The sequence below is a fragment of the Streptococcus sp. V913 genome (assembly GCF_054353455.1).
Window position 1 is genome coordinate 230,149 of record NZ_JBTHHX010000002.1, and the last position, 57,671, is coordinate 287,819.

At 42.1% G+C, this 57,671-nt stretch carries 51 protein-coding genes, 1 tRNA gene, 1 other RNA gene and 2 pseudogenes (2 of these 55 only partly in view); 42 read left to right on the forward strand and 13 right to left on the reverse strand.

Features of this window, described 5'->3' with window-relative positions; translation table 11 throughout:
• The 7 genes and pseudogenes from ACXYSL_RS05065 to ACXYSL_RS05095 all read left to right on the forward strand — a co-directional run.
• Window positions 1-2,243: pseudogene (locus tag ACXYSL_RS05065) on the forward strand (Ig-like domain-containing protein) (its annotated part extends 2,992 nt beyond the left edge of the window); the annotation flags it as partial.
• Between the two features lie 245 nt (window positions 2,244-2,488).
• Window positions 2,489-3,877 (forward strand): peptidoglycan-N-acetylglucosamine deacetylase PgdA, encoded by a 1,389-nt coding sequence (gene pgdA / locus ACXYSL_RS05070; RefSeq protein ID WP_458624146.1) that lies wholly within the window; start codon window positions 2,489-2,491, stop codon window positions 3,875-3,877.
• Window positions 3,878-3,957: 80 nt separating this feature from the next.
• Window positions 3,958-4,800, forward strand: a complete 843-nt coding sequence (locus ACXYSL_RS05075; protein ID WP_458624147.1) for an aldo/keto reductase — start codon at window positions 3,958-3,960, stop codon at window positions 4,798-4,800.
• A gap of 289 nt (window positions 4,801-5,089) precedes the next feature.
• Window positions 5,090-9,601 (forward strand): S8 family serine peptidase, encoded by a 4,512-nt coding sequence (locus ACXYSL_RS05080; protein ID WP_458624148.1) that lies wholly within the window; start codon window positions 5,090-5,092, stop codon window positions 9,599-9,601.
• A 321-nt stretch (window positions 9,602-9,922) separates the two neighbouring features.
• Entirely contained in the window at window positions 9,923-10,840 is a 918-nt protein-coding gene (gene glyQ / locus ACXYSL_RS05085; RefSeq protein ID WP_000038733.1) for a glycine--tRNA ligase subunit alpha, read from the forward strand.
• Window positions 10,841-11,099: 259 nt separating this feature from the next.
• Window positions 11,100-13,136 (forward strand): glycine--tRNA ligase subunit beta, encoded by a 2,037-nt coding sequence (glyS, locus tag ACXYSL_RS05090; protein ID WP_458624149.1) that lies wholly within the window; start codon window positions 11,100-11,102, stop codon window positions 13,134-13,136.
• A 44-nt stretch (window positions 13,137-13,180) separates the two neighbouring features.
• Window positions 13,181-13,438, forward strand: coding sequence for a DUF896 family protein (locus ACXYSL_RS05095; protein ID WP_000377481.1), 258 nt, complete (start codon window positions 13,181-13,183; stop codon window positions 13,436-13,438).
• Between the two features lie 82 nt (window positions 13,439-13,520).
• Here the strand turns inward: ACXYSL_RS05095 and ACXYSL_RS05100 are convergent, their stop codons facing one another.
• From ACXYSL_RS05100 to ACXYSL_RS05110, 3 genes are read right to left on the reverse strand one after another with little or no spacing between them, the layout of a single operon-like run.
• The gene (locus ACXYSL_RS05100) at window positions 13,521-14,765 is read right to left on the reverse strand and encodes an NAD(P)H-dependent oxidoreductase (RefSeq protein ID WP_458624150.1); all 1,245 of its coding nucleotides are present in this window, start codon (window positions 14,763-14,765) and stop codon (window positions 13,521-13,523) included.
• Between the two features lie 17 nt (window positions 14,766-14,782).
• The gene (locus ACXYSL_RS05105) at window positions 14,783-15,388 is read right to left on the reverse strand and encodes an NADPH-dependent FMN reductase (RefSeq protein ID WP_000915936.1); all 606 of its coding nucleotides are present in this window, start codon (window positions 15,386-15,388) and stop codon (window positions 14,783-14,785) included.
• 18 nt (window positions 15,389-15,406) lie between these two features.
• Window positions 15,407-16,336, reverse strand: a complete 930-nt coding sequence (locus tag ACXYSL_RS05110; RefSeq protein WP_458624151.1) for an FAD:protein FMN transferase — start codon at window positions 16,334-16,336, stop codon at window positions 15,407-15,409.
• 311 nt (window positions 16,337-16,647) lie between these two features.
• Between ACXYSL_RS05110 and nox the strand changes: the two genes are divergently transcribed.
• From nox to pdxT, 3 genes are all read left to right on the forward strand, one after another.
• Window positions 16,648-18,027 carry a H2O-forming NADH oxidase gene (gene nox, locus ACXYSL_RS05115; RefSeq protein ID WP_458624152.1) on the forward strand — a complete coding sequence of 460 codons (1,380 nt, stop codon included), beginning with the start codon at window positions 16,648-16,650 and terminating at the stop codon, window positions 18,025-18,027.
• A gap of 152 nt (window positions 18,028-18,179) precedes the next feature.
• On the forward strand, window positions 18,180-19,055 hold the full coding sequence (gene pdxS, locus ACXYSL_RS05120; RefSeq protein WP_458624153.1) for a pyridoxal 5'-phosphate synthase lyase subunit PdxS: 876 nt from the start codon (window positions 18,180-18,182) through the stop codon (window positions 19,053-19,055).
• Entirely contained in the window at window positions 19,056-19,637 is a 582-nt protein-coding gene (gene pdxT / locus ACXYSL_RS05125) for a pyridoxal 5'-phosphate synthase glutaminase subunit PdxT (RefSeq protein ID WP_458624154.1), read from the forward strand.
• Between the two features lie 19 nt (window positions 19,638-19,656).
• Here the strand turns inward: pdxT and trhA are convergent, their stop codons facing one another.
• Both trhA and ACXYSL_RS05135 read right to left on the reverse strand, forming a co-directional pair.
• Entirely contained in the window at window positions 19,657-20,304 is a 648-nt protein-coding gene (trhA, locus tag ACXYSL_RS05130; protein WP_001097972.1) for a PAQR family membrane homeostasis protein TrhA, read from the reverse strand.
• Window positions 20,301-20,747 (reverse strand): DUF1836 domain-containing protein, encoded by a 447-nt coding sequence (locus ACXYSL_RS05135; protein WP_084939038.1) that lies wholly within the window; start codon window positions 20,745-20,747, stop codon window positions 20,301-20,303. Before ACXYSL_RS05135 ends, trhA begins: the two co-directional genes overlap by 4 nt.
• A gap of 134 nt (window positions 20,748-20,881) precedes the next feature.
• Here ACXYSL_RS05135 and ACXYSL_RS05140 point away from each other — a divergent pair, with 134 nt between their 5' ends.
• The 7 genes from ACXYSL_RS05140 (at window position 20,882) to trxB (ending at window position 25,236) form a co-directional block, all read left to right on the forward strand.
• Window positions 20,882-21,373: a GNAT family N-acetyltransferase gene (locus ACXYSL_RS05140; protein WP_084939039.1), complete on the forward strand. Its 492-nt coding sequence runs from the start codon at window positions 20,882-20,884 to the stop codon at window positions 21,371-21,373.
• On the forward strand, window positions 21,373-21,888 hold the full coding sequence (locus ACXYSL_RS05145) for a methylated-DNA--[protein]-cysteine S-methyltransferase (protein ID WP_458624155.1): 516 nt from the start codon (window positions 21,373-21,375) through the stop codon (window positions 21,886-21,888). The genes ACXYSL_RS05140 and ACXYSL_RS05145 overlap by 1 nt, the downstream gene beginning before the upstream one ends.
• 12 nt (window positions 21,889-21,900) lie before the next feature.
• Window positions 21,901-22,257 carry an arsenate reductase family protein gene (locus ACXYSL_RS05150; protein WP_084939041.1) on the forward strand — a complete coding sequence of 119 codons (357 nt, stop codon included), beginning with the start codon at window positions 21,901-21,903 and terminating at the stop codon, window positions 22,255-22,257.
• 156 nt (window positions 22,258-22,413) lie between these two features.
• Window positions 22,414-23,214, forward strand: coding sequence for an amino acid ABC transporter permease (locus ACXYSL_RS05155; RefSeq protein WP_458624156.1), 801 nt, complete (start codon window positions 22,414-22,416; stop codon window positions 23,212-23,214).
• Complete coding sequence (locus ACXYSL_RS05160) at window positions 23,214-23,957, forward strand: amino acid ABC transporter ATP-binding protein (RefSeq protein WP_000590975.1); 744 nt, start codon at window positions 23,214-23,216, stop codon at window positions 23,955-23,957. Before ACXYSL_RS05155 ends, ACXYSL_RS05160 begins: the two co-directional genes overlap by 1 nt.
• Before the next feature lie 77 nt (window positions 23,958-24,034).
• A complete protein-coding gene (locus tag ACXYSL_RS05165; protein WP_000926603.1) occupies window positions 24,035-24,259 on the forward strand; it encodes a DUF4059 family protein in 225 nt (74 codons plus the stop codon).
• Window positions 24,260-24,324: 65 nt separating this feature from the next.
• On the forward strand, window positions 24,325-25,236 hold the full coding sequence (gene trxB, locus ACXYSL_RS05170; protein WP_458624157.1) for a thioredoxin-disulfide reductase: 912 nt from the start codon (window positions 24,325-24,327) through the stop codon (window positions 25,234-25,236).
• Between the two features lie 143 nt (window positions 25,237-25,379).
• Here the strand turns inward: trxB and rlmB are convergent, their stop codons facing one another.
• Both rlmB and def read right to left on the reverse strand, forming a co-directional pair.
• Window positions 25,380-26,108, reverse strand: a complete 729-nt coding sequence (gene rlmB / locus ACXYSL_RS05175; RefSeq protein WP_458624158.1) for a 23S rRNA (guanosine(2251)-2'-O)-methyltransferase RlmB — start codon at window positions 26,106-26,108, stop codon at window positions 25,380-25,382.
• A 44-nt stretch (window positions 26,109-26,152) separates the two neighbouring features.
• Window positions 26,153-26,764 carry a peptide deformylase gene (gene def, locus ACXYSL_RS05180; protein ID WP_458624159.1) on the reverse strand — a complete coding sequence of 204 codons (612 nt, stop codon included), beginning with the start codon at window positions 26,762-26,764 and terminating at the stop codon, window positions 26,153-26,155.
• Between the two features lie 155 nt (window positions 26,765-26,919).
• Here def and ACXYSL_RS05185 point away from each other — a divergent pair, with 155 nt between their 5' ends.
• From ACXYSL_RS05185 to ssrA, 4 genes are all read left to right on the forward strand, one after another.
• Entirely contained in the window at window positions 26,920-28,239 is a 1,320-nt protein-coding gene (locus tag ACXYSL_RS05185; protein WP_458624160.1) for a CapA family protein, read from the forward strand.
• Window positions 28,240-28,262: 23 nt separating this feature from the next.
• Entirely contained in the window at window positions 28,263-29,090 is an 828-nt protein-coding gene (locus ACXYSL_RS05190; RefSeq protein ID WP_458624161.1) for a Cof-type HAD-IIB family hydrolase, read from the forward strand.
• A 1-nt stretch (window position 29,091) separates the two neighbouring features.
• Window positions 29,092-29,727, forward strand: coding sequence for an SGNH/GDSL hydrolase family protein (locus tag ACXYSL_RS05195; protein ID WP_458624162.1), 636 nt, complete (start codon window positions 29,092-29,094; stop codon window positions 29,725-29,727).
• Between the two features lie 60 nt (window positions 29,728-29,787).
• Window positions 29,788-30,135: a transfer-messenger RNA gene (gene ssrA, locus ACXYSL_RS05200) on the forward strand.
• Between the two features lie 134 nt (window positions 30,136-30,269).
• Here the strand turns inward: ssrA and ACXYSL_RS05205 are convergent.
• Window positions 30,270-30,357, reverse strand: a tRNA-Ser gene (locus ACXYSL_RS05205).
• 161 nt (window positions 30,358-30,518) lie between these two features.
• Between ACXYSL_RS05205 and ACXYSL_RS05210 the strand changes: the two genes are divergently transcribed.
• The 4 genes from ACXYSL_RS05210 (at window position 30,519) to ACXYSL_RS05225 (ending at window position 36,509) form a co-directional block, all read left to right on the forward strand.
• Window positions 30,519-31,259 (forward strand): DeoR/GlpR family DNA-binding transcription regulator, encoded by a 741-nt coding sequence (locus ACXYSL_RS05210; protein WP_458624163.1) that lies wholly within the window; start codon window positions 30,519-30,521, stop codon window positions 31,257-31,259.
• Window positions 31,256-32,167, forward strand: coding sequence for a 1-phosphofructokinase (gene pfkB / locus ACXYSL_RS05215; RefSeq protein ID WP_458624164.1), 912 nt, complete (start codon window positions 31,256-31,258; stop codon window positions 32,165-32,167). Before ACXYSL_RS05210 ends, pfkB begins: the two co-directional genes overlap by 4 nt.
• Complete coding sequence (locus tag ACXYSL_RS05220; RefSeq protein ID WP_458624165.1) at window positions 32,164-34,116, forward strand: PTS fructose transporter subunit IIABC; 1,953 nt, start codon at window positions 32,164-32,166, stop codon at window positions 34,114-34,116. Before pfkB ends, ACXYSL_RS05220 begins: the two co-directional genes overlap by 4 nt.
• 86 nt (window positions 34,117-34,202) lie before the next feature.
• Complete coding sequence (locus tag ACXYSL_RS05225) at window positions 34,203-36,509, forward strand: DNA translocase FtsK (protein WP_458624166.1); 2,307 nt, start codon at window positions 34,203-34,205, stop codon at window positions 36,507-36,509.
• A 44-nt stretch (window positions 36,510-36,553) separates the two neighbouring features.
• Here ACXYSL_RS05225 and ACXYSL_RS05230 read toward each other — a convergent pair whose 3' ends face one another.
• Window positions 36,554-36,982: a DUF6556 family protein gene (locus tag ACXYSL_RS05230; RefSeq protein WP_033585013.1), complete on the reverse strand. Its 429-nt coding sequence runs from the start codon at window positions 36,980-36,982 to the stop codon at window positions 36,554-36,556.
• A 137-nt stretch (window positions 36,983-37,119) separates the two neighbouring features.
• Between ACXYSL_RS05230 and ACXYSL_RS05235 the strand changes: the two genes are divergently transcribed.
• The 9 genes from ACXYSL_RS05235 (at window position 37,120) to ACXYSL_RS05275 (ending at window position 46,091) form a co-directional block, all read left to right on the forward strand.
• Window positions 37,120-38,262, forward strand: a complete 1,143-nt coding sequence (locus tag ACXYSL_RS05235; RefSeq protein WP_458624167.1) for a cysteine desulfurase family protein — start codon at window positions 37,120-37,122, stop codon at window positions 38,260-38,262.
• 8 nt (window positions 38,263-38,270) lie between these two features.
• On the forward strand, window positions 38,271-39,485 hold the full coding sequence (gene thiI, locus ACXYSL_RS05240; protein WP_061588082.1) for a tRNA uracil 4-sulfurtransferase ThiI: 1,215 nt from the start codon (window positions 38,271-38,273) through the stop codon (window positions 39,483-39,485).
• A gap of 135 nt (window positions 39,486-39,620) precedes the next feature.
• Window positions 39,621-40,445, forward strand: a complete 825-nt coding sequence (locus tag ACXYSL_RS05245; RefSeq protein ID WP_061588083.1) for an alpha/beta hydrolase — start codon at window positions 39,621-39,623, stop codon at window positions 40,443-40,445.
• 20 nt (window positions 40,446-40,465) lie between these two features.
• Entirely contained in the window at window positions 40,466-41,206 is a 741-nt protein-coding gene (locus ACXYSL_RS05250) for an esterase family protein (protein ID WP_061588084.1), read from the forward strand.
• 12 nt (window positions 41,207-41,218) lie between these two features.
• Window positions 41,219-42,385: an ATP-grasp domain-containing protein gene (locus ACXYSL_RS05255; protein ID WP_458624168.1), complete on the forward strand. Its 1,167-nt coding sequence runs from the start codon at window positions 41,219-41,221 to the stop codon at window positions 42,383-42,385.
• A gap of 157 nt (window positions 42,386-42,542) precedes the next feature.
• Entirely contained in the window at window positions 42,543-43,412 is an 870-nt protein-coding gene (gla, locus tag ACXYSL_RS05260) for an aquaglyceroporin Gla (protein ID WP_458624169.1), read from the forward strand.
• Window positions 43,413-43,522: 110 nt separating this feature from the next.
• A complete protein-coding gene (locus ACXYSL_RS05265; RefSeq protein ID WP_458624170.1) occupies window positions 43,523-44,248 on the forward strand; it encodes a CppA N-terminal domain-containing protein in 726 nt (241 codons plus the stop codon).
• On the forward strand, window positions 44,245-45,180 hold the full coding sequence (locus ACXYSL_RS05270; RefSeq protein WP_458624171.1) for a serine hydrolase domain-containing protein: 936 nt from the start codon (window positions 44,245-44,247) through the stop codon (window positions 45,178-45,180). The genes ACXYSL_RS05265 and ACXYSL_RS05270 overlap by 4 nt, the downstream gene beginning before the upstream one ends.
• Window positions 45,181-45,188: 8 nt before the next feature.
• Window positions 45,189-46,091 (forward strand): DMT family transporter, encoded by a 903-nt coding sequence (locus tag ACXYSL_RS05275; protein WP_458624172.1) that lies wholly within the window; start codon window positions 45,189-45,191, stop codon window positions 46,089-46,091.
• 47 nt (window positions 46,092-46,138) lie between these two features.
• Here ACXYSL_RS05275 and ACXYSL_RS05280 read toward each other — a convergent pair whose 3' ends face one another.
• Both ACXYSL_RS05280 and rsmG read right to left on the reverse strand, forming a co-directional pair.
• On the reverse strand, window positions 46,139-47,422 hold the full coding sequence (locus ACXYSL_RS05280) for a uracil-xanthine permease family protein (RefSeq protein ID WP_458624173.1): 1,284 nt from the start codon (window positions 47,420-47,422) through the stop codon (window positions 46,139-46,141).
• A gap of 304 nt (window positions 47,423-47,726) precedes the next feature.
• Window positions 47,727-48,440 (reverse strand): 16S rRNA (guanine(527)-N(7))-methyltransferase RsmG, encoded by a 714-nt coding sequence (gene rsmG, locus ACXYSL_RS05285; RefSeq protein WP_195215528.1) that lies wholly within the window; start codon window positions 48,438-48,440, stop codon window positions 47,727-47,729.
• A gap of 93 nt (window positions 48,441-48,533) precedes the next feature.
• Here rsmG and ACXYSL_RS05290 point away from each other — a divergent pair, with 93 nt between their 5' ends.
• Complete coding sequence (locus ACXYSL_RS05290) at window positions 48,534-49,094, forward strand: LemA family protein (RefSeq protein ID WP_458624174.1); 561 nt, start codon at window positions 48,534-48,536, stop codon at window positions 49,092-49,094.
• A gap of 1 nt (window position 49,095) precedes the next feature.
• Complete coding sequence (gene htpX, locus ACXYSL_RS05295; RefSeq protein WP_458624175.1) at window positions 49,096-49,995, forward strand: zinc metalloprotease HtpX; 900 nt, start codon at window positions 49,096-49,098, stop codon at window positions 49,993-49,995.
• A 43-nt stretch (window positions 49,996-50,038) separates the two neighbouring features.
• Here the strand turns inward: htpX and ACXYSL_RS05300 are convergent.
• Both ACXYSL_RS05300 and ACXYSL_RS05305 read right to left on the reverse strand, forming a co-directional pair.
• Window positions 50,039-51,598 (reverse strand): annotated as a pseudogene (locus ACXYSL_RS05300) (ATP-binding cassette domain-containing protein).
• 484 nt (window positions 51,599-52,082) lie between these two features.
• Complete coding sequence (locus ACXYSL_RS05305; protein WP_109289815.1) at window positions 52,083-52,412, reverse strand: helicase BlpT; 330 nt, start codon at window positions 52,410-52,412, stop codon at window positions 52,083-52,085.
• A gap of 168 nt (window positions 52,413-52,580) precedes the next feature.
• Here ACXYSL_RS05305 and ACXYSL_RS05310 point away from each other — a divergent pair, with 168 nt between their 5' ends.
• From ACXYSL_RS05310 to carB, 6 genes are all read left to right on the forward strand, one after another.
• On the forward strand, window positions 52,581-53,123 hold the full coding sequence (locus ACXYSL_RS05310) for a YceD family protein (protein ID WP_007521511.1): 543 nt from the start codon (window positions 52,581-52,583) through the stop codon (window positions 53,121-53,123).
• Window positions 53,124-53,753, forward strand: a complete 630-nt coding sequence (gene nth / locus ACXYSL_RS05315) for an endonuclease III (protein ID WP_000244435.1) — start codon at window positions 53,124-53,126, stop codon at window positions 53,751-53,753.
• 210 nt (window positions 53,754-53,963) lie between these two features.
• The gene (gene pyrR / locus ACXYSL_RS05320) at window positions 53,964-54,485 is read left to right on the forward strand and encodes a bifunctional pyr operon transcriptional regulator/uracil phosphoribosyltransferase PyrR (protein WP_000850018.1); all 522 of its coding nucleotides are present in this window, start codon (window positions 53,964-53,966) and stop codon (window positions 54,483-54,485) included.
• A gap of 18 nt (window positions 54,486-54,503) precedes the next feature.
• Window positions 54,504-55,427, forward strand: coding sequence for an aspartate carbamoyltransferase catalytic subunit (locus ACXYSL_RS05325; RefSeq protein ID WP_458624176.1), 924 nt, complete (start codon window positions 54,504-54,506; stop codon window positions 55,425-55,427).
• A 49-nt stretch (window positions 55,428-55,476) separates the two neighbouring features.
• Window positions 55,477-56,556, forward strand: a complete 1,080-nt coding sequence (locus ACXYSL_RS05330; RefSeq protein WP_458624177.1) for a carbamoyl phosphate synthase small subunit — start codon at window positions 55,477-55,479, stop codon at window positions 56,554-56,556.
• Window positions 56,557-57,004: 448 nt separating this feature from the next.
• On the forward strand, window positions 57,005-57,671 hold the beginning of the coding sequence (carB, locus tag ACXYSL_RS05335) for a carbamoyl-phosphate synthase large subunit (protein ID WP_458624178.1). It continues 2,510 nt past the right edge of the window; 667 of the gene's 3,177 nt are visible here — the first part of the coding sequence; the start codon lies at window positions 57,005-57,007; its stop codon lies beyond the right edge, outside the window.

Consider the following 57,671-nt stretch of genomic DNA (forward strand, 5'->3'; position numbering starts at 1 on the left):
TACGTACTGTTATTGAGAAAGAGCCAAAAATGCCGAAGACAGTCGGTTTTATCTACAGTGATGGCAGTCGTGAAAAACGTCCAGTAACTTGGTCTTCAGTTGATGTGAGCCAAGCAGGAGTTGTGACTGTTAAAGGTATGGCAGACGGACGTGAAGTTGAGGCTCGTGTCGAAATTCTAGCAATTGCAAATGAGCTTCCAACTGTTAAGCGTGTTGCTCCAGGAACAGACTTGAGCGCTGTTGACAAATACGTTTCTATTGCTGTTACGGATGGAAGCGTTCAAGAATACGAAGTTGATAAGTGGGAGATTGCGGAAGCAGATAAAGCTAAACTGTCAGTTGCAGGATCACGTATTCCAATGACTGGCCAACTGGGTGGTGAGACTATTCACGCTACCCTTGTAGTAGAAGATGGTGATGTTGCAGCACCTGTAGCACCAAATGTAACAGTAGGTGGTGAATCTGTCACTGGTCTTACTACTCAAAATCCAATGCAATATCGAACTCTTGCTTACGGTGCATCCTTGCCAGAAGTTGTAGCAAGTGCTGAAAATGCAGCTGTTACAGTGGTGCAAGCAAGCGTAGCAAACGGCATGCGTGCAAGCATCTATGTTCAACCAAAAGATGGTGGCCCTCTTCAAACCTATGCAATTCAATTCCTTGAAGAAGCACCAAAAATTGACCACTTGAGGTTACAAGTAGAGAAAGCTGACGGTCTTAAAGAAGATCAAACAGTGAAATTGTCTGTCCTTGCCCACTATCAAGACGGAACACAAGCAGTTTTACCAGCAGATAAAGTGAACTTCTCTACAAGTGGTGAAGGGGAAGTCGCAGTTCGTAAAGGAATGCTTGAGTTGCATAAGCCAGGAACAGTCACTCTCAAAGCAGAATATGAGGGGGTTACAGGTCAAATCGATCTCACGATTCAGGCCAATACTGAGAAAAAAGTAGCCCAATCTATCCGTCCAGTAAACGTAGTAACAGACTTGCATCAGGAACCAAGCCTTCCAGCAACAGTAACAGTTGAGTATGACAAAGGTTTCCCTAAAGCCCACAAAGTCACTTGGCAAGCTATTCCAAAAGAAAAACTTGATCACTATCAAACCTTTGAAGTTCTAGGTAAAGTTGAAGGTCTTGATCTTGAAGCGCGTGCAAAAGTCTCTGTAGAAGGTATCGTTTCAGTCGAAGAAGTTAGTGTGACAACCCCAATCGCAGAAGCACCACAATTACCAGAAAGTGTTCGTACCTACGATTCAAATGGTCACGTTTCATCAGCTAAGGTTACTTGGGATGCGATTCGTCCAGACCAATACGCCGAGGAGGGTGTCTTTACAGTTAATGGTCGCCTAGAAGGTACGCAATTAACAACTAAACTTCATGTTCGCGTATCTGCTCAAACTGAGAAGGGAGCAAATATTTCTGACCAATGGACCGGATCAGAATTGCCACTTGCCTTTGCTTCAGACTCAAATCCAACTGATCCTGTTTCAAACGTCAACGATAAATTGATTTCCTTTAATGACCGCCCAGCTAACCGTTGGACAAACTGGAACCGTACTAATCCAGAAGCTTCAGTTGGTGTCCTATTCGGAGATTCAGGTATTTTGAGCAAACGTTCAGTTGATAATCTAAGTGTCGGATTCCACGAAGACCACGGAGTTGGTGTACCGAAGTCTTATGTGATTGAATATTATGTAGGTAAGACCGTTCCAACAGCTCCTAAGAATCCTAGCTTTGTAGGCAATGAAGAACATGTGTTTAATGATCCTGCAAACTGGAAACCTGTTACAAATCTAAAAGCTCCTGCTCAACTCAAGGCTGGAGAAATGAATCACTTTAGCTTTGATAAGGTTGAAACCTATGCTGTCCGTATTCGTATGGTTCGACTAGATAGCAAGAAAGGAACATCTATCACAGAAGTACAAATCTTTGCGAAACAAGTTGCGGCAGCTAAACAAGGACAGACAAGAATCCAAGTTGACGGTAAAGATTTGGCAAACTTCAACCCTGATTTGAAAGACTACTACCTTGAGTCTGTAGATGGAAAAGTTCCTGCAGTAACAGCAAGTGTTAGCAACAATGGTCTCGCGACTGTTGTTCCAAGTGTTCGTGAAGGTGAGCCGGTTCGTGTCATCGCGAAAGCTGAAAATGGCGACATCTTAGGTGAATACCGTCTACACTTCACAAACGATAAAGACCTACTCTCTCGTAAACCTCTTGCTGCGGTTAAACAAGCTCGTTTGTGATAAGATGTGTATAGGTCATTTATGTTAGTTCCTTTCAGACAAATGTGGTGTTTATCTGAGCCTAACATAGATGGCTTTTTCTGTCTAGCTTAATTTTACAAATTGGGATAATTAATCAATAAGATTCTTGCTGCTGATTATCGTGTTACTTTTCATTATAGAATCTTAGGGAACTTTCTAAAAAGAAGTCAGAATTCTTGTTTATCATTGAAATAATAGCCTTGATTTGATATGATGGAAATATGAAGAAAAATATGAACCGTGTTTCTCACGATAAAAAGAGAAGGTTATTGCTTTCCTTTGTTGGGATCTTAGGAATCGCTATGATTCTTTTGGGAAGTGCCATTGGCTACAAGGTTCTACAAAAGCAATCTTATGAACAAAAAATTGAAGCGTTAAAAAGCGAAAAGGACCAGCAATTCAACTCAGGTAGTCAGAAGGACCATTTCCGAAAAGGGCAAGCTGAGGTGATTGCCTACTACCCTCTGCAAGGAGAGGAAGTCATTGCATCTGTTAGAGAAAAAATCAACCAAGATATCAAAGAAAATCTAGAAGATAAAGAGGATCTGGTCTTTTATTATACTGAGCAGCTGGATCCTGTCCTTAAGGGAGTTGTTGCTCGTAATATCAGTAAGCAAGTCTACGATTTGTCTGCAGCAAAGGTTGAAGAAAAAGAAAAGACTTCCTTAGGGAAAATTTTCTTGACTGAAGATGGGAAAGCTTTTGACCTCAGTAAACTCTTCAAAGATGCAAGCAAGGCTAAGGAACTCTTACTGAGTCAAATCAAATCAACTCTAGAAGATAAGAAACTTGACCAGGCAAAAATTGATCAAGTTATAAAGAGCTTCACAGATCAGGATTTGGCATCTTGGAGTTTTGATTATAAAGATAGTCAAATCATCCTTTATCCTGCTAATCCTGGAGAGACTGTTGAAGAAATTGCTTTACCAATATCCAGTTTCTTTGATGTCATTGAGTCCTCTTATCTATTAGAAAAGGATGCGGAACTCTACCAATCTTACTTTGCTAAGAAAAATAAAAAGGTTGTTGCCTTGACCTTTGATGATGGTCCAAATCCGACTACAACTCCACAAGCTTTGGATACCTTGGCTAAGTACGGTGTAAAGGCAACCTTCTTTGTACTTGGAAAAAACATAGCAGGAAATGAAGATCTTCTGAAACGAATGAAATCGGAAGGTCATGTTGTGGGAAATCATAGCTGGGATCATCCTGTCCTTTCTAAATTATCTCTCGAAGATGCTAAAAAGCAAATCACTGATACAGAAGATTTGTTAACTCAAGTTTTAGGATCAAGCTCTAAACTGATGCGCCCACCTTATGGTGCCATCACTGATGATATTCGAAATAGTCTTGACTTGAGTTTTATCATGTGGGATGTGGATAGTTTAGACTGGAAGAGCAAGAATGAAGCTGCTATTTTGACAGAAATTCAACACCAAGTTCGTAATGGTTCTATCATTCTCATGCATGATATCCATGGTCCTTCTGTCAATTCTCTACCAAGTGTCATTGAGTATCTAAAGGGTGAAGGGTATACATTTGTGACCGTTCCCGAATTGCTCAATTCTCGCTTGAAAGCTCACGAAATTTATTATGATCGTGATCAATAATCTTCAAAATCTAAAGGAGCAAGTGTTCTGGTAATCAGCCTTTGTTTCTTTAGATTTTCTTCACATAGAAAGGAAAAACGATGAAATCATATACCCTTAATAATGGAGTTTCAATTCCTGTTCTAGGATTTGGAACATGGAAGGCTGAAAATGGAGAAGTAGCCTACCAAGCTGTTTTAGAAGCCTTAAAGGCTGGTTATCGTCATATCGATACTGCAGCTATCTATAAAAATGAGGAAAGTGTTGGTCGTGCTATTCGAGATAGCGGTGTTCCACGCCAAGAAATCTTTGTAACGACCAAACTCTGGAATACCAATCACAGCTATGATGAAACTCGCCATGCATTTGAAGAATCAATGGAAAAACTGGGATTGGATTATCTAGATTTGTACCTTATTCATTGGCCAAATCCAAAACCACTAAGAGAAAATGACGAATGGAAAACTCGCAATGCTGAAGTCTGGCGAGCGATGGAGGATCTTTACAAAGAAGGCAAAATCCGTGCTATCGGCGTTAGTAATTTCCTTCCCCATCATTTGGATGCTTTGCTTGAGACAGTAAGAGTCATTCCGGCGGTCAATCAGGTACGCTTGGCACCAGGAGTTTATCAAGAGGAAGTGGTTGACTACTGTAAAGAGAAAGGAATTCTCTTAGAGGCTTGGGGGCCTTTTGGGCAAGGGGAGTTGTTTGAACAGAAAGAAGTCCAAGAAATTGCTACTAAGCATGGGAAATCAGTGGCTCAAATTGCCTTGGCTTGGAGTTTGGCAGAAGGATTTTTACCTCTACCTAAGTCAGTGACAGCCTCTCGCATTCAGAGCAATCTGGACTGTTTTGGGATTGAACTCAGCAAAGAAGAACGAGAAATCTTAAAGAAAATCTCGGTGACTTCTGGCGCACCACGTGTGGATGAGATGGATTTTTAGTTTGTGAAATCTATTTATACTGAAATAAAGAAGACTAGGAATTTTTAATCCTAGTCTTTTTGTGTATAAAAAATCTAAATTATTTGTATAATAAAATAGTTTTATAAATTGAAATAAATGAACAAGTTTAGAAAATATTGCTTTAATAGAACAAATAACACGAACGATAAAATTAAATAAGCAAGATATATACGTAAATATTACATTTTTGTGACAATTCAGATTTTTATGAAAATTTAGGATTATTTGCGTTATAATAGGTATACTTTAAAGAAAAAGGAGATTATTTATGAATAGACGACAACGTTTTTCATTAAGGAAATACAAATTTGGTCTTGCTTCAGTTTTATTGGGAACTGCTTTGGTTTTTGGAGCAAGTCAAGTCAGTGCCAATGAGCAGAGTACAGGTGAAAATCAAGCTCAAACTGAGGCAATCAAGACAGAGCTAAAAGACGATAAACACTCAAACTCTTCAACTGACCAAACCAATACTAATGGGATAGCACCAGTAGTTGGAGAGAAACAAGAAGTTGAAACTTCTAAAGAGGATGCTAGTAAACAAGATGCTAAGGTAGATGCTCCGGTTGATAAAACTGCTGAAGCCCAAGAATCAGGAAAAGATAGCGCAGTTGCAAAAGAAGAAAATCAAGGTGTCGTCCAAAAAGAAACAACAGTCGATACCAGTACAGCGCCTGCTACTGAGAAGGCTTCTAACATAGAGAACAAAGAGGCTCAAGCAACGACAGCTCCTAAAACTACTGGAGAAACGGCAACTACTGAAAAAGAACAAGAAAAAGCTGAGTCTGCAAAACCCAATAGTCTTTCAAGCAATGATATCATCACAGTACCAAAAACTTGGAAGGCTGGTTACAAGGGGACGGGGACCGTTGTTGCCATTATTGACTCTGGACTTGATTTGAATCATGAGGTTCTTCGAATTTCAGATCCATCAAAAGCAAAATTTAAAAACAAGGAAGCTATCGAAGCAGCTAAAAAGGCTGCTGGAATCGACTACGGTAAATGGTATAGCGATAAGGTTGTCTATGCCTATGACTACTTTGACGGAACAGATAAGATCAAAGAAGCAGAAAGAACTTCTCATGGGATGCACGTGACAGGGATTGCTGCTGGAAATCCTGATAAAGAAGCACCGAATGGTGAAAAGGTCTATGGTGTTGCACCAGAAGCCCAAGTCATGTTTATGCGTGTCTTCTCAGATCGCCAAAAAACGACAAGTTCGGCCCTTTATGTAAAGGCGATTGATGACGCAGTTGCCTTGGGAGCAGATGCCATTAATATGAGTTTGGGATCTAGTACTGGTTCTATGGTGGATGCTGGTTCTGATATTGTGGATGCTATCAAACGGGCTCGTGCCAAGGGAGTTTCTGTTCTTATCTCAGCAGGAAATAGCAATACATTCGGAAATGGTTATTCAAAACCGCTAGCCGAAAACCCAGACTATGGCTTGGTTGGAAATCCATCCACTGTTGAAGACTCAATTTCAGTTGCTTCTGTCAACAATAAAACATTGACGACAGCGGTTTTTGAAGTCAAAGGTCTAGAGGGAAATGCCAGCCTTCATAACGGAAAATTTGATTATAGTCAACCTGAAGCAGATAAAGACTTTGAAAAGGGAAAAGAGTATGAATATGTCGAAGCAGGGTTAGGTCGTGAAGAAGACTTTGCGAAGTTGGATTTAACTGGGAAACTGGCCCTCATTCAGCGTGGAGCTATGAACTTTTCAGAGAAAATCAAAAATGCACGAAAACACGATGCAGTTGGTGCTTTGATCTACAATAATGTAGAAGGTGCAAACATTAATATGGCTATTGATGATGAAGCAAAGAAAATTCCTTCTGTATTTATTTCTAAACAGTATGGTGAAGCCTTAAAATCAGGAAAATACAAGATTGTTTTTAATGACAAGATGGATAATCGCCCTTCTGATGTAGCCAATCAGCTATCTGACTTTTCAAGTTGGGGAGTGACTACTGATGGACAATTGAAACCGGATGTGACAGCTCCTGGTGGCAATATCTACTCATCCTTTAATGACAATACCTATGGTAGTATCAGCGGAACCAGTATGGCAGCTCCTCACGTTACAGGTGTTGCGGTTCTGGTTAAGGAATACCTTCAAAAACACCATCCAGAATTGACTCCTGAGCAAGTATCAGAGACTGTCAAGGCCTTGATCATGTCAACTGCAAAACCACATGTTAATAAGGATACAGGCACTTATACCTCTCCTCGTCAGCAAGGTTCTGGTATTGTGGATACAGCTGCTGCAGTGTCAACAGATCTCTATGTAACGGGTGAAAATGGTTATCCAAGTGTGACTTTAGGAAATGTTGGAGATCAATTTACTTTCAAGGTCACTGTGCACAATATTTCAGATACTGACCGTACTCTCAAGATGGTAGTGAATACCAATACAGACGAAGTCCAAGATGGGAAATTCACCCTTCGACCTCGAAAACTAACGGAGACAGTCTGGCCTGAAGTGACGGTCAAAGCCCACAGCAGTCAAACAGTCACTGTTAAAGTAGATGCTCGAAAATTTGCTGCTGAACTCAGCAAACAAATGCCAAATGGCTATTTCCTTGAAGGGTTTGTTCGATTTGTAGATCCAGCAGATGATGGGGATGTTGTGAGTCTTGCATTTATGGGCTTCCGAGGTGAATTCCAAAATCTCCCTGCTGTCGAAAAACCAATTTACAACCTTGTTCGAGAAGGGAAAAATGGATTTTACACGGAAGTAGACAAGGAAAATCCTGCCGTTAACTACTCTAATGATGCGACCTATCTAGCAAGCTTGCAAAATGATCTTCTTGTTTCTAAAGGTCAACGCCAAGGACGCCGAATTACCGTTCTTGGAATCGAACAAAATGCTGAAGGTAAGCATGTTCTTCAGTTGGACGAAAAAGGGAATGTCCGTATTGCCATTTCTCCAAATGATGATGGAAACAAAGACCTAGTTGAATACAAAACGGTTGCTTTGAGAAATCTTGTAAATCTTCGGGCAACAGTTTATGCGGCTACGGATACTAAGCATGAACATCCTATTTGGGAGGGCGATGCAAAGGATCTTCGCAAGAATTACTTTGATGGTGACAGTAGAAATCTGAAGAGTTATATTCTAGATAATACTGCTTGGAGAGGCCAGGATTTTGATGGTAATACCGTTGCGGATGGTTTATATGACTATGTTATCAGTTATACACCAGACGTTCCAGGAGCAAAAGAACAATACACGACCTTTAAAATTCAAATTGATACTCAAAAACCTGTCATTACAAGTGGTTATATTCGCTTTAAAGATGGAAATCAAGAATTCGTAGCTCGCAAACCAAAAGATGTGGGTCAAGGCGGTATCCTTTCAGAAAAAGTCTTCTATATCACACCATTTGACAAGAAAGGGACCATGGTTCTAACTGGAAAGGACCAGTCTGGAACGCGTGCGCTTGAGAACACCCATCTGATTAAGGCCAATGCTGACGGTAGTTATACACTTCCTAAGGATGTTGACAAGGCTAATATTTACTATCTTGTTGAGGACTATGCAGGAAATGTCGACTATATCTCGCTTGCCGAACTTGTGCGCGATCAAAATAGTGGTCGAGTGAAAATCGCCTTGAAGGATGCGAAAACAAACCAAGATATTGATACCCTCTATGTCTATCGAATCAAAAATAGCAAGGGACAATATGTCGATGTCGACAAGTCAAAAGTGATTCATTTCTTACAGTTTGGTCATTATACAGCAGAAATTTTCAGTTATGACCGAACAGAATTGAAATTTATCAGTGCCTTGTCCCAAGAGTTTGACCTGACGGAAGAAAATAGTTTCCAAACCATTACCTTCCTAGCAAAACTCCTAGAGTATGCACCAGTATCTGTTTCCTTCAATCAAGCAGTTCCAAAGACAACTACAGTAGTTCTGAAAGGAGAAGATGGGACAAGTATCACTCTTCCTGCTGAAAAATACGGTCAATACGCCTTTGGTAAGAAAGTTGCTACAGGTCGTTATACTGTACAAGTCACCTTGCCAACTGGATATGAACTCCTTGAAGATCTCGTTTCCTTGCTCGTTCAGCCAGGTCGAAATAATGCTTTGCGCCTATCTGTTGTGTCTAAGTTGGCCTTGATTGCTGCGGTAAATCAACAAAAAGAACTGGTAGAAACGTCTCGTTACTTTAATAGTAGTGCAGATAAGAGAAAAGCTTATGATCAAGCTTTCCAAGTGGCGCAGTCAGCCTTGTCAAGCAAGTTGAAGCAAGAATTGATTGATGGCGTTCTCGCTAGTCTTGAAGCTGCTGGTAAGACTTTGGATGGAAAAGATTTGAACGTGGCAGCCTTGAAAGAAGCTATGAAAGCTTACTACGCAACGACTAAAACTGGACGATATGCTAATGCCAAGGAAAAAGTACGTCGAGCTTATGATCGTGCCTTCCAAGAAATTGCCTTACTAGCTGTGGACCCTAAAGTCAAACAGGATCAAATAGACCAATCTCTCATTGCCCTAGCTACAGCTAAAAGCAAACTAAATGGCAAGGCCACAGACTTCTCTAGTCTAAAGAAACTGGTCAAGGATGAACGTCTCTTCCAAGAAAAGAATGCGAGATTTATCTATGCAGATAAGAAAGAAAAAGCAGCTTATCTTCTAGTCTTTAAAGAAGCACAGGAACTCCTTAAAGATCCAGGAGCGAGCCAAGAAGATGTCAAAGATGCCATTACAGTCTTGAAACAAGCCAAGAGAAATCTACATGGCAAAAAACCAAAAGCAAGAAGACATCCTTAAACAGGAGTTTCTGAAGCTTTACTGATAAATGAGTCTGGAACTTTGTTTTCAGACTCATTTTTGGTTTACACTAGCTAGGAAATCTGCTATAATACTAGCTAGGAAAGAAAGTCTTATGGCGTTCTTCAAGCGAGCTTGGGATAGTGGGAGCCAAGTAGGACAAGGTAAGAAACTGGCGCTTTCTGTCGTATTTTAAAAAACAATGAAGTAATAAATTAGGGTGGAACCGCGTTTCTGACGCCCCTAGGTCACAGACTTAGGAGTAAAGACACGGTTCTTTTTGTATCCAAAGTCACAAGAATTTATAAAAAGGAGTAAATAATGTCTAAAAAATTGACTTTCCAGGAAATCATCCTTACTTTGCAACAATTTTGGAATGACCAAGGTTGTATGCTCATGCAGGCTTATGATAATGAAAAAGGTGCGGGAACAATGAGTCCTTACACTTTCCTTCGTGCTATCGGGCCTGAACCATGGAATGCGGCTTATGTAGAGCCATCACGTCGTCCTGCTGACGGTCGTTACGGAGAAAACCCTAACCGTCTTTACCAACACCACCAATTCCAAGTGGTTATGAAGCCTTCTCCATCAAATATCCAAGAGCTTTACCTTGAGTCTTTGGAAAAATTGGGTATCAATCCTTTGGAGCACGATATTCGTTTCGTTGAGGACAACTGGGAAAACCCTTCTACTGGTTCAGCTGGTCTTGGATGGGAAGTTTGGCTTGATGGTATGGAAATCACTCAGTTCACCTATTTCCAACAAGTTGGTGGATTGGCAACTGGTCCTGTGACTGCGGAAGTTACCTATGGTTTGGAGCGTTTGGCTTCTTACATCCAAGAAGTGGACTCTGTCTATGATATCGAGTGGGCCGATGGTGTAAAATACGGAGAAATCTTCATCCAGCCTGAGTACGAGCATTCAAAATATTCCTTTGAAATTTCTGATCAAGAAATGTTGCTTGAAAACTTTGATAAGTTTGAAAAGGAAGCTGGTCGTGCCTTGGAAGAAGGCTTGGTTCACCCTGCCTATGACTATGTTCTCAAATGTTCACATACCTTTAATCTGCTTGACGCGCGTGGTGCCGTATCTGTAACAGAGCGTGCAGGCTATATCGCTCGTATCCGTAACTTAGCCCGTGTCGTAGCCAAAACCTTTGTCGCAGAACGCAAACGCCTAGGATACCCACTTTTGGATGAAGCAACACGAGCTAAACTCTTAGCTGAAGACGCAGAATAGTGAGTAATACTGTGCTCTAAAATCGTTAGAGGCAAGTCGAAGACTTGCTAGAGGGATATGCACCGCTGTACTGTTATGTGGGGATTTTTGAAACCTTAGGTTCAAAAATCAGTCAGCTAAATCCACTTTGATGAGACTGTTGGAAATCTTGTTCAATTTTGCATTAGATTTCCATTCAGACTCACAAAGTTAGTTAGCGACGTCCCCAGTACCTAAGGTGCATATCAAAAAAGACTGAAGAAAATGTAAAGGAAAAAACATGACAAAAAACTTATTAGTAGAACTCGGTCTTGAAGAGTTACCAGCCTACGTAGTAACTCCAAGCGAAAAACAACTAGGTGAAAAAATGGCAGCCTTCCTCAAGGAAAACCGCCTGTCTTTTGAAGCCATTCAAACCTTCTCCACACCACGTCGTTTGGCTGTTCGTGTGACTGGTCTTGCAGACAAACAGTCTGATTTGACAGAAGATTTCAAGGGACCAGCAAAGAAAATTGCCTTGGATGGTGATGGAAACTTCACCAAAGCAGCTCAAGGATTTGTCCGTGGGAAAGGCTTGACAGTTGAAGATATTGAATTCCGTGAAATCAAGGGTGAAGAGTATGTCTATGTTACCAAGGAAGAAGTGGGTAAACCAGTTGAAGCCATTGTTCCTGGTGTTGTAGATGTCTTGAAGTCCTTGACTTTCCCTGTCAGCATGCACTGGGCTAACAACACTTTTGAGTATATCCGCCCTGTACACACTTTGACAGTTCTCTTGGACGAGCAAGAGTTTGATTTGGATTTCCTTGATATCAAGGGGGGTCGTGTGAGCCGTGGTCATCGTTTCTTGGGACAAGAAACTAAGATTCAGTCAGCATTGAGCTACGAAGAAGACCTTCGTGCACAGTTTGTAATCGCGGATCCTCGTGAACGTGAGCAAATGATTGTTAATCAAATCAAAGAAATCGAGGCAAAACATGGTATACGTATCGAAATTGATGCGGACTTGCTGAACGAAGTCTTGAACTTGGTTGAATATCCAACTGCCTTTATGGGTAGTTTTGATGCCAAATACCTTGAAGTTCCAGAAGAAGTCTTGGTGACTTCGATGAAGGAACACCAACGTTACTTTGTTGTCCGCGATCAAGATGGTAAACTCTTACCAAACTTCATTTCTGTTCGTAATGGAAACGCAGAGCATTTGGGAAATGTCATCAAGGGTAATGAAAAAGTCTTAGTTGCCCGCTTGGAAGACGGAGAATTCTTCTGGCGTGAAGACCAAAAATTGGTCATTTCAGATCTTGTTGAAAAATTGAACCAGGTGACCTTCCATGAAAAGATTGGTTCCCTTCGTGAACACATGATTCGTACAGGTCAGATTGCCGTCCTTTTGGCGGAAAAAGCTGGTTTATCAGTGGATGAAACGATTGATCTTGCCCGCGCAGCATCCATTTATAAGTTTGACTTGTTGACAGGGATGGTTGGTGAGTTTGATGAACTCCAAGGAATTATGGGTGAGAAATATGCCCTTCTTGCTGGGGAAACTCCAGCAGTTTCGGCTGCCATTCGTGAACACTACATGCCTACATCAGCGGATGGAGCTCTCCCAGAGAGCAAGATCGGAGCCATTCTAGCCATTGCAGACAAATTGGATACGATTTTGAGTTTCTTCTCAGTGGGCTTGATTCCATCAGGTTCTAATGACCCTTATGCCCTTCGTCGTGCAACGCAAGGTGTAGTTCGTATTTTGGATGCTTTTGGTTGGCACATTGCTATGGATGAGTTGATTGATAGCCTTTATGCTTTGAAATTTGACAGCTTGACTTATGCAAATAAAGCAGAGGTCATGGACTTTATCAAGGCTCGTGTTGATAAGATGATGGGTTCTACTCCGAAAGATATTAAGGAAGCGGTTCTTGCAAGCTCGAACTTTGTCGTGGCGGATATGTTGGAAGCAGCAAGTGCTCTTGTCGAAGCAAGCAAGGAAGAAAACTTCAAACCGTCTGTCGAATCTCTCTCACGTGCTTTCAACTTGGCTGAGAAAGCTGAAGGATCTGAAACAGTTGATTTTGCTCTTTTTGAAAATGAAGAAGAGAAAGCCTTGGTGGAAGCAGTAGAGTCACTCGTTTTATCAGGGACTGCAAGTCAGCAATTAGAACAACTCTTTGCGCTTAGACCAATTATTGATGCTTTCTTTGAGAATACTATGGTAATGACCGATGATCAAGATATTCGTCAAAATCGATTGGCCATCTTGTCGCAATTAACCAAGAAAGCAGCTAAGCTTGCACGCTTTAACCAAATCAATACCAAGTAGACTCTCTATTAAATAAACTGTATCTTTTTACAAAGGAGATAAACATGGATTCAAAAAAAATCGCTCGTATCAACGAGCTCGCTAAAAAGAAAAAAACAGAAGGCTTAACTTCTGCTGAAAAAGTAGAACAAGCTAAACTTCGTGAGGAATACATTGAAGGCTATCGTCGTGCTGTTCGTCACCATATTGAAGGAATTAAAATTGTAGACGAGGAAGGAAATGACGTAACGCCAGAAAAACTACGCCAAGTACAACGTGAAAAAGGTTTACATGGTCGTAGTTTAGATGATCCTAACTCATAAAATGAAAGGGGGCTGTAGATGATTTACAAGCCCTTTTTCTGTTGTAATAAAAAAAGGAGCCATTTGGCTCCTTTTTAGTTTCTTAGTTACTTGCGCCAGAAGTAGCGTCTGCGCCACCACTGTGGCCTCCAGCGTCACCTGAATCAGAAGCACCAGAAGTAGCATCGGCATCTCCATGACTTCCAGCAGCAGGAGCAAATGGTCCGCTACCACCAACCAAACGTTGACCCGTTTCTTTTAGGTACCAGTCAAGCCATGGTTGGAAGTTAAAGACAATTTCATTTATTCCAGCGTATGATCCATCAGGATAGTACATCGCTTGGTAGTTGTGGGTGTTGATGACACCTGCAGGAGAACCTGGAACGATCGTACGGACGTATTCTTGGTTTCCGTTACGAAGTGTTCCGATAACCCACTCTACATTCTTCATACGTGCTGGTGGAAGAGATCCATGAACAGTCGACATACGGTTACCTGATTGAGGTGGTACACGTTTGGCAAACATGGTGTCTGGATCTTGGTGAGCGTTATTGTAGTAGAGGAATTGGTTGTTATCGTCAGCGTATGTCAATTCAAATGGCATAGCTTTCAAGAACATATCAATTTGGTTAACTGTCAGGATACCATGGTCCAGTTTGACATAGGTATCACCAGAAACAGCTCCAGTGATTGCAGCAACTTTTTCTACCCATTCTGGATCGTCAGGATCAACTTCTGTGATGGTTGTAGCGATTGGTTTTCCACAATCCAAGTCTTCTGGTTCGATTGGTTTTGGTTTTTTCAATTTCGAAACGACTCCTACGTATTTTACAAAGTTATCTAAGCAAGTTTCAAGGAATTTAACAGTGCCTTCGTTGGTGATATTTCCGTCGTTATCAAAAGCTTCCTTAGCTTTACCAAGAAGGAATTCGTTACCTGGAAGCGTGTAGGCATTGACACCTGGAGCATCAAGGATTTTACGGAGGTGAACTTGGGCACGTGATGTTCCTTGGTCGTAGTATGATGCACCTACAATCATAACAGGCTTGTTTTCAAATGGATGAACTTCGTATGAAAGCCATTCAAGTACAGATTTGAGAGAAGCTGAGATAGTGTGGTTGTGCTCAGGAGTGGCGATAATGACACCATCAGCACGTGTAATCTTGTTATACAAGAAGCGCAATTGGAAACTTTCGTCCCATTTTTCGTCTTGGTTAAACATTGGAACTTCATCGATTTCAAGAACTTCTAATTCAAATTTGAATTTGAAATTGCGACGAATAAATTCCAAGAGTTTGCGGTTATATGATTGATCGTAGTTTGATCCAACAAGTCCAACAAATTTCATTCTTTCGGTCTCCTATCTTACAAATTTTCCCAGTCAAATTCTTCTGCATCTTTGCGAAGCAATTCTTGTGCATTGCGCAATTTTTCAGTAATCTTCACAAAGATACGGAAGTCATCAAAGATGGCATCCAATTTCTTGATGACATCAAGGTCAACTAAGTCGCCACTTGGGTTAAATGCTTGAAGAGAGTGTGAGAGCAAGAATTCATCTGGTAGAACATTTGCCTTAATTTCAGGAGCGTTCAAGATTTGACGAAGCTGCAATTGGGCACGAGATGAACCAAGTGTACCATAGGAAGCACCAGTGATCATGATTGGTTTGTTCAAAAGTGGGTAGATACCGTAAGATAGCCAAGCAAGAGCGCTCATCAAAACCGCAGGGATAGAGTGGTCGTACTCAGGAGTACCGACAATCACACCGTCAGATGCTTCAATTTTAGCAGCAATTTCAAGAATTTCATCTGGAAGTTGCTTATCTGCTGGCTTGTTGAAAACAGGGATATCCTTGATTTCAACGAGTTCAATTTCAGCTTTATCAGCAAAGTGTTTTTGCATGTATTGGAGCAATTGGCGATTTGTAGAACGTTTAGAGTTCGTTCCAACAATGGCAATAAGTTTTAGCATGAGATTTCCTTTCTCTTTTTACATAATACAATTTTGAAGGCCTGAAGAACATGCAAGGCGTCCCTCTTTGTCGATGAGGATGGCTTCAATCCCATCTATACTTTCGACTTGCCAGAGGATAGAAGCGCTACGTTCTCCAAATAGGCGGGTTGTCCAAATCTCACCATCAACGGACTTATCTGAGATAATCGTTAGGCTAGCGAGGTCTGTTTCGACAGGGAATCCTGTCTCACTATCAAAGATATGGTGATAGTCTTTTCCATCTACTGTCAGGTGGCGTTCATAGATACCTGAAGTGACAACGGATTTGTTAGACGCAGGAATGGTTAGGAGATGATTGCCACGAGGATTTTGCGGATCTTGAATCCCAATCTGCCAGGCTTTCCCTTCTTTAGCTTGGTTATTCCCGATGGTGAGGATATTTCCTCCGAGATTGATCAAGGCAGAGGTGACACCGTGTGCTTTTAAATACTGGGCAACCTTATCTGCACTATAGCCCTTGGCTAAGCAACCTAGATCAAGCTTCATTCCTTTCTTCTCTAAAAAAACAGTAGAGCTAGTCGGATCCAACTTGATAAAATGCGGGTCAACTAGGGGCAAGACAGCTTCGATTTCGTTTAACTCTGGAAGTCGTGCATCTGTAAATCCGATTCGCCAGGTTTGAATCAAGGGACCGATACTGATATTTAGATGGCTAGAGGGAGCTAGGCTGTGCTCCAGTCCAAGAGCAATCAGTTCAAATAGGTCAGGATGAACCTTAACAGGTGTGATTCCAGCCTGGTGATTGATTTCCATCAGTTCGGATTCTTGACTGTTGGCGTTGAAGCGGTACTCGAGCTCTTTGAGCAAATCAAAGGCTCCTTGAAGCAGGCAATCGGCCTGTTCATCTACTAATGAAATAGTGATAATTGTTCCCATTAGTCGTTCAGAACGTGAACGAAGAGGCAAGCTACCAACTCCTTTCTTCTTCTTCAGAGGAAATATTCAAGTTAGGTTAAATTTTTTGATAATTGAACCCCTTACATTTTATTCCTATGTTTCTAGCATAACATAAAGTCAGCGTTTTCACAAATAAATTTTAACAAAAAGTCAAGTAATATGCTCAAAAAATATAAGAAAAGGTTAGAAACTCAAAAAAATAATATAATAAAGCTTAAAATTGCTTAAAATAATAGAATTCTAAGCAAATACCTTGTAAACGCTAACAATAAATGTTATACTAGAAAAGTAAATTTTAAATTAAAGGTAGGAATTTTTCTATGAGTAAAATCGTTGTAGTTGGTGCAAACCACGCTGGTACAGCATGTATCAATACTATGTTGGACAACTTTGGACATGAAAATGAAATCGTTGTATTTGACCAAAACTCAAATATTTCATTCCTTGGTTGTGGAATGGCGCTTTGGATCGGGGAACAAATTGATGGTCCAGAAGGTCTCTTCTACTCTGATAAAGAAAAATTGGAAGCAAAAGGTGCTAAAATCTACATGAACTCACCTGTTCTTTCAATCGACTATGACAACAAGGTTGTTACAGCAGAAGTTGAAGGAAAAGAGCACAAAGAATCTTATGACAAATTGATCTTTGCGACTGGTTCAACTCCAATCTTGCCTCCAATCGAAGGTGTTGAAATTGTCAAAGGTAACCGCGAATTCAAGACAACTCTTGAAAATGTTCAATTTGTTAAGTTGTACCAAAATGCTGAAGAAGTTATCAATAAACTTGCTGATAAGAGCAAGCACCTTGAGCGCATCGCAGTTGTTGGTGGTGGTTACATCGGTGTTGAGCTTGCTGAAGCCTTTGAACGTCTTGGAAAAGAAGTTGTACTTGTTGACATCGTAGACACTGTGTTGAACGGCTACTACGACAAAGACTTCACTCAAATGATGGCGAAGAACTTGGAAGACCACAACATCCGCTTGGCGCTTGGTCAAACTGTAAAAGCAATCCAAGGTGATGGCAAAGTAGAACGCTTGGTCACAGACAAAGAAACATTTGATGTGGATATGGTTGTTCTTGCAGTTGGTTTCCGTCCTAACACAGCTCTTGCTGATGGTAAGATTGAACTCTTCCGCAACGGTGCCTTCCTTGTAGACAAGAAACAAGAAACATCAATTCCAGGTGTTTATGCAGTAGGTGACTGTGCGACTGTTTATGACAATGCTCGTAAAGACACTAGCTACATCGCTCTTGCATCTAACGCTGTACGTACTGGTATCGTTGGTGCTTACAATGCTTGTGGACATGAATTGGAAGGAATCGGTGTGCAAGGATCAAACGGTATTTCAATCTATGGTCTTCACATGGTTTCAACTGGTTTGACTCTTGAAAAAGCAAAAGCAGCAGGTTACAATGCAACTGAAACTGGCTTTAATGATCTTCAAAAACCAGAATTTATGAAGCATGACAACCACGAAGTTGCCATCAAGATTGTCTTTGATAAAGACAGCCGCGAAATCCTTGGTGCACAAATGGTTTCACATGATGCTGCTATCAGTATGGGAATCCATATGTTCTCACTTGCTATCCAAGAGCATGTAACAATCGATAAATTGGCCTTGACAGACCTATTCTTCTTGCCACACTTCAACAAACCATACAACTACATCACAATGGCTGCACTTACAGCTGAAAAATAACAATAGCTGAGCTATCTGGCCTTAAGTTAAGGTCAGATAGTTTTTTTAATCCATCTGTACCCAGACAATTATTGTTTTTCTATCTTGTACTTCATTCTAATCTGGCCTAAAATGAAATGGTAGCTACCAATACAAATGATGAGGATTAAGAAATGACTGAAAATCGTTATGAACTAAATAAAAACTTGGCACAGATGCTCAAAGGTGGGGTTATCATGGACGTTCAGAACCCTGAACAGGCTCGTATCGCAGAGGCTGCTGGTGCGGCAGCTGTTATGGCCTTGGAACGGATTCCAGCTGATATTCGTGCAGCTGGTGGAGTTTCTCGTATGAGTGATCCAAAGATGATTAAGGAAATCCAAGAAGCGGTCAGTATTCCAGTGATGGCCAAGGTCAGAATCGGGCATTTTGTTGAAGCTCAGATTTTAGAGGCTATTGAGATTGACTATATCGATGAGAGTGAAGTGCTGTCTCCAGCAGACGATCGTTTCCATGTGGACAAGAAAGAATTCCAAGTTCCTTTTGTCTGTGGAGCTAAGGATTTGGGTGAAGCCTTGCGTCGTATCGCTGAGGGAGCTTCCATGATTCGGACAAAAGGAGAACCGGGTACAGGAGATATCGTCCAAGCCGTTCGCCATATGCGTATGATGAATCAAGAAATTCGCCGTATTCAAAATCTACGCGAAGATGAACTTTATGTGGCAGCAAAAGAACTCCAAGTCCCTGTAGAATTGGTCCAATACGTTCATGAACATGGAAAATTACCAGTTGTCAACTTTGCAGCCGGAGGTGTTGCAACACCAGCAGATGCTGCGCTAATGATGCAACTGGGTGCAGAGGGGGTCTTTGTCGGTTCAGGTATTTTCAAATCAGGCGACCCTGTTAAACGAGCAAGTGCTATTGTCAAAGCGGTAACCAACTATCAAAATCCTCAAATTTTGGCTCAAATCTCTGAAGACCTAGGGGAAGCCATGGTTGGTATCAATGAGAATAAAATCCAAATTCTCATGGCTGAGCGAGGAAAATAGATGAAAATTGGAATATTGGCCTTGCAAGGTGCCTTTGCAGAACATGCAAAAGTGTTAGATAAATTAGGAGTCGAGAGTGTCGAAATCAGAAATTTAGAGGATTTTCAACAACATCAGAGTGACTTGGTGGGTTTGATATTACCTGGCGGTGAGTCTACAACCATGGGCAAGCTCTTGCGCGACCAGAACATGCTACTTCCCATCCGAGAAGCCATTCTATCTGGATTACCCGTTTTTGGGACCTGTGCGGGCTTGATTTTGCTGGCTAAGGAAATCACTTCTCAGGAAGAAAGTCATCTTGGAACTATGAATATAGTGGTTCAGCGCAATGCCTATGGACGCCAACTAGGAAGTTTTTATACAGAGGCAGAATGTAAGGGAGTTGGCAAGATTTCGATGACCTTTATCCGTGGTCCGATTATCAGTAGTGTTGGAGAGGGTGTAGAAATTCTAGCAACAGTTGATAATCAAATCGTTGCTGCGCAAGAAAAAAATATGCTGGTACCCTCTTTTCATCCAGAATTGACAGATGATGCTCGCTTGCACCAGTATTTTATCAATATGTGTAAAGAAAAAAGTTGAGAAAAGATTCTCAACTTTTTTACATGTAATAAACAATCGCGATATATTGGAGTGCAGATGCTGCTAGGATAAAGAGATGCCAAATCATGTGGAAATAAGGTTTTTTCTTAGCGTAAAATCCAGCTCCAACTGTATAACAGAGTCCGCCAGTTACCATGAGACTCCAAAAGATTGGCGTTGTTTGACTGATAATGGCAGGAATAATAGCCAGAACCAACCAGCCCATAATCAGGTAAAGGGCAAGGCTGAATTTCTCATTGACCTTTTTAGCAAAGATTTTATAGAGGATGCCGAAGATGGTCGTTCCCCACTGAATGGCAATGATCAGATAGCCAAACCAGTTATTCATCAAAGTCAATACGACCGGCGTATAAGAGCCTGCGATAGCCACGTAAATCATAGAATGGTCGATGATTCGCAAGACGTATTTGTGGGTCGAACCATAGGCCATAGAGTGGTAAATGGTTGACGAGAGGAACATGAGAAAGAGACTGATAACAAAGATTGAAACACCAAAAGATGATAAAAATCCGTGTGCTTCATAACTATAGGTGGATGAAATAGGGAGTAGGATGAGCATGATAACGGCACCCACAGCATGGGTCACACTATTAGCAATTTCCTCTCCAAAACTGAGCTTTTTACTGAGTTTTAGACTGGTATTCATTGGATTTCCTCCTCTTCTTTGTTAAGGATTAAGTCTAGAGTTTGATGATAGAGTTTAACCGTTTGACAGCTGGTTTGGATAATAGGATTCTCTGGATCGATCCCATGGTTCATGTAGTCCACAAAAGCATCGTAGAGCTGGTCTGAGCTTGCATAAGTGTGTAGAGTATTCAGTGTCTGAGCGATTTCTTGAATCGAAAAGACAGATTTGAGAGTAGTGATAGCAATCAAACGGGCAATCTGTTTGCGTTGGTATTTCTTCTTGTCAGGCTTTATCAGGTAACCATGTTTGACATAGTTATTGACCATAGATGCGGTCAGGCCCTTTTCTTTATCCGGAGAGATAGGGGCGCAGACTTGATTGACATAAAGCAAAACCTGATCCAGATAGAGGTCAATGTTTGGAATTTCTTCCCATTTTGGGTAGGAAAAGATAGAATTCATTTCCAACTCCTTTTTATCTAGTTTTGATAACTAGATTATAAAATAATAAAAAACAAAAGTCAAGTTTCAACTGCTTGTAGAAAGCCCTAAATTATGCTATGATGAGAGAAAATAGTCAGAAAAGAGGAGAAAATATGGAGATTCGTTTAGCTTTTCCAAATGAAGTAGAGATGATTATGCAGATGATGGAGGATGCCAAAAAATGCTTAGCCAAGTCAGGAAGTGACCAGTGGCAAAATGGCTATCCAAATGCTGATATCATTATTGATGATATTATCTCTGGTCAAGCCTATGTTGCCTTAGAAGAAGGAGAACTAGTAGCCTATGCTGCAGTAACCAAGAGCCCTGAGGAAGCCTATGAAGCGATTTATGAAGGACATTGGCAAGGGAGAGAGCCAGAATATCTGGTCTTTCACCGTATCGCCGTGGCAACAGATGTTCAAGGGCAGGGAGTTGCTCAGACTTTCCTAGAAGGCTTGATTGAAGGATTTGATTACCTAGATTTTCGTTCAGATACGCATGCAGAAAACAAGGCCATGCAGCATATTTTTGAAAAGCTAGGCTTCCAACAGGTCGGGAAAGTTCCAGTGGATGGAGAACGCTTGGCCTATCAGAAATTAAAATAATGACGCAGAAAAAGTACGCAAAAATGCTCTACTTGTCGCCAATCGGAACCTTGTCCTTAGTTGCTGACGAGCAATATCTGCATGGAATTTGGGTGCAGGACCAAACTCATTTTGAGAGAGGTATTGATACGGATGGGATAGAAATCGTTAAGGAACATCCTGTCCTCGACAAAGTTATTTCCTATTTAAATGCTTATTTCGATGGGAGAGTTCAAGACTTGTCTCTCTTGCCCTTGGCTCCCATTGGGACGGATTTTGAAAAGCGAGTCTGGACCTACTTACAGAGTATTCCTTATGGGCAAACAATGACTTACGGTCAAATAGCTCAAGACTTGCAGGTACTCTCTGCCCAAGCTATTGGCGGAGCAGTGGGGCGTAATCCCTGGTCCATCCTCGTCCCCTGTCATCGTGTGCTGGGAGCAGGCAAGCGTCTGACAGGTTATGCTGCAGGAGTGGAAAAGAAAGCTTGGCTCTTGGAGCATGAAGGCGCAGATTTTCAAGAAAATAAAGAATAGAAAGAAAAGAAAATGTTAGAATTTATCGAATACCCAAAATGTTCAACTTGTAAGAAAGCAAAGAATGAACTTGACCAACTCGGACTTGACTACAAAGACGTCCATATTGTAGAAGAAACACCCAGCCAAGAAGTCATTTTAAACTGGTTAGAGACTTCAGGTTTCGAGTTGAAACAATTTTTCAATACCAGCGGGATCAAATATCGTGAACTTGGCTTGAAAGATAAGGTAGGAAGTCTGTCAAACCAAGAAGCTGCCAAGCTTCTGGCTAGTGATGGCATGTTGTTAAAACGTCCAATCTTATTAGAAAATGGTGCTGTTAAGCAAATTGGCTATAGAAAATCCTACGGGGAACTGGGCTTGAAATAGTTTTTATCTATCTTCTTGATAGGTAAATTATATAGCCTTTCCGGTTTAAAGTGTGATAAACTAGAAGGTAGACAAAGTCTGCTTTACCCGTAGCAAATAATTTGCTTGCGAGCAGAAGTATGGTAGAATGAATCATTATCAGGAGAGGATGTTTTTATGACTGTTACAACACTTTTAGCATCAGATTGGTACCAGAGCTTGATGCAGCTGATTCCAGACGGTAAACTCTTTAGTTTGCGTTCGGTCTTTGATGGAATTCCAAGGATTGTCCAACAACTGCCTACAACCTTGATGTTGACACTTGGAGGTGCACTCTTTGGTTTGCTACTTGCCTTGATTTTTGCCATTGTTAAGATCAATCGTGTTAAGATTTTATATCCCTTGCAGGCCTTTTTCGTTAGCTTCTTAAAAGGTACTCCAATCCTAGTTCAACTTATGTTGACCTACTACGGAATTCCTTTGGCACTGAAAGCTATCAACCAACAATGGGGGACTGGTTTCAATATCAATGCGATTCCAGCAGCGCTTTTTGCGATTGTGGCCTTTGCCTTTAATGAGGCGGCTTATGCCAGCGAAACCATTCGTGCAGCCATCCTTTCTGTCAATCCTGGTGAGATTGAAGCGGCACGCAGTCTGGGGATGACCCGTGCGCAAGTTTATCGTCGTGTCATTATTCCTAATGCAGCGGTTGTAGCTACTCCAACCTTGATCAATTCCCTCATCGGTTTGACCAAGGGAACTTCTCTAGCTTTTAGTGCGGGTGTTGTCGAAGTTTTTGCCCAGGCTCAGATTTTGGGTGGAGCGGATTATCGCTATTTTGAACGATTCATCTCTGTTGCTCTTGTTTACTGGGTAGTCAATATCGGAATCGAAAGCCTCGGTCGCTTTATCGAGAAGAAAATGGCCATTTCAGCGCCGGATGCAATAACTACAGATGTGAAAGGAGACCTTCGTTAATGATTAAGATTTCGAATTTAAGCAAATCCTTTTCAGGTCAAACTGTCTTGGATCATCTGGACTTGGATATCCAAAAGGGAGAAGTAGTAGCCTTGATTGGTTCATCTGGAGCAGGGAAATCAACCTTTCTTCGTAGTTTGAACTACCTTGAAACTCCAGATAGTGGAACGATTCAGATTGACAATTTTAAAGTTGATTTTTCTCAGATTAGCCAAGAAGAGATCCTAACCCTTCGTCGCAAGTTATCTATGGTTTTCCAACAGTTTAATTTGTTTGAACGCCGAACTGCTCTTGACAATGTCAAGGAAGGTTTGGTTGTCGTTAAAAAATTATCGGACGATGAAGCAACAAAAATCGCTAAGGAAGAGTTGGCCAAGGTTGGTCTTTCTGACCGTGAAAACCATTATCCTCGCCATTTATCAGGTGGACAAAAGCAACGGGTTGCCCTCGCGCGTGCGCTTGCTATGAAACCAGATGTCTTGCTCTTGGATGAGCCCACTTCAGCACTTGACCCAGAGTTGGTCGGTGAAGTAGAAAAGTCTATTGCAGACGCTGCCAAGTCAGGTCAGACCATGATTTTGGTAAGTCACGATATGTCTTTTGTAACCCAAGTGGCAGATAAGGTTTTATTCCTAGATAAAGGGAAAATCATCGAGTCTGGCACACCGGATGAAATCATCAATCATCCGAAAGAAGAACGAACAAAAGAATTCTTCGCTAGTTACAAACGGACTTATATTTGATATAATAGAAAAAGGAAAACTCAGTTAGTTGGACTAGCTGAGTTTACTCTTTAAAAAAGATAGAAACGAGAGAGATCATGCTGCTGCAACTGTTTTCTTTATATTTCGAGAGTTTGATCTTAACGACCATCCTGGTTGTAATTTTTTTGGGGATTTGGATTGGATTGAGAGCCATGTCTGGTGTGGACAAGACAGCCAAGGCTCGTCAAGCTCATCTCTATGATATGATTATGATTGGAGTTTTGGTCGTTCCGGTGTTATCCTTTGCCGTCATGAGTTTGCTCTTGGTTTTCAAGGCATAATCCTTGCGTGATTAGCAAGAATGAGTTAGAATAAAGATAGTTACAACAAGAAAGAAGGAATCAAAATGTACGATACGATTATTATCGGTGCTGGACCTGCGGGAATGACCGCTGCCTTATATGCTGCTCGTAGCAATCTGAAAGTGGCTTTGATTGAAGGTGGTCTGCCAGGCGGGCAAATGAATAACACATCTGATATTGAAAACTATCCAGGTTATGCCAACATCAGTGGACCTGAATTGGCTGAAAAAATGTTTGAACCACTTGAAAATCTTGGAGTGGAGCATCTTTATGGCTATGTTGAAAATATTGAAGACCAGGGGGACTATAAGAAGGTAATCACTGATGACCAAGTTTATGAAACTCGTACTGTCATCGTGGCAACTGGGTCAAAACATCGTCTCTTGGGAGTTCCCGGAGAAGAAGAACTGAATAGTCGTGGTGTTTCTTACTGCGCAGTCTGTGATGGAGCTTTCTTCCGTGACCAAGACTTGCTCGTAGTCGGTGGTGGAGATTCAGCGGTAGAAGAAGCCCTCTTCTTGACTCGCTTTGCCAAGACTGTTACTATCGTTCACCGTCGTGACCAACTTCGTGCTCAAAAGGTCTTGCAAGACCGTGCTTTTGCTAATGAGAAAGTCAACTTTATCTGGGATTCTGTTGTCAAGGAAATCAAAGGTGAAAACCGAGTAGAATCTGTCGTATTTGAAAATGTAAAAACAGGTCAAGTGACAGAACAAGCCTTCGGAGGTGTCTTTATCTATGTTGGTTTGGATCCCGTTAGCGATTTTGTTAAAGAATTGAATATTCAAGACCAGACTGGCTGGATTGTGACAGATAACCACATGAAAACTGGAGTTGACGGTATCTTTGCAGTTGGGGATGTTCGCCAAAAAGATCTTCGCCAAGTAACAACAGCAGTTGGAGATGGGGCTATCGCTGGTCAAGAAGCCTATAAATTTATCACAGAACATAGTTAATACACTTCGAAAATCTCTTCAAACCACGTCAGCTTCGCCTTGCCGTACTCAAGTACTGTCTACAGCTAGCTTCCTAGTTTGCTCTTTGATTTTCATTGAGTATAATCATAAAAAAGTTTCCAATCACTTGATTGGAAACTTTTTTATAGTCGATTTCGGAAAACTTCGTACATGAGAATGGCTGCAGCAACACTGGCATTGAGGCTTTGAACATGTCCATTCATCGGAATGGTAATCATCTCATCGACCTGTTTTTTGATGTTGCTAGAGATACCTTTTCCTTCATTTCCGATGATGAGGGCGATTTTCCCTTTTGTATTCCACTTGTGGCAAGGGGTGCCGTTCATATCTGTTCCAAAGGTCCAGAAGCCTTCATCCTTGAGTTTGTCAAGAGTTTGGCTCAGGTTGGTCACTCGGGCAATTGGAACGTGCTCAATAGCACCTGTGGCCGTTTTGGCAACGACAGGAGTCACTCCGACAGCACGGTGCTTGGGAATGATGACACCTGAAACATTGGTCGCATCAGCAGTCCTTAAGATAGAACCTAAGTTGTGAGGATCAGTTAACCCGTCCAGAATCAATAGCAAAGGATTTTCTTTTTGGCGTATTTTTGCAAGGATGTGATCCAGCTCGCTATAGGCAAATTCAGAGACTCTTAGGACAAAGCCTTGATGGACAGCGCCTTCGGTCATTTCAGAGAGGGATTTTTTTGAAGTCCAAGAGATGGAGACCTTTTTCTCAGTAGCCAGTTCCTTGACTTTCTCAACATTCTTTCCCCTTAGATCTTCTTGGAGGTAGAGTTTGTTTCCTGTATTTGCAAGGAGGGCTTCAGTAACGGCGTGGACGCCATAGACAATATCATTTGTTTTCATGCCTCTATTATAACACAAAACCCCGTCTTGCAACGGGATTTTCTTTATTCGAGGATGAGGAGTCCATCTTTGATAGCAAATGGGTCTTTCTCATTGATACGATCGTAGAACATGATTCCGTTGATGTGGTCAATTTCATGTTGGACAACGATAGAGTTGTATCCTTTAAGCTTGATGCGGTGTTTTTCTCCGTCCTTGTCAAAGTAATCAACAGTGACGCGGGCATGACGAACAACATAGCCTGGCACGTTACGGTCAACAGATAGGCACCCTTCTCCTTCACCGAGGGCGGCGTCCTGAACAGAGTGAGAGACGATTTTTGGATTGTACATAACAGCTTGCAGGTCGTAGGCTTCCTGAGGAGTTTCACCTTCTTTCACAATATTTGGCACTAAAACAGCGATAATGCGTTTTGAGATATCTAACTGAGGAGCGGCCAATCCAACCCCACCGCGGAGTCCCATCTTTTCAGCCATAACAGGATCCTGAGAATTTTTGAGGAATTGCATCATCTTTTCTCCAAGGATGATTTCCTGGTCAGACAGTGGGAAAGTGACCTCCTTAGCAACCGCGCGTAAAGTTGGGTTCCCCTCACGGATAATATCGTTCATATTAATTAAATGAGCAGCTTTTGTAATACGTTCTATAGCAGACATTTTCTCTCCTTTCATTACCTCTACATGATAACACAAAATAGACGAGAAAGAAAGTCACAGAAGTTCCTAAAAAATAATATAATAAACGGTATTCCTCTTTTGTCTGTGGTATAATAAAAGAAAAGGCTTGCAGTAAAAGCAAGGGGGGGATAAAGATGGAAAAGCGGCAAGATAGACGGTCTCATGGTTCTCTTTATGGATTGTTGGAGAGAAGTATTGGGTTCTTTCGGAATTATAAATCCTGGACCAATGCCCAGTTTATTATTGTGTTATTGCTTGCAGTTACCTTGTCTATGGGGCTGAACTTGTTGGGCCAAGCAGTACAGGGGAACAAGGAAACAAGTCCGAGTGGTCAAACTCTTGATTCTGCTCAGACGTCTGGTCAATCCAAGGAAAATCAGTCTGATGAAACGACAGCCCGTATCATGGCAAATGGTGACCTTCTCTACCATATTCCTATCTACCGAACAGCTCTGAAAGAAGACGGTAGCTACGATTTCCACGAAAATTTTGAATATGTAAAACCATGGCTCAAGCAAGCGGATTTAGTGCTTGGTGACTTTGAAGGAACGGTGAACAAAGACCACTACTTGGCAGGCTATCCTCTCTTTAATGCACCTGGAGAAGTCATGGATGCGATCAAAGATGCAGGCTATCAAGTTCTAGACTTGGCTCACAATCACATCTTGGATTCTCAGATAGAGGGAGTGGTTTCGACAGCAGAAGCTATCGAAAAGGCAGGGATGACACCCATAGGAGTCTACACACATGAATCCCGTGACCAAGCTCCACTAGTTATCAAGGAAGTCAATGGTATCAAGGTAGCTCTTTTGGCCTATTCTTACGGTTTTAATGGCATTGAGCAGTATATCTCACAAGAGGACTATAATCGCTATCTTTCTGACCTGAATGAAGATAAGATGAAGGCGGAAATCGAACGAGCTGAGCAAGAGGCGGATATCACTGTCATCATGCCTCAGATGGGAATTGAGTACCAGCTAGAACCGACGGAAGAACAGAAAACACTGTACCACAAGATGATTGACTGGGGAGCTGATATTATCTTTGGAGGGCACCCTCACGTCGTTGAACCTGCTGAGACAGTTGAAAAAGATGGTGACAAAAAATTGATCATCTATTCCATGGGAAATTTCCTCTCAAATCAACGCATTGAAACCATGCAAGATGAGGAAAATGCCAAGTGGACGGAGCGCGGTGTCCTCATGGATGTGACCATTAAGAAAAAAGATGGCAAGACTAGGATTGAAACTGCCAAAGCGCATCCTACTTGGGTCAATCGAACACCCAAAGGAACTTACTCTCCAGAAGGTTATCCGCTCTTCCTCTATCAGACCTATATCATAGAGGACTTCATCGAGGGAGGCAGTTACCGTGACAAGTTGGATGAGGCGACCAAGGAACGCATTGACACGGCCTATAAAGAAATGAATGAACATGTAGGGTTGAAGTGGTAGGTGCTCACCCTAAAGGAGATATGATGACGATTAAATTAATTGCAACAGACATGGATGGAACCTTGCTAGACTCGAGAGGTCAGCTAGATCTGCCCCGCTTGGAAAAGATTTTAGATCAGCTGGATCAAAGGGATATCCGTTTTGTCATTGCGACGGGGAATGAAATTCATCGTATGAGAGAACTATTGGGACACTTGGCTGAACGAGTGATCCTAGTAGTTGCAAATGGGGCGCGTATTTTTGAAAACAATAAACTGATTCAAGCTCAGACCTGGGATGATGCTATGGTTGACAAGGCTTTAGTTCATTTTAAAGGGAGGGAGTGTCGAGATCAGTTCGTCGTCACTAGTATGAATGGGAGTTTTGTCAAGAAAGGCACTGTTTTTACAGACCTTGATAAATTTATGACTCCAGAGATGATTGAAAAACTTTACCAAAGGACCAATTTTGTGTATGAGCTAAACTCAGACCTCTTTGGAGGAGTTCTAAAGATGAGCATGGTCGTTGGTGAAGAACGTTCGAGTTCTGTTTTGCGGGAAATCAATGATCTCTTTGATGGGCATGTAAGAGCTGTTTCCAGTGGTTATGGTTGTATTGATATCCTACAGGCTGGTGTTCACAAGGCTTGGGGATTGGAAGAATTACTCAAGCGCTGGAATTTGCAATCGGAACAAGTCATGGCTTTTGGTGACAGTGAAAATGATGTCGAAATGTTAGAGTTGGCTGGTATTGCTTATGCGATGGAAAATGCAGATGATGAGGCCAAGGCAGTTGCGACTGCCCTAGCACCAGCTAACAGCCAAGCGGGTGTTTATCAGGTCCTAGAAAATTGGTTAGAGAAAGAGGGATAAGGTGGCAGTACAGTTATTAGAAAATTGGCTCCTAAAAGAGCAGGAGAAGATTCAAACCAAGTATCGTGGATTGAATCAAATTTCTGTCCTAGAGCCAGATATCATCTTTATTGGTGATTCGATTGTGGAATATTACCCTCTGCAAGAGTTGTTTGGGACGGCCAAGACGATTGTCAATCGTGGCATCCGAGGATACCAGACGAGACTTTTATTAGAGAATCTGGATGCCCATCTGTATGGTGATGCTGTCGATCAAATTGTTCTCCTAATTGGGACAAATGATATTGGAAAAGATATTCCCATGAATGAAGCCTTGGATAATCTCGAGCGTGTAATCCAATCGATTGCCCGAGATTATCCGCTATCACAAATAAAGCTCCTTTCCATTTTGCCAGTCAATGAGGGAGAGAAATACAAGCAGACCGTTTATATCCGAACCAATGAAAAGATTAGAGAATGGAATCAAGCCTATGAGGCTCTAGCATCCGCCTATATGCAAGTAGATTTTGTGCCTGTTTATGATAGTTTGACAGATACAGAAGGACAACTCAAAAAAGACTATACAACAGATGGCCTCCATCTAAGTGTAGCCGGTTATCAAGTCTTATCAGAAGCCTTAAAAGAGTATCTTTTCTAAAGAGGTGGCTTGATTTTGCATTTTTTATGAAGATAGGTTATAATGGTTCTATCGTCTTTTGGGGTCGTTACGGATTCGACAGGCATTATGAGGCATATTTTGCAACCCGTGTGGCGACGTAAACGCTCAGTTAAATATAACTGCAAAAAATAACACTTCTTACGCTCTAGCTGCCTAAAAACCAGCAGGCGTGACCCGATTTGGATTGCTCGTGTTCAATGACAGGTCTTATGATTAGCGAGATACGATCAAGCATTGTCTAGTGGTTTGATAAGAGATTAATAGACTCGCAGTTCCTAGGCTTGAGTTATGTGTCGAGGGACTGTTAAAACAATACATAACCTATGGTTGTAGACAAATATGTTGGCAGATGTTTGGACGTGGGTTCGACTCCCACCGGCTCCATTCTTCTTTCACCAACATTGGAAAAACGTTGTTAAATCAACGTTTTTTATTTTTTCCTTTGGTATTCTTTTTTTAAAAAGGGATACAAAAAAAGATACAACATTTGTTGTATCTAAAAAAATAATTTTTCTTTTCTACGGAAGACATGGGATTCGAACCCACGCACGCTGTTATACGCCTACCGCGTTTCCAACACGGCCTCTTAAGCCTCTTGAGTAATCTTCCAATACTTACTCAAATAGTCTACCATAATGCCACTTATCTTGCAATAAAAATTTTGGAAATAAGAAAAATGATAGATTTTGAAAGAAAATGATAAAAAATGCTTGACTTTGATAGAGATTGTGTTAGAATGAATAGTGTAAACGATAACAGGAGGTGATTTGGTGTTAAAAACTGAGCGGAAGCAACTGATTTTAGAGGAGTTAAATCAACATCATGTAGTTTCCCTAGAAAAATTGGTTAGTCTATTAGAAACATCAGAATCGACAGTACGAAGAGATTTGGATGAGTTGGAGGCTGAAAACAAGCTTCGTCGCGTGCATGGTGGAGCAGAATTGCCCCATTCCTTGCAGGAAGAAGAAACCATTCAAGAAAAATCTGTCAAAAACCTTCAAGAAAAGAAGTTGCTGGCTCAGAAAGCAGCCTCTCTCATCAAGGAACAAGATGTCATCTTTATCGATGCTGGAACAACAACTGCTTTTTTGATTCATGAATTGATCAATAAGAATGTTACAGTTGTGACCAACTCTATTCACCATGCCGCTCAGTTGGTTGAAAAACAGATTCCAACTGTCATGGTTGGAGGAAGTGTCAAGATGGCAACAGATGCATGTATCGGTGGTGTTGCTCTTAACCAAATCAATCAATTGCACTTTGACCGTGCCTTTATCGGGATAAATGGTGTAGACGATGGTTATTATACGACTCCTGATATGGAGGAGGGAGCCGTTAAGCGCGCTATTTTAGAGAATGCCAAACAAACCTATGTCTTGGTCGATTCGTCTAAGATTGGACAAACTTGCTTTGCCAAGGTAGCACCACTTAAACGCGCTATTGTCATTACAAGTCAAGGGGATGAGCTCTTGCAGGCCATTAAGAAGAAAACGGAGGTAATAGAAGTATGATTTATACAGTCACACTCAATCCATCCATTGACTATATCGTGCGCTTGGACCAAGTTCAAGTTGGTAGTGTCAATCGTATGGACAGTGATGATAAGTTTGCTGGTGGGAAAGGAATTAATGTCAGTCGTGTCTTGAAACGCTTGGATATTCCTAATACTGCGACTGGATTTATCGGTGGATTTACTGGTAAATTTATCACAGATACCCTTTCAGAGGAAGAAATCGAAACTCGTTTTGTCCAAGTAGCAGAAGATACTCGTATCAATGTTAAAATCAAAGCAGACCAAGAAACAGAAATCAACGGTACTGGTCCTAATGTGGAACCAGCTCAGCTAGAAGAATTGAAAGCTATTTTATCTAGTTTGACAACAGAAGATACGGTTGTGTTTGCGGGTTCGAGTGCTAAGAACCTAGGCAATGTTATCTATAAGGATTTGATTGCATTGACACGCCAGACTGGTGCGCAAGTCGTTTGTGACTTTGAAGGACAGACCTTGATTGATAGTTTAGACTACCAGCCACTTTTGGTTAAACCAAACAATCACGAACTTGGAGCTATCTTTGGAGTGAAACTCGAAAGTTTAGATGAAATCGAGAACTATGCTCGAGAATTGCTGACTAAAGGTGCTCAAAACGTCATTATCTCTATGGCTGGGGACGGTGCCCTCCTTGTCACATCTGAAGGAGCTTACTTCGCTAAACCCATCAAGGGAACAGTGAAAAATTCAGTGGGAGCTGGCGACTCTATGGTTGCTGGATTTACCGGTGAATTTGTCAAATCAAAAGATGCAGTAGAAGCCTTCAAATGGGGAGTGGCTTGTGGGACAGCAACTACTTTCTCTGATGACTTGGCAACTGCAGCATTTATAAAAGAAACTTATGAAAAAGTTGAGGTAGAAAAACGATGAAAATTCAAGACCTATTGAGAAAAGATGTCATGTTGCTGGATTTGCAGGCGACTGAAAAAACAGCAGCTATCGAAGAGATGATTCATAGCTTGGTAGATCACGGTTATGTGACGGATTTTGAAATCTTTAAAGAAGGAATCTTAGCGCGTGAAGCTCTAACTTCTACTGGTTTGGGTGATGGAATCGCTATGCCTCACAGTAAAAACTCTGCTGTCAAAGAAGCAACAGTTCTCTTTGCCAAGTCAAACAAGGGTGTTGACTATGAGAGCTTGGATGGGCAACCAACAGACCTCTTCTTCATGATTGCTGCTCCAGAAGGTGCAAATGATACTCACTTAGCAGCCTTGGCAGAATTGTCTCAATACTTGATGAAAGATGGTTTCGCTGACAAACTTCGTCAAGTAACATCTGCAGATCAAGTTATCGAACTTTTTGACCAAGCTTCAGAAAAAGCTGAGGAGCCTGTTCAAACACCTGCAAATGACTCTGGCGACTTTATCGTAGCTGTTACAGCTTGTACAACAGGTATTGCCCACACATACATGGCTCAAGAAGCCCTTCAAAAAGTAGCTGCTGAAATGGGTGTTGGGATCAAGGTTGAGACTAATGGTGCCAGCGGTGTTGGAAATCAACTGACAGCAGAGGACATCCGTAAGGCCAAAGCTGTTATCATCGCTGCAGACAAGGCTGTTGAGATGGACCGCTTTGATGGCAAACCTTTGGTTAATCGTCCAGTTGCAGACGGTATCCGTAAGACAGAAGAGCTGATCAACTTGGCCCTATCAGGAGATGCTGAAGTTTACCATGCTGCTCATGGAGCAAAAGCTGCAACAGCTTCTAATGAAAAACAAAGTATAGGTGGTGCCTTCTACAAACACTTAATGAGTGGTGTATCTCAAATGTTACCATTCGTTATCGGTGGTGGTATCATGATTGCCCTTGCTTTCTTGATCGACGGAGCTTTTGGTGTGCCACAGGATAGTCTTGGCAATCTCGGATCCTACCATGAGCTAGCTTCCATGTTCATGAAAATCGGTGGGGCTGCCTTTGGCTTGATGCTTCCAGTCTTTGCTGGTTATGTAGCCTACTCTATTGCTGAAAAACCAGGTTTGGTAGCTGGTTTTGTGGCTGGTGCTATTGCCAAAGAAGGTTTTGCCTTTGGTAGAATCCCTTATGCAGCAGGTGGTGAAGCGACTTCAACTCTTGCAGGTGTATCATCTGGTTTCCTAGGTGCCCTTGTTGGTGGATTTATCGCAGGAGCCTTGGTTCTTGCTATCAAGAAATACGTTAAAGTTCCTCGTTCACTTGAAGGTGCTAAATCAATCCTTCTCTTGCCACTTCTTGGAACTATTTTGACAGGATTTGTCATGCTGGCTGTCAACATTCCAATGGCAGCAATCAACACTGCTATGAATGACTTCCTTGGCGGACTTGGAGGAGGCTCAGCGGTCCTTCTCGGTATCGTTCTTGGTGGAATGATGGCTGTCGACATGGGTGGACCAGTCAACAAAGCTGCCTATGTCTTTGGTACAGGTACGCTTGCAGCGACTGTTTCTTCAGGTGGTTCTGTAGCTATGGCAGCAGTTATGGCTGGAGGAATGGTTCCACCACTTGCTATCTTTGTCGCAACCCTTCTTTTCAAAGATAAATTTACCAAAGAAGAACGCAACTCTGGTTTGACAAACATCATCATGGGCTTGTCATTTATCACTGAAGGAGCGATCCCATTTGGTGCCGCAGACCCAGCTCGTGCGATCCCAAGCTTTATCCTTGGATCGGCAGTAGCAGGTGGACTCGTTGGTCTTGCAGGTATCAAACTCATGGCACCACACGGAGGAATCTTCGTTATCGCCCTAACTTCAAATGCCCTTCTTTACCTTGCCTCTGTCTTGGTAGGCGCAATTGTAAGTGGTGTGGTTTATGGTTACCTTCGTAAACCACAAGCATAAAAAGTATTAGAATAGAAAGATTGTTACCATTTGGTGCAATCTTTTTCTCTTTTCGAAATGGCTGTGAAATATGGTATAATAGAAGCATGGCAAACAAAAATACAAGTAAAACAAGACGGAGACCGTCTAAAGCAGAACTCGAAAGAAAACAGGCTATCCAGAGGATGTTGATTTCCTTAGGAATTGCCTTATTGTTGATTATTGCAGCTCTCAAGCTTGGTGCTGCGGGTGTCACCCTTTATAATCTCATTCGACTGTTAGTCGGAAGTTTAGCTTATGTGGCTATAGGTGGTCTCCTCATCTATCTTTTTCTTTTTAAATGGATACGCAAGCAAGAGGGGCTTCTGTCAGGATTTCTCTGTATCTTCGCTGGCTTGCTCTTGATTTTTGAGGCCTATCTTGTCTGGAAGTTTGGTTTGGAGCAGTCAGTTCTAAAAGGGACCTTGGCTCAAGTTATGACGGATCTGACTGGTATCCGAGTGACTAGCTTTGCTGGTGGAGGTCTGCTAGGTGTTGGACTTTATATCCCCATATCCTTTCTTTTCTCCAATATCGGATCGTACTTTATTGGAGTTCTTTTGATTCTAGTTGGGGCTCTCTTGGTCAGTCCTTGGTCTATTTATGATGTTGTAGCCTTTATTGGAGCTCAGTTCAGATCCTTCATGGAAAAACAGGAACAGAGAAAACAGGAACGCTTCATCAAGAGAGAAGAAGAGAAGGCTCGTCAAGAAGCTGAAGAAGCAGCCAGAATCAAGAGAGAACAAGAAGAACAGGATGCACTACCGCTTCCTCCTGTAGATCCTGAAACTGGAGAAATCTTACCAGAAGTTCCAGACTATGATCTTCCACAAATTCCTGAAAAAGAATGGAGTGAACCGGAGATTATCCTCTCTCAAGCTGATTTTGACGTTCCAGATGTGGAAGAAGACCTTGAGGATGAAGAGGTGCAGGTTGATTTTTCTGCTAAGGAAGCCCTTGAATACAAGCTACCAAGCTTGCAACTCTTCGCGCCAGATAAACCCAAAGATCAGTCCAAGGAAAAGAAGATTGTTCGAGAAAATATCAAAATCTTAGAAGAAACCTTTGCCAGCTTTGGTATCAAGGTAACGGTTGAACGGGCTGAAATCGGCCCATCAGTAACCAAGTATGAAGTCAAGCCAGCCGTTGGTGTACGGGTTAACCGCATTTCCAATCTGGCAGACGACTTAGCGCTAGCTCTAGCAGCCAAGGATGTTCGGATTGAGGCTCCGATTCCTGGTAAATCCCTAGTCGGAATCGAAGTGCCTAACTCTGAGATTGCAACCGTCTCCTTCCGTGAACTCTGGGAACAGTCTCAGACTAAGCCAGAAAATCTCCTCGAAATTCCTTTAGGGAAGGCGGTTAATGGAACTGCTCGCACCTTTGACCTTTCCAAGATGCCCCACCTACTCGTTGCAGGTTCGACAGGATCAGGGAAGTCAGTCGCAGTTAATGGTATTATCGCTAGCATTCTCATGAAAGCAAGACCCGACCAGGTCAAGTTTATGATGGTCGATCCTAAGATGGTTGAGTTATCGGTTTACAATGACATTCCTCACCTCTTGATTCCAGTTGTGACTAATCCACGCAAGGCCAGCAAGGCTCTGCAAAAGGTTGTGGATGAGATGGAAAACCGTTATGAACTCTTCGCTAAGGTTGGTGTACGAAATATCGCTGGTTACAATGCCAAGGTCGAGGAATTCAATGCCCAGTCTGAGTACAAACAAGTACCACTGCCTTTGATTGTTGTCATTGTGGATGAGTTGGCAGACCTCATGATGGTGGCTAGCAAGGAAGTAGAAGACGCCATCATTCGTCTCGGACAGAAGGCGCGTGCCGCAGGAATTCACATGATTCTCGCAACGCAACGTCCATCGGTTGATGTCATCTCTGGTCTCATCAAAGCCAATGTCCCCTCTCGTGTGGCTTTTGCAGTTTCATCAGGTACAGATTCACGAACCATCTTGGATGAGAATGGAGCAGAAAAACTGCTTGGTCGAGGAGACATGCTCTTTAAACCAATCGATGAAAATCACCCAGTCCGTCTGCAAGGATCCTTTATCTCGGATGATGATGTTGGACGCATCGTGAACTTCATCAAGGCTCAGGCGGATGCGGACTACGATGAGAGTTTTGATCCAGGTGAGGTTTCTGAAAATGAAGGAGATTTTTCTGATGGTGAAGCTGGTGGCGATCCGCTTTTTGAAGAAGCCAAGGCTTTGGTTATCGAAACCCAGAAAGCTAGCGCTTCGATGATTCAGCGTCGTTTGTCGGTTGGATTTAACCGTGCGACCCGCCTTATGGAAGAACTCGAAATGGCAGGTGTCATCGGTCCAGCTGAGGGAACCAAACCACGAAAAGTATTGCAACAATAAAAAAATAGCTTCTTTCCAAATTTGGAAAGAAGCTATTTTACTGGCTATTGATTGCTTTTATTTTCTGAAGTTGGAGTATTGGGCTGTTTTTCATTTTCAGCGCTAGGTTTAGTTGGAGCAGGTGTAGTAGAGTCCTGAGTTGCTGTTTTCTGCTCTTCTTTTTTCTCTTCCTTGACGCTGGATTTTGGCGTTTCTTCTTGTTGTGTTTTTTCTTGAGAAGTGTTATTTTCCTTATTGGGACTAGTGTTTTCCTGAGGGGATTCCTTTTGGATTTCTTTGACAATGGTTGTCGTCTGGCTTGTCGTCGGTTCTTTTTTATTGTTTTTGCTATTATCCATGGCGTTCATGATAGTGATAGTAGCGGTGATTAGGCCAAGGATACTACCGACGGTAGCAATCGTTTTTTGAAAGACAGTAAACCCTTTTTTGATATGCTCAGTTTTTGGTTTTGAAGTTCTATGATAGTTAGACATGATACTCTCCTTTAATTATGATTTATTATACCTCATTTCTTTAAAAAAATCTTAAAAAAAGAGGACTTGCCCTTTCTTGTCGCAAGCTCTGTTTCATGATACAATAGAAGAAGTGATTTTAGAAAGCGTGAGAAAACATGATCTACTTTGATAATTCGGCAACGACCAAGCCTTATCCTGAAGCACTTGAAACCTATACGCAGGTCGCTTCGAAAATTGTAGGAAATCCTTCTAGCCTCCATCGTTTGGGAGACCAGGCGACACGAATTTTAGATGCTTCCCGGCAGCAAATTGCAGATTTAATTGGCAAGAAGAGTGATGAAATCTTCTTTACTTCTGGAGGAACAGAAGGGGATAACTGGGTCATCAAAGGTGTGGCCCTTGAAAAAGCCCAGTTTGGCAAGCACATCATCGTATCAGCCATTGAACATCCAGCAGTCAAGGAGTCAGCCCTCTGGCTGAAAAGTCAGGGTTTTGAGGTGGATTTTGCTCCAGTTGATGAGAAAGGGTTTGTGGATGTTGAGGCTCTAGGAGCTTTGATACGACCTGATACGACCCTCGTCTCCATTATGGCAGTAAACAACGAAATTGGATCTATTCAACCTATTGAGGCCATCTCAGAACTGTTGGCAGACAAGCCAACTATTTCCTTCCACGTTGATGCAGTTCAGGCACTCGCTAAGATTCCGACTGAAAAATATCTGACAGATCGTGTAGATTTTGCCACCTTCTCAAGTCATAAATTTCATGGTGTCCGAGGTGTTGGCTTTGTCTATATCAAGTCTGGTAAGAAAATTACGCCTCTTTTGACAGGTGGTGGTCAAGAGCGTGATTATCGTTCGACAACTGAAAATGTGGCAGGGATTGCAGCGACAGCCAAGGCCCTCCGTTTGTCTATGGAAAAGTTAGATATCTTTACTAATAAGGCAGGGCAGATGAAATCAGTCATTCGCCAAGCGCTTCTGGATTATCCAGATATTTTTGTCTTTTCAGATGAGGAAGACTTTGCCCCTCATATCCTGACTTTTGGAATCAAGGGTGTTCGTGGTGAAGTCATTGTTCACGCCTTTGAAGACTATGATATTTTCATCTCCACAACCTCTGCTTGTTCATCCAAGGCTGGAAAACCTGCGGGAACCTTGATTGCCATGGGAGTGGACAAAGATAAGGCCCAGTCAGCTGTGCGTCTTAGCCTAGACCTTGAAAATGATATGAGTCAGGTTGAGCAGTTTTTGACCAAGCTAAAATTAATTTACAATCAAACTAGAAAAGTAAGATAGGAGCATTCATGCAGTATTCAGAAATTATGATTCGCTACGGAGAGTTGTCAACTAAGGGCAAAAACCGTATGCGTTTCATCAATAAACTTCGCAATAATATTTCGGGCGTTTTGTCCATCTATCCCCAAGTTAAGGTAACTGCTGATCGCGACCGTGCCCACGTTTACCTCAATGGAGCCGACTACACAGCAGTTGCAGAATCTCTTAAACAAGTCTTCGGGATTCAGAATTTTTCTCCAGTATATAAGGTTGAAAAATCTGTAGAAGTTCTGAAGTCTTCTGTCCAAGAGATTATGACAGATATCTACAAGGAAGGCATGACCTTTAAGATTTCTAGTAAGCGTAGCGATCACAACTTTGAGCTCGATAGTCGTGAACTCAACCAAACACTTGGTGGAGCTGTATTTGAGGCAATTCCAAATGTCCAAGTTCAAATGAAAAATCCTGATATCAATCTTCAGGTGGAGATTCGTGAGGAGGCGGCCTATCTTTCCTATGAAACTATTCGTGGAGCAGGTGGCTTGCCTGTGGGGACTTCTGGTAAGGGGATGCTCATGTTGTCAGGAGGAATTGACTCGCCTGTAGCAGGTTATCTAGCCCTTAAACGAGGGGTAGATATTGAGGCGGTTCACTTTGCCAGTCCGCCATACACGAGTCCTGGTGCCCTTAAGAAAGCCCAAGATTTGACTCGTAAATTGACCAAGTTTGGGGGCAATATCCAGTTTATCGAGGTGCCTTTCACAGAGATTCAAGAGGAAATCAAGGCTAAGGCGCCAGAAGCCTACCTTATGACCTTAACCCGTCGTTTTATGATGCGCATTACCGACCGTATTCGTGAGGTGAGAAATGGTTTAGTTATCATCAATGGGGAAAGTCTTGGTCAGGTGGCAAGCCAAACCCTGGAGAGCATGCAGGCTATCAACGCTGTGACCAACACTCCTATCATCCGACCTGTGGTCACTATGGACAAGTTGGAAATCATTGACATCGCCCAGGAAATTGATACTTTTGAAATTTCTATCCAGCCGTTTGAGGACTGCTGTACTATTTTTGCACCTGATCGTCCTAAGACCAATCCTAAAATTAAGAATGCGGAGCAGTATGAAGCACGCATGGATGTTGAAGGTTTGGTTGAGCGAGCAGTGGCAGGAATCATGATTACTGAGATTACACCTCAAGCTGAAAAAGATGCTGTCGATGAGTTAATTGACAATCTCCTCTAATCAGAAAATCCAGAAGAATTCAGAAAAATAAATGAAAAAGTTAGTTTTTAATCCAAAAATGGAAGCAAAACTGACTTTTTTTCAATTTTTATGGTATAATAAAATAAAATTTTGAATATAGAGAGTTTTCTGACAATGAATCATTCCTACTTTTATTTAAAAATGAAAGAACACAAACTCAAGGTTCCTTATACTGGAAAAGAGCGTCGTGTGCGTGTGCTCCTGCCAAAGGACTATGAGAAAGACACAGACCGTTTTTACCCTGTTATTTACTTTCATGATGGGCAAAATGTCTTTTACAGCAAGGAGTCTTATATCGGACACTCTTGGAAGATAATCCCAGCCATTAAACGAAATCCAGACATCAGTCGCATGATTGTTGTTGCTATTGATAATGATGGAATGGGACGGATGAATGAGTATGCAGCTTGGAAGTTCCAAGAATCTCCTATACCAGGTCAGCAGTTTGGCGGTAAGGGTGTGGAGTATGCTGAGTTTGTCATGGAGGTGGTCAAGCCTTTTATCGATGAAACCTATCGTACCAAAGCTGATCGCCAGCATACTGCTATGATTGGTTCGTCTCTAGGAGGCAATATTACCCAGTTTATCGGACTGGAATACCAAGACCGAATTGGTTGTCTAGGTGTCTTCTCATCTGCTAACTGGCTTCACCAAGAAGCCTTTAACCGCTATATCGAGCGCAAGAAACTATCGCCTGAACAACGCATTTTTATCTATGTTGGAACGGAAGAAGCGGATGATACGGACAAGACCCTGATGGCTGGCAATATCAAGCAAGCCTATATCGACTCATCGCTTCGCTATTACCATGATTTGATTGCAGGTGGAGTACACTTGGATAATCTTGTCTTGAAAGTTCAGTCTGGTGCTATCCATAGTGAAATCCCTTGGTCGGAAAATTTACCAGACTGTCTCCGTTTTTTTGCAGAGAAATGGTAAGTTAAGAAAGGAGAAAGCCAATGCATATTGAACATCTTAGCCACTGGAGTGGTAACCTCAACCGTGAAATGTACCTCAACCGTTATGGACACGCTGGGATTCCAGTTGTGGTTTTTGCTTCATCTGGTGGCAGTCACAATGAATACTATGATTTTGGCATGATTGATGCCTGTGCTTCCTTTATCGAGGAAGGCCGTGTTCAGTTCTTTACTCTATCCAGTGTGGACAGCGAGAGCTGGTTGGCTACTTGGAAAAATGGTCATGACCAAGCAGAGATGCACCGTGCTTACGAACGCTATGTGATTGAGGAGGCCATTCCTTTTATCAAGCATAAGACAGGTTGGTTTGATGGCATGATGACGACAGGTTGCTCGATGGGAGGCTACCATGCACTCAATTTCTTCCTCCAGCATCCAGATGTCTTTACCAAGGTGATTGCCCTCAGTGGTGTTTACGACGCACGTTTCTTTGTCGGCGATTACTACAATGATGATGCTATTTACCAGAACTCGCCAGTAGATTATATTTGGAATCAGAATGACGGCTGGTTTATCGATCGTTACCGTCAGGCGGAGATTGTCGTCTGTACGGGCCTCGGTGCTTGGGAACAAGATGGTCTGCCGTCCTTCTACAAACTGAAAGAAGCCTTTGACAAGAAACAAATCCCTGCCTGGTTTGCTGAGTGGGGACATGATGTTGCCCATGACTGGGATTGGTGGCGTAAACAAATGCCTTATTTCCTTGGTCACATGAATCTATAAAAGGAGTTGCCTATGAATTATCTTGTTATTTCACCCTACTATCCACAAAACTTTCAACAGTTTACCATCGAGCTAGCTAATAAAGGCATCACAGTCTTGGGTATTGGTCAGGAGCCTTATGAGCAACTGGATGAGCCTCTGCGCAATAGCCTGACCGAGTATTTCCGTGTAGACAATCTTGAAAATATAGACGAAGTCAAACGCGCGGTTGCTTTTCTTATTTACAAACACGGACCAATCGACCGCATCGAATCGCACAATGAATACTGGTTAGAGCTGGATGCAGCCCTTCGTGAGCAATTCAATGTTTTTGGTGCCAAACCAGATGACCTCAAAAAGACCAAGTTTAAGTCTGAAATGAAAAAACATTTCCAAAAGGCAGGAGTACCTGTTGTTCCAGGAGCAGTGATTAAAACAGAGACCGATGTAGCTCAGGCTGTGGAGGAGATCGGTTTACCATTGATTGCCAAACCTGATAATGGGGTGGGGGCGGCAGCAACCTTTAAGCTGGAAAGTCAGGAAGATGTGGACCGGTTCAAGCAAGAATGGGATCATTCGACCGCTTATTTCTTTGAGAAATTTGTCACTTCTAGCGAAATCTGTACCTTTGACGGACTTGTGGACAAGGATGGTAATATCGTCTTTTCAACGACTTTTGACTACGCCCATACACCACTTGATCTCATGATTTATAAGATGGACAATTCCTACTATGTGCTTAAGGATATGGATCCCAAACTGCGCAAGTATGGCGAGGCCATCGTCAAAGAATTTGGAATGAGAGAACGCTTTTTCCATATCGAGTTCTTCCGCGACGGGGACGACTACATTGCCATTGAGTACAATAACCGTCCTGCAGGTGGCTTTACCATTGATGTTTATAACTTTGCTCACTCTTTGGACCTCTATCGTGGCTATGCAGCTATTGTCGCAGGAGAAGAGTTCCCAGCATCAGAGTTTGAACCACAATACTGTTTAGCTACATCACGTCGTGCCAATGCAAACTATGTCTATTCAGAAGAAGACTTGCTTGCTAAGTACAGCCAGCAATTCAAGGTCAAAAAAATCATGCCAGCAGCCTTTGCAGAGCTACAAGGGGACTACCTTTATATGCTGACCACTCCGAGTCGCCAAGAGATGGAGCAGATGATTGTAGACTTTGGTAAGCGTCAAGAATAACGATTAGGACAAAAGGAGTTTGACTCCTTTTGTCCTTTTCTTAAAGATAAGTTAAATAAAGCGTTTTCCAGAGATTCTTTTAGAAAATCTGTTGCTAAAAGGCCTAAAAATTGATAGAATAAGGATTGTCTAAAAAAATTGAAGGAGAATCTATCAAATGGATTTTACATGGGCTATTAAATATGCCACTGAATTCTTGGGAACTGCTATTTTGGTCATTCTTGGTAATGGTGCAGTTGCTAACGTTGAACTTAAAGGTACGAAAGGTCACCAAAGTGGCTGGCTCGTTATCGCGGTTGGTTACGGTATGGGGGTTATGATCCCAGCCTTGATGTTTGGTAATGTATCTGGTAACCACATCAACCCAGCCTTCACACTAGGACTTGCTGTGAGTGGACTTTTCCCTTGGGAACAAGTGCCATTCTACATCCTAGCACAAGTTTTGGGAGCGATTTTTGGTCAAGCTATGGTTGTGGCAACTCATCGTCCTTACTACTTGAAAACAGAAAATCCAAATAATATCTTGGGAACTTTCTCAACTATTTCTAATGTTGACCAAGGTACAAAAGAATCACGTTTCGCAGCAAGTGTAAATGGTTTTATCAATGAGTTTGTCGGCTCGTTTATTCTGTTCTTTGCAGCCCTAGGAATGACTAAAAACTTTTTTGGTGCAGAAGTAATGCAATACATGAAGCAAATGGCAACGCAGGCTAATCAAACAGTTGACTTCTCTGAATTAGCTATCAAAGCTCAAATAGCACCACACACAGCGGCAGGTCTTTCAGTAGCTCATTTAGGACTTGGTTTCCTAGTAATGGCCTTGGTAACTTCACTCGGTGGACCTACTGGACCTGGTTTGAACCCGGCTCGTGACTTTGGACCACGTCTTCTTCACGAACTCCTTCCAAAATCAGTGCTTGGTCAACACAAGGGTGATTCAAAATGGTGGTATGCATGGGTTCCGGTTGTAGCTCCAATTGCAGCGGGAATTGCAGCAGTAGCACTATTCAAACTACTTTACCTATAAGAAATGAAACTGGGGAATCCCAGTTTTTTTCTTGTAAAATTTCTAAATAAAATAGATATGGCTTGTAAAATATTCGAAAATCCTTTAAAATAAAAGAGTTGGAGGAATTTATGAATGTGAATGAGATTGTTCGGATCGTTCCGACTTTGAAAGTTAATAATCGAAAATTAAATGAAAGATTTTACATTGAAACTCTGGGGATGAAACCTTTGCTGGAAGAGTCTGCCTTTCTTTCATTAGGCGACCAGACGGGTACGGAGAAATTGATTTTAGAAGAGGCTCCAAGCATGCGAACTCGCAGAGTTGAAGGGCTTAAAAAGCTAGCCAGACTATTAATAAAGGTTGAAAATCCTTCTGAAATCGAGGCCCTTCTTTCTCAAATGAAGTCTCTTCCTCGTCTATTTAAAGGAAACCGTGGATATGCTTTTGAGATTGTCTCTCCTGAAGAGGATGTGATTCTTGTTCATGCGGAAAATGATGTAAGAGATTTGGTTCCACTGGAAACTGTTCCTGAATTTTATTCAAATACAGGTATAAAATACTTGAGTCAATTTGAAGTTTCCGTTGAACTCCGTCTGCCTGAGGACAGGGAGAGTTTACTAGATTCAGAATTGGCGACTAATGCCATTACCTTTACTCAAGGGCATGGTCCAGATTTGGCTGTTGAAAACAATGTTACCTGGGACTTGTCTATGCTGAAATTTTTGGTAAAGGATCTAGAGTTGACTGGTCTTCGTCAGAAATTTGAAGGCACAGACTATTTTATTCCAAAGTCTGAAAAATTCTTCCTTGGTAAGGATACCAATAACATCGAATTGTGGTTTGAAGAAGCATGAAGTGGACAAAAATTCTAAAAAAAATAGAAGATCAAATCGAGGCAGGGGTCTATCCCGGAGCCTCTTTTGCGTATTTTAAGGATGGAGAATGGAGAGAATCTTTCCTAGGATTGAGTGATCCTGAGAAAGGTTTGAAAACAGATTTAGGGCTAGTCTATGACTTAGCCAGTGTGAGTAAGGTTGTGGGAGTGGGGACGGTTCTAATCTTCTTGTGGCAACAGGGGAAACTAGACATCGATCGACCAGTGACGGATTTTTTTCCTGAATGCGATTACCCAGATATCACTATACGACAGCTTCTGACCCATGCTACAGACTTAGACCCCTTTATTCCTGATCGTGACCTCTTGACAGCTCCTGAATTGAAAGAAGCTATGTTTCACCTCAACAGACGAGATCAGCCTGCTTTTCTATACTCGGATGTTCACTTTTTACTCTTAGGTTTTCTTTTGGAAAAAGTCTTTAATCAAGATCTGAATCAGATTATAAAAGAGCAAGTTTTGGAACCATGGGGAATGAAAGAAACGATGTTTGGCCCTGTTGAGCGAGCTGTACCAACAGTCAGGGGAGTAGAGGCAGGCAATATTCACGACCCCAAAGCTCGTCTTTTGGGCAAACACGCTGGAAGTGCTGGTTTGTTTTCGACTGTTAAGGATTTACAGATCTTTCTGGAACATTACTTGAAAGATGAGTTTGCTGTAGATTTGAGCCGAAATTTTTCTCCTTTAGATGATAAGGAGCGTTCCCTAGCCTGGAATCTGGAAGGAGCTTGGCTCGACCATACGGGTTATACAGGTACCTTTATTATGTGGAATCGGGAGAAGCAGGAAGCTGCCATCTTTCTGTCCAATCGAACGTATGAAAAGGATGAGCGTGCCAAGTGGATAGTCGATCGAAATCAAGTGATGGAAATGATTCGTCAAGAGGAGTAGGGAGAAGCATGTCAAAAACCGTAAAAGGAACTCTGTATACAGTAGTGGCAGGGATTGCTTGGGGCTTGTCTGGAACCAGTGGTCAATACCTGATGGCACACGGGATCTCTGCTCTAGTCTTGACCAATTTGCGACTTATCATTGCAGGTTTGGCACTGGAAGTCTTATCCTATATGACTGCAAAGGATAAACTCTATGCTTTTTTAAAAGACAGAAAAAGCCTTTTATCTCTGCTGTTGTTTGCCCTGTTTGGACTTTTCTTAAACCAGTTTGCCTATCTTTCTGCCATTCAGGAAACCAATGCTGGCACGGCGACAGTTCTCCAGTATGTATGCCCCGTTGGGATCTTGGTTTATACTTGTATCAAGGACAAGGTGGCGCCTACTCTGGCTGAGATTATTTCGATTGGTTTAGCAATTGGAGGAACGTTTCTTATCGCGACGCATGGGGAACTTGACCAGTTGTCTGTCACACCTGCTGGTCTTTTCTGGGGCCTCTTTTCTGCCCTAACCTATGCCCTCTATATCATCCTTCCCATTGCTTTGATTAAGAAGTGGGGCAGTATTTTGGTGATTGGTGTCGGGATGGTTATTTCTGGTGTAGTGGCTATTCCTTTCACAGGAGTTTTACAGGCCAGCATACCGACTAGCTTAGATTTTCTCTTTGCATTTGCTGGGATTATCATCATTGGAACGGTCTTTGCCTATACAGCTTTTCTAAAAGGAGCTAGTCTGATAGGCCCTGTTAAGTCTAGTTTATTAGCTTCTATAGAGCCAATTTCAGCCGTTTTCTTTGCCTTTCTGATTATGGAGGAACAGTTTTATGCGATTGATTTTGTCGGTATGGCCATGATTTTACTAGCCGTGACCATTATTTCTTTGAAAGATTTACTGCTGGAAAATAAAGAGTAAGTAATAAAAAATCCACTCAATCGAGTGGATTTTTTGTGTATGGATGATTAGTCTTTATTTTCGTGTGGCAAAATCAAGTTCAAGATAATTCCTGTCATAGCTGATAGAGCAGTACCTGAAAGTGTAACGGGACCAAGTTTGAGGATAGCCCCACCAAGTCCAAGCACCAACATGGCACTTGCGATGATGAGGTTACGCATTTGACTGAAGTCAACGCGCTCTTTAATCAAAACTTTCAAACCGTTGCTGGCGATAACTCCGTAGAGAAGGATGGACATGCCACCAAGCACAGCATTTGGAATGGTTGAAATCAAGGCAGTGAATTTACCAAGGAAGCTAAGAGCAATGGCGATGAAGGCCGCGTTACGGATAACAGAGACAGAAGCGATACGAGTCATCCCGATAACCCCTGTATTTTCGCCGTAAGTCGTATTAGCTGGTCCACCGAGGAAGGCTGATACAGATGTCGCGATACCGTCACCGAGAAGAGTACGGTGAAGTCCTGGTTCTTTCAGGAATTGACGGCTACAGATTTGGCTCAAAACTGTGTGGTCTCCGATGTGTTCTGAAATTGTTACGATAGCGATAGGCAAGATTGCGATTGTTTCAGGACCGAAGTACAAGTTGTACTCTTTAAAGGCTCCACCTGTACTAAATGGCAAGTAGAAACCAGGAATTTCAAACCAGTTAGCTTGAAGGACTGGGGTAAAGTCAACCAAACCAAGCATCATAGCGAAGATATAACCACCAATGATGGCAAAGAGGAAAGGAATGATACGGAGGAACCCTTTTCCTTTTGTATTGATAAAAGCTGCAATAAGGAATGTAACAACAGCTACAAGGGCATTTTTCCAGTTTCCATCTGCTACAAGTCCAGCATTCGTTACAGCTGAACCAGCAAGTCCGAGACCGATAACGATAATCATAGGTCCGATAATAATTGGTGGCAAGAGTTTGTCAATCCATTTCGTACCTGCAAAACGAACACTTGCTGCTACAAGGACATAGACCAAACCAGTCAGGATAACTCCAGTTTGAGCGGCAGATACATCGCCCCCCATTTCTTTCATGGCTAGAGACATAGCCGTGATAAAGGCGAATGAAGAACCTAGATAAACTGGAACCTTAAAGCCAGTAGAAATCATGTAGATAAGTGTTCCAATACCAGATGCAAAGAGGGCAACGGATACAGGCATTCCCAAAATTAAGGGAACGAGAATGGTTGCACCAAACATGGCAAATACGTGCTGGAAGCTGAGAAGAATACCTTTACCAGCAGAAGGACGTTGATCAACGTCTAGTAACAAGTCAACAGTTGATTCCTGTTTCATAAAAACCTCACTTTTGGGCACCAAAAAAGAGCCCATTATTTTATAGCAATAGGCCCTCAGAGTAAGACTTTTTAAAAAATAGTTATCTTTTAAAAATTTATATAAATCTGCGCCTTCGTCACCTCACAGGATGACATTAAAAACCTTTGCTTAGGATAGTATAGCAGAAAAAATTCGTTTTGTAAACGAATTTTTCCCGAGCCTGGAAATGGGAGAGCGAGGTCCGTTTTGTAAACGAATTTTTCCCGAGCCCAGAAATAATAAAGCGAGGCTGATTTTGTAAATCATTTTTTTACTAAAAAAATTAAAGTGGGCGTTTGTTTGGCATGCCTGCCTTTCTTGGGTACTTGTTAGGTGTTTCTTTTTTCTTTTCGACGACTGTTATGTAGCGCGGATCTCCATTTGGCAGGGCATAGTTGAGGTTGTCCTCTACCTTGCTAAAGAGGAGGTTGAGAGCGTTCTTGGCTTCTAACAATTCCTCAGGAGCATTGCTGGCCTTGAGCGCCAGTAGTTTTCCACCAACTTTAAGGTAGGGAATGGTCAACTCAGATAAGACTTGCATACGGGCAACTGCACGAGCTGTCACCATATCAAACTGGGCACGGAAGTTCTTGTCTTGAGCAAAGTCTTCTGCCCGTCCATGGTAGAAGTGAACGCCTTCCAAATCCAGCTCTTGAGCCAATAGTTGGAGGAAGTTGATGCGCTTATTTAGCGAATCAATGATGGTCACATCTAACTGAGGATAGAGGATTTTCATAGGAAGGCTTGGAAATCCTGCTCCAGCCCCGATATCAAGAAGTTTGATAGTTTCATTTGAAATCAAACCTTGCAGAATAGGTGCAATCGAATCATAAAAGTGCTTAAGGTAGACTTCTTCTTTATCCGTAATAGCGGTCAAATTAATCTTCTCATTCCACTCGACCAAGAGTTCAAAATACCGTTCAAATTGGTTCTTTTGCTGGTCAGAAAGTGGAAGATTTTGCTCAGCTAGTAGGCTGTAAAATGTTTCTGGTTTCATAGTAGTTTCCTTCTCTAGTATCATCTTATTTTACCATATTCATTAAAATTTTGATATACTGGTAGTAATCTAAAAGCAGAAAGGAATAAGATTATGACTTGGATTATTCTTGGAGTTTTGGCTCTGATTGTTATTTTTGTGATTGTTAGCTATAACGGTTTGGTTAAAAATCGTATGCAGACCAAGGAGGCTTGGAGCCAGATCGATGTTCAGTTGAAGCGTCGTAATGATCTCCTCCCTAACTTGGTTGAAACAGTCAAAGGCTATGCCAAATATGAAGGTTCTACCTTGGAAAAGGTGACAGAACTTCGTAGACAGGTAGCCGCAGCAACTTCACCAGCTGAAGTGATGAAGGCCAGTGATGCCCTTACACGCCAGATTTCTGGTATCTTTGCAGTAGCAGAGAATTACCCAGACTTGAAAGCTAGCGCTAACTTTATCAAGCTACAAGAAGAGTTGACCAATACAGAAAATAAAATCTCCTACTCACGCCAACTCTACAACAGTGTTGTCAGCAACTACAATGTAAAAATTGAAACTTTCCCAAGTAATATCATCGCAGGACTATTTGGCTTTAAAGCTGCAGACTTCCTTCAAACACCTGAAGAGGAAAAGGCAGTTCCTAAAGTTGACTTTAGTGGTTTAGGTGACTAAGATGTTGTTTGATCAAATTGCGAGCAATAAACGAAAAACCTGGATTTTGTTGCTGGTTTTCTTCTTACTCTTAGCCTTGGTTGGTTATGCGGTTGGCTATCTCTTTATGCGTTCAGGTCTTGGGGGTATGATAATTGCCTTGATTATCGGTCTTATCTACGCTCTGACCATGATCTTTCAATCGACAGAGATTGTCATGTCTATGAATGGGGCGCGTGAGGTTGATGAGCAAACAGCACCAGACCTCTACCATGTAGTGGAAGATATGGCCATGGTCGCTCAGATTCCCATGCCACGTGTTTTCATCATTGAGGATTCTTCTTTAAATGCCTTTGCAACAGGTTCCAACCCGCAGAATGCAGCAGTCGCAGCAACGTCGGGTCTTCTGGCTATCATGAATCGTGAGGAGCTAGAAGCTGTTATGGGTCATGAAGTCAGTCATATCCGAAACTACGATATCCGCATTTCGACCATTGCTGTCGCCCTCGCCAGTGCCATTACCCTTCTGTCTAGTATGGCAGGACGGATGATGTGGTGGGGAGGCGCTGGTCGCAGACGGAGTGATAATGATCGTGATGGAAATGGTTTGGAGATTATCATGCTTGTTATCTCGCTTTTAGCCATTGTTCTAGCACCTCTCGCTGCAACCTTGGTGCAATTAGCCATTTCTCGTCAGAGGGAATTTCTGGTGGATGCATCCAGTGTGGAGCTGACTCGCAATCCTCAAGGGATGATCAATGCACTGCGCAAGTTGGACAATAGCGAGCCAATGCATCACCATGTCGATGATGCCAGCAGCGCTCTTTATATCAATGATCCCAAGAAAGGTGGCGGACTTCAAAAACTATTTTACACCCACCCACCTATCTCAGAACGAATCGAACGCTTGAAACGCATGTAAAAAAATCCAGAGGTCGTCTCTGGATTTTTGCTATGTTCAACATTTATAAATCTTGTAAATCAACAACTTCCAAGCCCTGTTCTGTTAAACGATAGAGTATCGTACAGACTTCTTTTAAGAAACGTCTGTCATGTGAAACAGTGATCAGACCGCCTGGATAGGAGGCAAAGAGTTTTCTGATTTCGGGTTGAGAAGTGGGAGAAAAATTTCTTGTCGGCTCATCCAGAAGGAGAAAATTTGGTTTGCGCAACACTAAATCTAAAAGTAGGAGTTTACCCTGTTGCCCACCAGATAAGGAGCGAATTTGGTGCTGCATCTCTGGATAGCTGAAATTGAGACTGGCTAGGTGAGATTGGATTTTCTGTAGTTCCTCTTTTTCCCCAGTTTGGCTGAGATAGGCTACTGGAGATAAATCTAATTGCAGTTTTTTGTGGTAATCTTGTGGCATAAAACCAAGGGAAATTTCTCTTTTGACGCTGAGCAGTTGCTGCAACTTGACTAACATAGTTGATTTTCCAACACCATTTGGCCCGATGATACCGATTTTATCTTGGCCACGGACCGTTAGTCGTAACTCCTGAGCTAAAACGCGCTGGCCAATGGATAAATTTTCTTTTTCCAGTTGGATTAATACTTTAGAAGCCGGTAATGGTTGGATGTCTGAAAAGAAAAGTTCGATTTGTTCCTCGTCAAGCGGCTTTTGGGTCATGGACTGGGCTTCCTTTTCAAAGCGTTTTTCTTGAGAGAGTACATTTTTCATCTTTTTAGCCAATAGGCGCCCAACAGTACTGTTTCTGGTAGCTCAAAGTGCAGTTTCTACATTTTGCTTAACTCGGCGATGTTTTTCCATGGTTTTGTCATAGGCTCGTTGGTCGTTAGCAGCTTGCTGACTTTGTCTTGCAAAACTAGCCTTTCTCTGCTCACTATAGAGATCATAGTCTAAATGCTCGACTAGCGTTTCTGCTTCTTTCCGGTGCTTGACCAGTCGCAAGTGGACAATAGTATCTGCCGTTTGAGAAAGAAAGTCTTCATCGTGGGAAATGAAAATAACAGTTTGCCTGGTTTTTTGAATCTGACTTTTTAGCCAATCAACCGTCTCAAGGTCTAGGTCATTTGAAGGTTCATCTAAAAATAGAATCTCAAAAGGCTTTGCTAACTCGTGGATGAGCTGAATTTTCAAAGCTTCGCCACCTGATAGACTGCCAATTTCTTGGTCGCTAGCAAAACGGTCGCTATCAAAGTGCAACTCCTCCGCCAAACGATAAAGAATGCTGTAGTCTAAATCAGCAGAATCCAAAAAGAAGTAATCGTGTAGAGTTCTACTTTTTAGCTCCTCAGGTAACTTTTGAGGAATGTAGGCCAGTGACTGAAGGTCAGACTGGATGACTCCCTTGATAGTGAAATCAGGCAATGCTTCCCCCATTAAAGCTCGTAGTAAGGTTGATTTGCCATTTCCTTCTTCACCAATAATAGCAACCTTTTCTCCGTCTTGGATAGTCATGGTTAGGTCAGATACAAGATCTCGTAGATCTTTGTTTTGTGTGATGGTTAGATGATTGATTTTTATCATATTGTCGCCCTTTCTAGAATGTCCATAGTGCATAACAAAAAGCTCTACTTTACCTAGTAGAGCCCAAAGTCACTGTCAAAACTCTATTATCTTCGTTGAAAAACTCGTCAAACTAGCTTGGAGTTGCCTAACCCAACCCAAGAGGAGAATAGCTTTCTAGTTTTTTGAATTTCAATGGGGACAAGATACTAGAAAATCTAGTATAAAAAGAGCACACAAAAAGAGACAAAAACAAGATCTACTAAATAAAGGTTCTTTATTTGATAGACTTAGTTGTTCATGTCTCCCTTACCTCCGAGTATTAGTACCTCTATCCTATACTTTTCAGGAAATTTTGTCAATAGAAAACAGGAAATTCTAGTTTTTATACTCAATGAAAATCAAAGGGCAAACTAGGAAGCGATCCAAAGACTGCTCAAAGCACAGCTTTGAGGTTGCAGATAGAGCTGACGAAGTCAGTAACCCATACTAACGGCAAGGCGAAACTGACGTGGTTTGAAGAGATTTTCGAAAAGTATCAGAATCCGAAAACAGGTCCATAGAGAGTCAGTACGTGTTTGACATGTTCGTAGTGGAACTTGTCATAGTTGCGCCAAGCAGCACGAGCTTGATCATTCAGTTTTAGGCTACCCAGTCCAATCAGTAGACTGGTACGTTGGTAAAATTTCTCAAGGTCGATTAAGATACTGTTGTCAATCTTTTCCGCTTTTTTTAGTTCCTTAAGAGTGGTGTTCAGCAGTTCTTGTAGACGAAAATCATCGGCTGTACCTTGTTTGCAATTTTGGAAACTTTGATTTAACTCGGAAAGTAGTTGGTAAGCTTCAGTGATGAGTGCTTTGTCTTCCATATGAGCATCCTCCTTGCTCTGATGTATTCTTGCCTATAGTATAGCACTAATCAGAAAATATGCCATAGTAAATATGTTAAAAAATGAAATTTTAATATCAAAGTTTGGGAGGCTGACTTATAGCCTTTTCATGGTATAATCAAGTGAGTACATCTTTATGGAGGAAATATGAAGTTACATATTCAAGAAATTAGTAAGCAGCCTGAAGGTCTACACTTTGAACAAGCTTTAGACCTGGCAGCAGACTTGCGTAAACGAAATCAAGAAATTTTAGATGTCAAAGATATCCTTGCTGTTGGGAAGGTGCAGTACGAAGACCGTCTGTATTTCTTAGACTATCAGTTGTCATATACCATTGTTCTTGCTTCAAGTCGTAGTATGGAGCCAGTTGAGTTAGATGAATCTTATCCAGTCACAGAAGTTTTCATGGAAGGAGAGACCAACCAACTGGACCAGGAAGTTCTAGACGATGACTTAGTCTTGCCTATCGAAAATGGGGAAATTGACCTTGCTGAGAGCGTAGCAGATAATATTCTGCTCAATATTCCTATCAAAGTCTTGACGGCAGAAGAAGAGGCGGGCCAAGGTTTTGTGTCAGGAAATGACTGGCAAATCATGACTGAGGAAGAATACCAAGCCCAACAAGCAGTCAAGAAAGAAGAAAACAGTCCATTTGCTGGCTTGCAAGGACTATTTAATGGAGACGAGTAGATGGTTTTATCCAAGAAACGTGCCCGTCATGTCATAGAGGAAATCATTGCCCTTTTTCCAGATGCTAAGCCTAGTCTTGATTTTACCAATCATTTTGAACTCTTGGTTGCGGTGATGTTGTCAGCTCAGACGACAGATGCAGCGGTAAATAAGGCCACACCAGGTCTCTTCGCTGCCTTTCCAACACCACAAGCCATGTCTGTCGCGACTGAAAGTGAAATTGCTTCACACATTTCTCGTCTGGGACTGTATCGAAATAAGGCTAAATTCCTTAAAAAATGTGCCCAACAGTTACTAGACGATTTTGATGGTCAAGTGCCTCAGACTCGAGAGGAATTAGAAAGTCTAGCTGGTGTTGGTCGTAAAACAGCAAATGTAGTATTGAGTGTGGGCTTTGGAATTCCTGCTTTTGCAGTGGACACTCATGTGGAGCGTATCTGTAAGCATCACGATATCGTTAAAAAATCAGCTACGCCACTTGAAGTAGAAAAACGTGTCATGGACGTTCTGCCACCAGAAGAATGGTTAGCAGCCCACCAGGCCATGATTTACTTTGGACGAGCTATCTGTCATCCTAAAAATCCAGAATGTGACCACTATCCCCAGTTATATGATTTTAGCAATGTTTAAGCGGACTCTGAAAAAGTTTTTGCTTGATTTTAAGGGTGCTTTGTGCTATAGTAAATGATAACTAAATAGTCCTTTAAACCTGTCCCGTGAGGCAGGCAAGGAGCGCGATAAAGTAGAAGGGTGAAGTCTATACTGTTTACAGTAGGGCTCGCTTGGCTATACATTTCAAGTCTCCTTGCAGAAGGAGACTTTTCTTTTTGGAGGTTTGTCATGAAGACAAAAGAAGTTGTAGACGAATTGACTGTCAAACGAGCGATTACGCGAATTACTTATGAGATTATCGAGCGCAATAAAGATTTGAATAAAATTATCTTAGCTGGGATAAAAACGCGTGGTGTTTTCATCGCTCATCGTATCAAAGAGCGCTTGGAGCAGTTGGAAAACATCACAGTTCCTGTTGTGGAATTGGACACTAAACCTTTCCGTGACGATGTTAAAAGCGGAGAAGATACTTCTTTGATTTCTGTTGATGTGACTGACCGTGAAGTTATCTTGGTGGATGATGTACTCTATACAGGCCGTACCATCCGTGCCGCTATTGATAATATTGTTGGTCATGGTCGTCCTGCGCGAGTGAGTTTAGCAGTTCTAGTCGATCGTGGACATAGAGAATTGCCAATTCGTCCAGATTACGTCGGGAAAAATATCCCAACCAGTCGTTCTGAAGAAATCATCGTAGAGATGACAGAACTTGATGGCCAAGACAGAGTTCTGATTACTGAAGAAGCTTAGAAAGCTGAAGGAGTAGCCATGTCAGAAAATCAACAAGCATTGAACCATGTGGTTTCCATGGAAGACCTCACTGTTGATCAAGTGATGAAATTGATCAAACGAGGGATTGAGTTTAAAAACGGAGCCCAGCTCCCTTATGAAGACCATCCGATTGTTTCCAATCTTTTCTTTGAGGATTCTACACGGACGCATAAATCTTTTGAAGTGGCAGAGATTAAGCTAGGGCTGGAGCGACTTGACTTTGATGTGAAGACCAGCTCAGTAAACAAGGGTGAGACACTTTATGATACCATCTTAACCTTGTCTGCGCTTGGTGTAGATGTCTGCGTGATTCGCCACCCAGAGGTCGATTATTACAAAGAACTGATTGCGAGTCCAACCATTACGACTTCCATTATCAATGGTGGAGATGGTTCAGGTCAACACCCTAGCCAGAGCCTGCTTGATTTGATGACCATTTATGAGGAATTTGGTCACTTTGAGGGTCTCAAGGTTGCTATTGCAGGTGACTTGGACCACTCACGTGTTGCCAAATCCAATATGCAGATTTTGAAACGCTTGGGTGCTGAACTCTTTTTTGCAGGGCCTGAGGAATGGAGAAGTCAAGAGTTTGCGGACTATGGACAGTTTGTAACTATTGATGAGATTGTTGATCAGGTGGATGTTTTGATTTTACTCCGAGTTCAACATGAACGCCACGAAAGTGGAGCCGTTTTTTCAAAAGAAGATTACCATGCTCAACACGGCTTGAACCAAGAGCGCTATAATCGCTTAAAAGAAACAGCAATCATTATGCATCCTGCTCCAGTTAATCGAGATGTGGAAATTGCTGACCACTTGGTTGAAGCGCCAAAATCACGCATTGTCCAACAAATGACCAACGGTGTCTTTGTTCGAATGGCAATCTTAGAATCCGTATTGGCGAGTAGAAACGCCAACTAAAACACAAGACGTTAAAAGACGCCAGTGAGCGTCCACGAGAGGTGAAAATATGACAAAAAGACTTCTAGTATTAGAAGATGGCACAGTTTTTGAAGGCAAGGCCTTCGGAGCAGATATTGATGTAACAGGCGAAATCGTCTTTAACACAGGGATGACTGGTTACCAAGAATCCATTACAGACCAGTCTTATAATGGACAAATCTTGACCTTCACTTATCCTTTGGTGGGAAATTATGGAATTAATCGTGATGATTACGAATCCATCATTCCAACTTGTAAAGGAGTTGTCGTTTTCGAAGAGGCGCGTCGAGCAAGCAACTGGCGCAACCAAATGACGCTGGATGAATTTTTGAAAGCCAAGAAAATTCCTGGTATTTCAGGGATTGATACGCGTGCCCTTACTAAGATTATCCGTAAGCATGGTACTATGCGTGCAACCTTGACCCATGTTGGAGATAGTATGGACCATGTGACGGACCAGCTTCAAGCAACAGTCCTGCCGACAGACAATATCAAGCAGGTTTCTACTAAAACATCATATCCAGCTCCTGGAGTTGGTTTGAGCGTGGTGCTAGTGGATTTTGGTCTTAAGCACTCAATCTTACGTGAACTTTCGAAACGCAACTGTAACGTGACGGTTGTTCCTTATTCAACAACAGCAGAAGAAATTCTCCACCTCAATCCTGATGGAGTTATGTTGTCAAATGGTCCAGGTAACCCAGAAGATGTTCCAGAAGCACTGGACATGATTCGTGGTGTGCAAGGGAAAATTCCAATTTTCGGAATTTGTATGGGACACCAACTCTTTGCCATGGCAAATGGGGCTAAGACCTACAAGATGAAATTTGGTCACCGCGGATTTAACCACGCGGTACGTGAGATTGCTACAGGCCGTATAGACTTCACCAGCCAGAACCACGGTTATGCAGTTAGCCGTGAGGACTTGCCAGATCATTTGATCATTACCCACGAAGAAATCAATGATAAATCAGTTGAAGGAGTTCACCACAGATACCAACCAGGTTTTTCTGTACAATTCCACCCAGACGCAGCTCCTGGTCCACACGACGCAAGCTACCTATTTGATGAATTTATCGAGATGATGGAAGCCTTTAAACAATCAAACTAAGAACGAGTAAAATCTCGTCGGAGAATTTATGTAACTGAACACGGACGGAAAGCTCGGAATTTAGAGAAACCGACTTGGATTGTCAATCCTTCCTTGGTTTCCTAAAATTCAATCGCTTTCTATTCGTCCTTTATATCTTATTTAATGTCGCTCTGTGAGGCGACGAATAGAAAGGCAGGGCGTTTCTTTTAGTCGCTATCGAGCGAACTAAAAACTCCCTGCACTAGATTTTTTATCGAAAAATATCGTTTCTCTAAAAAATCGTCGGAGAATTTATTTAATGGCAACCCGAGAGTTGCCGAATAGAAAGGAGAAGGGTGGTCCGTATTTGCTGAACTGAATACGGGCTACGGACGGTGCTAAAAAGATAGTTATTCCTAGAACTGATAGTTCTTCGTCATAACTCCTATTTTAGCTTTGTCCGCTTGACGCCCTTAATATCTTATAAATGCCTAAACGTACTGATATTCAAAAAATTATGGTGATTGGTTCTGGTCCGATTATTATTGGTCAGGCTGCTGAGTTTGACTACGCGGGGACCCAGGCCTGCTTGTCTTTGAAAGAAGAAGGTTATGAAGTTGTCTTGGTAAACTCAAACCCTGCCACCATCATGACGGACAAGGAGATTGCGGACAAGGTCTACATCGAACCGATTACACTCGAGTTTGTGACACGTATTCTCCGTAAGGAACGTCCAGATGCTTTGCTTCCAACTCTTGGAGGTCAGACAGGGCTCAATATGGCCATGGAATTGTCTAAAAACGGTATTCTAGATGAGCTTGGTGTCGAACTTCTGGGTACTAAATTATCGGCCATCGACCAAGCTGAGGACCGTGACCTCTTTAAACAATTGATGGAAGAGCTTGAGCAACCCATCCCTGAATCTGAAATTGTCAACACAGTAGAAGAAGCAGTTGCCTTTGCAGCGACAATTGGATACCCAGTCATTGTCCGTCCAGCCTTTACCCTAGGTGGTACTGGTGGTGGTATGTGTGCCAACGAGGAAGAACTACGTGAAATCGCTGAAAATGGGTTGAAATTGTCACCTGTTACCCAATGTTTGATTGAACGTTCAATCGCAGGTTTCAAAGAAATCGAGTACGAAGTCATGCGCG

Excerpts from the sequence above, each read along its gene's own strand:
- ACXYSL_RS05290 (WP_458624174.1), top strand. The coding sequence starts at position 48,534 with ATGACTTGGATTATTCTTGGAGTTTTGGCTCTGATTGTTATTTTTGTG.
- ACXYSL_RS05250 (WP_061588084.1), top strand. The coding sequence starts at position 40,466 with ATGCATATTGAACATCTTAGCCACTGGAGTGGTAACCTCAACCGTGAA.
- trhA (WP_001097972.1), bottom strand. The coding sequence starts at position 20,304 with ATGAATACCAGTCTAAAACTCAGTAAAAAGCTCAGTTTTGGAGAGGAA.
- htpX (WP_458624175.1), top strand. The coding sequence starts at position 49,096 with ATGTTGTTTGATCAAATTGCGAGCAATAAACGAAAAACCTGGATTTTG.
- ACXYSL_RS05150 (WP_084939041.1), top strand. The coding sequence starts at position 21,901 with ATGTTAGAATTTATCGAATACCCAAAATGTTCAACTTGTAAGAAAGCA.
- ACXYSL_RS05185 (WP_458624160.1), top strand. The coding sequence starts at position 26,920 with ATGGAAAAGCGGCAAGATAGACGGTCTCATGGTTCTCTTTATGGATTG.
- glyQ (WP_000038733.1), top strand. The coding sequence starts at position 9,923 with ATGTCTAAAAAATTGACTTTCCAGGAAATCATCCTTACTTTGCAACAA.
- ACXYSL_RS05245 (WP_061588083.1), top strand. The coding sequence starts at position 39,621 with ATGAATCATTCCTACTTTTATTTAAAAATGAAAGAACACAAACTCAAG.
- ACXYSL_RS05100 (WP_458624150.1), bottom strand. The coding sequence starts at position 14,765 with ATGAAATTTGTTGGACTTGTTGGATCAAACTACGATCAATCATATAAC.
- trxB (WP_458624157.1), top strand. The coding sequence starts at position 24,325 with ATGTACGATACGATTATTATCGGTGCTGGACCTGCGGGAATGACCGCT.
- ACXYSL_RS05270 (WP_458624171.1), top strand. The coding sequence starts at position 44,245 with ATGAAGTGGACAAAAATTCTAAAAAAAATAGAAGATCAAATCGAGGCA.
- ACXYSL_RS05280 (WP_458624173.1), bottom strand. The coding sequence starts at position 47,422 with ATGAAACAGGAATCAACTGTTGACTTGTTACTAGACGTTGATCAACGT.
- glyS (WP_458624149.1), top strand. The coding sequence starts at position 11,100 with ATGACAAAAAACTTATTAGTAGAACTCGGTCTTGAAGAGTTACCAGCC.
- rsmG (WP_195215528.1), bottom strand. The coding sequence starts at position 48,440 with ATGAAACCAGAAACATTTTACAGCCTACTAGCTGAGCAAAATCTTCCA.
- def (WP_458624159.1), bottom strand. The coding sequence starts at position 26,764 with ATGTCTGCTATAGAACGTATTACAAAAGCTGCTCATTTAATTAATATG.
- ACXYSL_RS05155 (WP_458624156.1), top strand. The coding sequence starts at position 22,414 with ATGACTGTTACAACACTTTTAGCATCAGATTGGTACCAGAGCTTGATG.
- rlmB (WP_458624158.1), bottom strand. The coding sequence starts at position 26,108 with ATGAAAACAAATGATATTGTCTATGGCGTCCACGCCGTTACTGAAGCC.
- ACXYSL_RS05160 (WP_000590975.1), top strand. The coding sequence starts at position 23,214 with ATGATTAAGATTTCGAATTTAAGCAAATCCTTTTCAGGTCAAACTGTC.
- ACXYSL_RS05255 (WP_458624168.1), top strand. The coding sequence starts at position 41,219 with ATGAATTATCTTGTTATTTCACCCTACTATCCACAAAACTTTCAACAG.
- ACXYSL_RS05230 (WP_033585013.1), bottom strand. The coding sequence starts at position 36,982 with ATGTCTAACTATCATAGAACTTCAAAACCAAAAACTGAGCATATCAAA.
- gla (WP_458624169.1), top strand. The coding sequence starts at position 42,543 with ATGGATTTTACATGGGCTATTAAATATGCCACTGAATTCTTGGGAACT.
- pgdA (WP_458624146.1), top strand. The coding sequence starts at position 2,489 with ATGAAGAAAAATATGAACCGTGTTTCTCACGATAAAAAGAGAAGGTTA.
- ACXYSL_RS05310 (WP_007521511.1), top strand. The coding sequence starts at position 52,581 with ATGAAGTTACATATTCAAGAAATTAGTAAGCAGCCTGAAGGTCTACAC.
- pfkB (WP_458624164.1), top strand. The coding sequence starts at position 31,256 with ATGATTTATACAGTCACACTCAATCCATCCATTGACTATATCGTGCGC.
- ACXYSL_RS05080 (WP_458624148.1), top strand. The coding sequence starts at position 5,090 with ATGAATAGACGACAACGTTTTTCATTAAGGAAATACAAATTTGGTCTT.
- ACXYSL_RS05135 (WP_084939038.1), bottom strand. The coding sequence starts at position 20,747 with ATGAATTCTATCTTTTCCTACCCAAAATGGGAAGAAATTCCAAACATT.
- thiI (WP_061588082.1), top strand. The coding sequence starts at position 38,271 with ATGCAGTATTCAGAAATTATGATTCGCTACGGAGAGTTGTCAACTAAG.
- ACXYSL_RS05265 (WP_458624170.1), top strand. The coding sequence starts at position 43,523 with ATGAATGTGAATGAGATTGTTCGGATCGTTCCGACTTTGAAAGTTAAT.
- ACXYSL_RS05225 (WP_458624166.1), top strand. The coding sequence starts at position 34,203 with ATGGCAAACAAAAATACAAGTAAAACAAGACGGAGACCGTCTAAAGCA.
- pdxT (WP_458624154.1), top strand. The coding sequence starts at position 19,056 with ATGAAAATTGGAATATTGGCCTTGCAAGGTGCCTTTGCAGAACATGCA.
- ACXYSL_RS05105 (WP_000915936.1), bottom strand. The coding sequence starts at position 15,388 with ATGCTAAAACTTATTGCCATTGTTGGAACGAACTCTAAACGTTCTACA.
- ACXYSL_RS05140 (WP_084939039.1), top strand. The coding sequence starts at position 20,882 with ATGGAGATTCGTTTAGCTTTTCCAAATGAAGTAGAGATGATTATGCAG.
- ACXYSL_RS05220 (WP_458624165.1), top strand. The coding sequence starts at position 32,164 with ATGAAAATTCAAGACCTATTGAGAAAAGATGTCATGTTGCTGGATTTG.
- ACXYSL_RS05330 (WP_458624177.1), top strand. The coding sequence starts at position 55,477 with ATGACAAAAAGACTTCTAGTATTAGAAGATGGCACAGTTTTTGAAGGC.
- ACXYSL_RS05095 (WP_000377481.1), top strand. The coding sequence starts at position 13,181 with ATGGATTCAAAAAAAATCGCTCGTATCAACGAGCTCGCTAAAAAGAAA.
- ACXYSL_RS05075 (WP_458624147.1), top strand. The coding sequence starts at position 3,958 with ATGAAATCATATACCCTTAATAATGGAGTTTCAATTCCTGTTCTAGGA.
- nox (WP_458624152.1), top strand. The coding sequence starts at position 16,648 with ATGAGTAAAATCGTTGTAGTTGGTGCAAACCACGCTGGTACAGCATGT.
- ACXYSL_RS05305 (WP_109289815.1), bottom strand. The coding sequence starts at position 52,412 with ATGGAAGACAAAGCACTCATCACTGAAGCTTACCAACTACTTTCCGAG.
- ACXYSL_RS05165 (WP_000926603.1), top strand. The coding sequence starts at position 24,035 with ATGCTGCTGCAACTGTTTTCTTTATATTTCGAGAGTTTGATCTTAACG.
- pdxS (WP_458624153.1), top strand. The coding sequence starts at position 18,180 with ATGACTGAAAATCGTTATGAACTAAATAAAAACTTGGCACAGATGCTC.
- ACXYSL_RS05275 (WP_458624172.1), top strand. The coding sequence starts at position 45,189 with ATGTCAAAAACCGTAAAAGGAACTCTGTATACAGTAGTGGCAGGGATT.
- ACXYSL_RS05145 (WP_458624155.1), top strand. The coding sequence starts at position 21,373 with ATGACGCAGAAAAAGTACGCAAAAATGCTCTACTTGTCGCCAATCGGA.
- nth (WP_000244435.1), top strand. The coding sequence starts at position 53,124 with ATGGTTTTATCCAAGAAACGTGCCCGTCATGTCATAGAGGAAATCATT.
- ACXYSL_RS05190 (WP_458624161.1), top strand. The coding sequence starts at position 28,263 with ATGACGATTAAATTAATTGCAACAGACATGGATGGAACCTTGCTAGAC.
- pyrR (WP_000850018.1), top strand. The coding sequence starts at position 53,964 with ATGAAGACAAAAGAAGTTGTAGACGAATTGACTGTCAAACGAGCGATT.
- ACXYSL_RS05235 (WP_458624167.1), top strand. The coding sequence starts at position 37,120 with ATGATCTACTTTGATAATTCGGCAACGACCAAGCCTTATCCTGAAGCA.
- ACXYSL_RS05325 (WP_458624176.1), top strand. The coding sequence starts at position 54,504 with ATGTCAGAAAATCAACAAGCATTGAACCATGTGGTTTCCATGGAAGAC.